Origin of the sequence: Pseudomonas sp. JL3, from assembly GCF_031570575.1 — a bacterium.
GTDB lineage: Bacteria > Pseudomonadota > Gammaproteobacteria > Pseudomonadales > Pseudomonadaceae > Aquipseudomonas > Aquipseudomonas cucumis.
This window is the reverse complement of record NZ_JAKWJK010000017.1, coordinates 57,672-115,342: the sequence shown is the minus strand read 5'-3', so window position 1 is coordinate 115,342 and position 57,671 is coordinate 57,672. Positions and strand designations below refer to the sequence as shown.

The following is a 57,671-nucleotide window of genomic DNA, read 5'->3' as shown; positions in this document are numbered from 1 at the left end:
GCCGTATGCCGACTTCAACCTGCTGAAACTCCCGGATCGCGACCGGGCCATGGAAAAAATCCGCGACCTGACCTGCCTCTCCGACATCCTGCCCACCGGTTACCACGGCGCAGTGACTGCCGGCGTTGGCCCTGGCAGCACCGTGTACGTCGCCGGTGCCGGCCCGGTTGGCCTGGCAGCTGCCGCTTCCGCTCGCCTGCTGGGCGCTGCGGTGGTGATCATTGGTGACGTCAACCCGATCCGCCTGGCCCATGCCAAGGCACAGGGTTTCGAAATCGCCGACCTGTCGACAGACACCCCGCTGCACGAACAAATCGCTGCACTGTTGGGCGAACCGGAAGTGGACTGCGCTGTCGATGCCGTAGGCTTCGAAGCTCGCGGTCACGGCCATGCCGGCGTGAAGCACGAAGCTCCGGCCACCGTACTCAACTCGCTGATGGGCGTGGTCCGCGTTGCCGGCAAAATCGGTATTCCTGGCCTGTACGTCACCGAAGATCCGGGTGCAGTGGACGCTGCCGCGAAAATGGGCAGCCTGAGCATCCGCTTCGGCCTGGGCTGGGCCAAGTCCCACAGCTTCCACACCGGTCAGACGCCAGTGATGAAGTACAACCGCCAATTGATGCAGGCGATCATGTGGGACCGCATCAAGATTGCCGACATCGTGGGTGTGGAAGTCATCAGCCTGGATGACGCGCCACGCGGTTACGGCGAGTTCGATGCGGGCGTGCCGAAGAAGTTTGTGATCGATCCGCACAAGATGTTCAGCGCGGCGTAAGGCTTGGAGCAAGACGGAAAAAAGGGCGACAGTGATGTCGCCCTTTTTTATGGCCAGTGGGAAGGCGTAGCCGGTTCGGTCATACCGTTCATCGGTTGCGTCCCAGGGAGCACGTTTCATAGAGGCCACCTGGGGAAAAATGCCCATGCAGACGAGGAACATGCTGGCGTACATCCGGTCCAATCGGCAGTTTTGCCGCTCCCGTTACCGGGCGGTTTTTCATGGCACAAGAGGATGTCTGGATGAACGTTTCACGCGGTTTTGCACTGGCATCGCTCATGGCTGTCGCTTCGTTGACGACGCTGGCCGCCAGCCCGGCCTTTGCACAGTTCAGCCTCATCGATGCGGCCAAGGCGGTTTCGGCGATGCAGGGTGAGGAGGGCAACGAGAGCGATGATGCCGATGGCGTCGTGGCGGCGGCGCCCAAGGCGGCCGGTTTGCTCAATACCTTGGGCTCGCAGCTCGACGTTACCCCGGAACAAGCCATCGGCGGTGCCGGTGCGATGCTGGGGCTGGCGAGGAATCAGCTCAGTGGCCAGGATTTCTCCGAACTGAGCAAAAACGTACCGGGCCTCGCTCAGATCGCCGGCAATAGCGCCATTGGCGGCCTGAACGGATTGGGTGGGTTGCTTGGCGCCGGTTCGGACAAGAATGCGTTGCTCGATGGCTTGCTGGGCAACGTCAAGGACACCAACGACCTGAACAATGCCTTCAGTGCCCTGGGCATGGATACCGGAATGATCGGCATGTTTGCCCCAGTGATCCTGCAATACCTCGGTCAGCAAGGCGTCGCCGGTTCGTTGCTGCAGAATCTTGGCGGAATCTGGGGCACCGGCACCGGCACCGGCACTGGCATTGGCATTGGCAGCTGAGTCAGTTTTCGGCGCGTAGTGCCTTGATGCGCCGATCCTTTTCGATCCAGAGCTGGTTGACCCAGTTCTGGACCGTTTCGCGAAACGCCGGATCGTTTTCGTAATCGCCTTGCCACAGTGCCGGATCCAGTTCGCGGGTCTGGATGTCGATGATCACCCTCGGTACGTTGCCGCTGATCAAATCCCAGAACCCTGGAATCTTCTGCTGTGGATACACCACTGTCACATCGAGAACGGCATCCAGCTGTTCGCCCATCGCCGCCAGCACAAAAGCCACGCCACCAGCCTTGGGCTTGAGCAGATGGGTGAACGGTGACTGCTGCTGGGCGCTTTTCGCCGAGGTGTACCGGGTGCCTTCCAGATAATTGACCACCGTCACCGGCTGACGCTTGTACAGCTCGCAGGCTTGTTTGGTGATCTCCAGATCCTTGCCGGCCAGCTCCGGGTTCTTTGCCAGAAACGCTTTGGTGTAGCGCTTCATGAACGGATAGTCCAGCGCCCACCAGGCAAGGCCCAGGAACGGCACCCAGATCAGTTCTTTCTTGAGGAAGAATTTGAAGAACGGCGTGCGCCGGTTAAGCGTCTGGATCAGTGCCGGAATATCGACCCAGGACTGATGGTTGCCGATCACCAGATACGACGTGTCGCGGCGCAGATCATCGCCGCCGCGGATGTCCCATTGGGTGGGAATGCACAGCTGGAAGATCAGCTTGTCGATTTCGGCCCAGGTTTCGGCAATCCACATCACCGTCCAGGAGGCGTAATCGCGAAAGCGCCCGGGCAGGAGCAGCTTCAGCAGGGCGAACACCATCAAAGGCCCGAACAGCACCAGGGTGTTGAGCAACAGCAGCAGGGTAACGAAACAGCCGGTGAGCAGGCGGCGCATAAGTAACTCTTGAAAGCGTTTGGGCGCGCCATGATAAGCAGCTTCAGGTGGCAGGCCAAATCGCCTATGACGAATGTTTCACCTTTCGACCGTTAACCTCGTTGTACCGATCATTCCCACGCTCTGCGTGGGAATGCAGCCCGGGACGCTCCGCGTCCCCAAAGCGTCACATGAGGCATTCCCACGCGGAGCATGGGAACGATCATCCACACAACGGTCTAAAATCCCGCTGCCCACTCTTCAAGGAAGCCCCTTACGTGAAATCTCTCCTTGCACTGCTTACCCTCGTGGCCCTGCCGGTCCTGGCCGCCGAGCCGACCCTGTACGGGCGTTACGAATACATCGCGCTGCCGGAAATCGGCGGCGAAGTCCTCAAGGCCAAAATGGACACCGGCGCCCTGACCGCGTCCCTGTCGGCCAAAGACATCGAAACCTTCACCCGTGACGGCGACGAGTGGGTGCGTTTCCGCCTCGCCACCAAGGGGGCGAGCAACAAGGTCTACGAGCACAAGGTCGCGCGGATCAGCAAGATCAAGACCCGCTCCGAAGAAGACGACGATGACAAGGAAGCGATCGAACCCACCAAGCGGCCAGTGGTTGAACTGGAACTGTGCCTGGGCAACGTCAAGCGCACCGTCGAGGTCAACCTCACCGATCGCAGCAGCTTCAATTACCCACTGCTGATCGGCGCCAAAGCACTGCGTGAATTCGGTGCGGCGGTGAACCCGGCACGGCGTTTTACGGCAGACAAACCCGACTGCTGATTGACGGCGAATCAGCCTTGGGGCACCGTTCGCCCACTTAACTAGCGGGCTCGGACGCCATGCCTCATATCCTGATTGTCGAAGACGAAGCGGCAATTGCCGACACCCTGATTTTCGCCTTGCAGGGCGAGGGCTTCACCACCACCTGGTTGAGCCTTGGCGCGGCGGCGCTTGAGCATCAGCGCTCCACGCCCGCCGACCTGATCATTCTCGATATCGGCTTGCCGGACATCAGCGGCTTCGAAACCTGCAAGCAATTGCGGCGTTTCAGCGAAGTGCCGGTGATTTTCCTCAGCGCCCGTGATGCAGAGATCGACCGCGTGGTGGGCCTGGAGATCGGCGCCGATGATTACGTGGTCAAACCGTTCAGCCCTCGGGAAGTGGCGGCGCGGGTCCGGGCGATTCTCAAGCGCATGGCGCCGCGTCCGGTGGCGGAGACGGCGTCAGCGCTGTTTCGCATCGATAGCGAACGGGTGCAGATCAGCTATCGCAACCAGCCCCTGAGCCTGACTCGCCATGAGTTTCGTTTGCTGCAATGCCTGCTCGAGCAACCCGAGCGAGTCTTCAGTCGCGAGCAATTGCTCGATGCGCTAGGGGTGGCCGCCGATGCCGGTTACGAGCGCAGCATCGACAGCCACATCAAGAGCGTGCGCGCCAAATTGCGTCTGGTGAAGGTCGACGCCGAGCCGATCCAGACTCATCGCGGCCTTGGCTACAGCTACAGCCCGGGGCACAGCTGATGCCACTGGGGATCCGGATTTTTCTGGTCTACGTGCTATTCATCGGCCTGACCGGCTACTTCGTGCTCAACACCGTGATGGAAGAAATCCGCCCCGGCGTGCGCCAGTCCACCGAAGAAACCCTGGTGGACACCGCCAACCTGATGGCCGAGATACTGCGCGACGACTTCAAGGCCGGCACCCTCAGCCAGAACCGCTGGCCCGAGTTGCTCAAGGCGTACGGCGAACGGCAACCGAAGGCGAATATCTGGGGCCTGCCGAAGAATCAGGTCAATCACCGCATTTACGTCACTGATGCCAAGGGCATTGTGGTGCTGGATTCCAGCGGCGTCGCGGTGGGTCAGGACTACTCGCGCTGGAACGACGTCTACCTGACCTTGCGTGGTGAATACGGCGCTCGTTCAACCCGCAGCAACCCGGATGATACGAACTCATCGGTGATGCACGTCGGGGCGCCGATTCGCGACAACTGCCAGATCATCGGCGTGGTGACGGTGGCCAAGCCTAACAGCTCGCTGCAGCCTTACGTTGATCGCACCGAACGGCGATTGCTGGTTTATGGCGCCGGGCTGATTGGCCTCGGTTTGTTGTTCGGTGCGCTGTTGTCCTGGTGGCTGAGCGCGGCGCTGCGGCGGTTGACGGCGTATGCCCAGGCAGTCAGCGAAGGTCGTCGGGTCGAGGTGCCGCATTATCGTGGCGGTGAGCTGGAGCAACTGGCCACGGCGGTGGAGCACATGCGCACCCAGCTCGAGGGCAAAGCCTACGTCGAGCGCTATGTACACACCCTCACCCATGAACTGAAAAGCCCGCTGGCGGCGATTCGTGGTGCGGCGGAGTTGCTGCAAGGCGAGATGCCGCTGGCTCAGCAGCAGCGTTTCGTCAGCAACATCGGCAGCGAAAGCGCGCGCATGCAGCAGTTGATCGAACGACTGTTGAACCTGGCGCAGGTGGAACAGCGCCAAGGGCTGGAAGAACGGGTGGCCGTGCCGTTGGCGGGTTTGGTCGATGAGCTGTTGAGCGCGCAGGCTGCGCGAATCGAAGGCAAGCAGTTGCGTGTGGAACTGCACATTGCAGCGGATCTGAACCTGCTCGGCGAGCCCTTTCTGTTGCGTCAGGCACTGGGCAATCTGCTGGAGAATGCGTTGGATTTCACCCCGGCTTGCGGTGTGCTGCGCTTGCGCGCCGAACGAGTCGGTGAGCAGATTGAGTTCAGTCTGTTCAACCAGGCCGAGGCAATTCCCGACTATGCATTGCCGCGCTTGAACGAGCGTTTCTACTCACTGCCGCGACCGGACAGTGGGCGTAAAAGTACGGGGTTGGGGCTTAACTTCGTTGAAGAGGTGGTCAAGTTGCATGGTGGTGCGATGAGTATCGGTAATGTTGACGACGGGGTTGAAGTGAGTCTGCGTTTGCCTTACGACCGTTAAAGATCCACACACTCTCCACATTTCCCCCATAAATCTCCCACACACCACCCCCAGACTTTCCCCATCCAAACAGGGAGAGTCCCATGAACCGTAGCCTGACCCTAAAACTGGGGGCGATTGCCCTTTTGATTCTGTTGCTGCTGATTCCGTTGCTGATGATCAATGGCGTGATCCAGGAGCGGCAACAACTGCGCGATGGTGTGCTCGAAGACATCGCCCGAAGTTCCAGCTATAGCCAGCAACTGAGCGGCCCGCTGATGGTGGTGCCCTATCGCAAAACGGTACGTACCTGGAAAACCAACGAAAAAACCAACCAGCGTTACCAGGACGTCGGCGAAGAGCGTGGTCGTTTGTATTTCCTGCCGGAGCGCTTCGAACTCGACGGCCAGGTCCAGACCGAACTGCGCGCCCGAGGTATCTACGAGGCGCGACTGTTCCATGCCGATAACCGCATCAGCGGGCATTTCTCGGTCCCGGCGCAACTGGGCATCAAGGAAGACTTCGCTGATTACCGCTTCGATCAGCCGTTCCTGGCTGTCGGCATCAGCGACATTCGCGGCATCGAGAATGCCCTGAAACTCGAACTCAATGGGCAGAAGCTGGACTTTGTACCGGGCAGCCAAGTGGGCTGGCTGGGCGAGGGGGTGCATGTGACGCTGCCAGCGCTGGACACCCAACAGGCCACGGAACTGGCCTTCGGTTTCGACTTGCGTTTGCAAGGCACCGGCCAGTTGCAGATTCTCCCGGTGGGCAAGACCAGCAAGGTTTCACTGGCCGCCAACTGGCCTCATCCCAGCTTCATCGGCAACTACCTGCCGGCCCAGCGGGAAATCACCGATCAGGGTTTCACCGCCAATTGGCAGACCTCGTTTTTCTCCACCAACCTGCAAGAGGCGTTGAACAGTTGCGTGTCTGGCGGCCAGTGCGAGGCGTTCAACGGTCGCAGCTTCGGCGTGAGTTTCATCGACCCGGTGGACCAGTACCTGAAAAGCGACCGGGCGATCAAATATGCGCTGCTGTTCATCGTTCTGACCTTCGCCGGTTTCTTCCTCTTCGAAGTGCTGAAAAGCCTGGCGGTACACCCGGTGCAATACGCGCTGGTCGGCGTGGCGCTGGCGTTTTTCTACCTGTTGCTGTTGTCGCTGTCCGAACATATCGGTTTTGCCCTGGCGTATCTGCTGTCGGCGAGTGGCTGTGTGTTGTTGATCGGCTTCTATGTCTGCCATGTGCTGCGCAGCGTGCATCACGGGTTGAGTTTTTCGGCGGGGTTGGCGGCGTTGTATGGCCTGCTCTATGGCTTGCTGAGCGCCGAGGATTACGCGCTGTTGATGGGCTCGCTGCTGTTGTTCGGGCTGCTGGGTGTGTTCATGGTGCTGACCCGCAAGCTGGACTGGTACGGGATCGGGCAGAAAACCGCGAAACCTTTGGCCTTTGATATTGGAGCCGTGGAATGAGCCGGTCGTTGGGCTTGCGCGAGGACCAGCGGGTGGGGGAGGTGTTGGCGACGCGGATTGCCGGGTTGTTTCCGTTGGATCCGGTGTGGTGCCATCGCGAGCAGGCTCGCTCCCACAAAAGATCTCCAGTGAACACAAAAGTTGTGCACACCAAAGATTAAATGTGGGAGCGAGCCTGCTCGCGAAGAGGCCGGTACAGCCAGCGAATATCTAAACCTTGGGCATCGTCGCAATCATCGAAGGCCGCTGACTCACTTCGAAATACCACTGCGCCAGCTTCGGATTCTCTTTGCGCCATTCCAGATCCGGATGGCGCAGATCCAGGTAACCCAAGGCACAGGCCACACTGATCGCCGCCACATCGAAATGGCTGGTCAACTCGGCAATCGCATCGGCCTCCAACAGCGCCAGGGCGCGACGAATCTTGTCGCGCTGACTGTCGAGCCAGGCGTCCCAATGTTTTTCCGGCGAGCGCAGGGCCACTTCATAGCGAATCATTACGGCGGCATCCATGATCCCGTCCGCCAGGGAAGCCAGGGTCAAGCGCCGCCAGCGCGCCGAGCCTTCACGAGGAATCAGCGGATTGCCGACGTGTTGGTGATCGAGGTAATCGAGGATCACTCGGCTGTCGTACAGCACATTGCCGTCGGCCAGGCGTAGTGCTGGAATCTTACCCAGCGGGTTGTCTTCGTTGAGGGCCGGATCCGGGCTGACTGGCGTGAGCTGGCTGGCTTGCAGCGCTACGCGGTCCGTTTGACCGGTTTCGTGCAGCAGCACCATGACTTTGCGAACGAAGGGCGACGCGGGATTGTGGAACAAGGTCATGCTGGGGGCGGACATGTCGGCATCTCGATCATGGACAGTGTCGGGAGCATAGCGCTTTAGTGTTTAAGTGTGGGAGCGAGCCGTTCAGTGACGTTGCAGCAATCCGCGCAAGGCGAGGGCGGCAGGGATGCCCAGCCCGAGCCAGCTCAATGCATCCCACACGCCATCGCCCAGCAATGCGGCAAACAGCCCGGCAGCGCTGAGCAGGGCAATGACGGTGGGCGTGGCGAAGACCTTCCAGAAATTCGACTGCCTCGGCCTCATGCTGGACTCTCCGCGTTTTCCAACACAGGTTTCGCGACCTTGCGCCGCACCACCCACAAATAAACCCCGCTGCCGAGCACAATGATGGTCAGCACATCGAGGATCGCCCAGAGAATTTTCATCGGCATGCCGCCGTAATCACCGAAGTGCAGCGGCTGCGACATGCCCATGGCGTCCATGTACCACGGCCGCTCGGCCACCGCCGTGACTTGCAGGGTGCTGGCGTCGATCAGCACCGGCGTCAGCAGGTGCGAAGTCAGGTGGGTGCTGCCTTTCATGAACACGGCGTAATGGTGTTCGCTGGAAAACCGCGTGCCGGGGAAGGCGATGAAATCGGGCTGCATACCCGGCGCGACGTCTTTGGCGATGTCGAGCAGGCGGCTCGCAGACGCCAATTGAGTCAGCGGCGGCGCATCGCGATAAGGCGCGATCATCGCGCTCAGGCTGTCGTTGCGCCACGCGGCGATCAACAAGTCGGCGCAGGCACTGATCACGCCGGTCACGCCGACCACCAGGGCCCAGGTCAGCGTTACCACGCCGATCAGGTTATGCAGGTCGAGCCAGCGCAGGCGGGTGGATTTGTCGTGGCGCACGGTGGCGAACTTCAAACGCCGCATGAACGGCAGGTACAGCACCGTTCCGGAAACAATCGCCAGCACAAACAGAATCCCCATGGACGCCAGCAGCAACTTGCCCGGCAGGCCGGCGAACATGTCCACGTGCAAGCGCAGCATGACCATCATCAGCCCGCCATTGGCCGACGGCATTTCCAGCGCTTCGCCGGTGCGAGCGTCGAGCATGAAGGTGTGAGACGAGTTCGGCTCGGTACCGGCGGTAGGCGCCATGATTGCGATCACGCCGTTGGGGTTTTCTTCGTCGTAGCCAAAATACTGCATGACCTCGCCGGGACGATGCTTTTCAGCGGCCTGCACCAACTGCTGCAAATTCAGCTGCGGGGTATCGGCCGGCATAGATTTCAACTCGGCGGTATCGCCCAGCAGATGGTCGATCTCGTGGTGGAAGATCAACGGCAGGCCGGTGAGGGCCAGCATCAGCAGGAATACCGTGCAGATCAGGCTGGTCCAGGTGTGAACGAATGACCAGCGGCGGATGGTTTTGCTTTTCATTTCATGGCCTTCAGAAAGACCAAAGCCGTCCTCGAAGGACGGCCTGGTCGTGGCGCGTGTCGGTTCAGGCGATTACCACTTGTACGTAGCACTGGCGACGACGCTGCGTTGGTCGCCGTAGTAGCAGTAGAAGCTGTCGCACGTGGAGATGTAGTCCTTGTCGAACAGGTTGGTGGCATTCAGTGCCAGCGACGCACCTTTCAGACTGTTATCCAGACGGCCCAAGTCGTAATGGACCGCCGCGTCGAACACCGTGTAGGCGTCAGCCTTGCCCAGCCAGGTGTTGCCCTGGTCGCCATAGGTATTGCCGGTGTAGCGTGCGCCGGCACCGATGCCGAAACCATCCAGCACACCGTTGTGCCAGGTGTAATCGGCCCACAGCGACGCTTGCTGGTTGGGCATCAGTTGCAGGCGATTGCCCTTGAAGTCCCCCTTTTGCACTTCGGACTTGGCCAGGGTGTAGGCGGCGATGACTTTCAGGTTGTCGGTGACGTCGGAAACGGCTTCCAGCTCCAGACCTTTGACCTTCACTTCGCCGGTCTGGCTGGTAATCGAGACGTTGTCCGAGTTGGTCGTGGTGACGGAGACGTTTTTCTGGGTCAGGTCATAGACCGCAGCCGTCAGCAGGGTGTTGCTGCCCGGCGGTTGGTACTTGATGCCCAGTTCCCACTGCTTGCCTTCAGTCGGCTTGAACGACTCGGTCGGCGATGCCGTGGCTTTGCTGGTCGGCTGGAACGACTCGGCGTAGGACAGGTAGGGCACGAAGCCCGAGTCGAACACATAGCTGATCGCTGCGTTGCCGCTGAATTTCTTGTCCCGTTCGGTGTTGGTGGCATCCCCCTTGTTGAAGAATTTGGTGCCCGTGTGGACCCAGTCCTCACGACCACCGAGGGTCAGACGCCATTGGTCGAGGGCCATTTGGTCCTGGATGTACAAGCCGGTCTGATAGGTCTTCTGGTCATAGTCATAGAACGCCGTCGAGCGTGACGGGCGAACGATTGGCTGGCCATAGATCGGGTTGTTGACGTTGGTGGTCAGACCGTCGCCGAAGATCGAGGTGTAGTTGGTATTGGTGCGCTGGTGATCGAGGCCGATCAGCAGGGTGTGACGGATGTCGCCGGTCGCGAAGTCGCCCTGGAAGTTGTTGTCCACGGCGAACTGGCTGATGTCCTCGTCGACACTGGTGCTCGAGCGGCCAACGTTGCCCTCGGCATCGACCTGGGTGAACGGATAGGCGCCGGGGGTAAGAGCCTGGAAGGACAGGTCCGATTTGGTGTACCGCAGGTTCTGCTTGAACTGCCATACATCGTTCAAGCGATGTTCAAAGGCGTAGCCCAGGGCGTAGTAGGTGCGGTCGTAGTATTCCCAGTCGGGGTCACCGAGGTTTTTGTGATGGGAGATATTGCCGAGCGGCGAATGGATCTTCGTGCCTTGCACCGGCAGGAACTGGCTGGTGATGCCTGTATCGTCGCGGGTAAATTGCGTCAGCAGCGTGAACTTGGTGTCAGGGTCGATGTTCCAGGTCAGGCTCGGTGCAATGTTGTAGCGTTTGTTGTCGATGTGATCGACCTGTGTGCCGCTGTCGCGCAATACACCGCTCAGGCCATAGAGAAACCGGCCTTCGTCATCGATCTTGCCGGTGCTGGCGAAGCTGATTTGACGATGGTTGTCGCTGCCGTATTGCAGCTGGATTTCATGGCTCGACTCGGCGCTGGGACGGCGGCTGACCATGTCCAGCAAGCCGCCTGGCGGGGTCTGGCCGTAAACTGATGAGGCCGGGCCGCGCAGCAGGGCGAGGCGTTCGAGGTTCCAGGTTTCCTGTTTCGGGTTGGCGTACACGCCTTTTGGCAGTGGCAGGCCATCGAGGAATTGCGTCGGTTCGAAACCGCGCACGAGCAACCAGTCGGCGCGGGTGTCGCTGCCGTAGCTGCTGGCGACGATGCCTGGCATGTAGCGCACGGCGTCATCGAGGTTTTGCACACCGCGATCTTCCATTTGCTGGCGAGTGGCGACGGAAATCGAACGCGGCGCTTCGACCAGCGCGGTGTCGGTCTTGGTGCCAGCGGCGGTGCGCGTGGCAACGTAACCTTCGACCGGGCTCCAGGCTGTTTCCGCATTTTGCAGGCCAATGACGGCGGTTTCCGGCAACGCCATCACGCCCTCGGGCACGGCCACCAGGCTGTAGGTGCCGGCGCTGCTCTGTTCCAGTTGCAGACCGGTGCCGCGCAAGGCTTCACGCAGAGCGCTGGTAGCGTCGAACTGACCGTTCACCGGGGCCGAGGTCTTGCCCGCCGCTAGCGATGGATTCAACGACAACGCCAGACCGGCCTGGCTGGCAATCTGGTTCAGAGTGCTGGCCAATGGCGCAGCCGGCAGGTTGTAGGCGCGAACGCTGGACGCCTGTTCGGCGGCAATCAATGGGTTGCTGGCCAAGGGGGCGCAAAGGGCAATGGCGACCGCCAGCAAACGGGGGCGAAACACGGTGTCTAGCGAACGGGACATACAGGGGCTCCTGAATGGAAATATTTCTCAATTGCCTAGGTGCCGGACGAAAATCCAAAAGTGATAGGGCAAGATGAAAATAATTTCGATTCAGTTATGGTCTGAGCCCGGATTTGGGATCTGGGGTGTTTGCCCGCGAAGGCGTCGGGTCAGCAAAAAGATCTCAGGGCTTGGCGTCAGCCTTCGCGACCCTTACCCACCATGGCGTGTGCTGTTCGATCTGCACTGGCAGGGTCGGTAAAAGTGCACTCAGCGCCTTGTCGGTATCGTTCAAGGGGAAGCTGCCGGTGATGCGCAGGTCGGCGACTTCGGGGGTGACGCCAAGATACCCGCGACGATAGCGGCCGAGCTCCTGGACCAGATCTTCCAGCCGAGCGTTGTCCACCACCAGCATGCCGCGAGTCCAGGCATCGGCGCCGAGGTTGAGGGCAATGATCGGGCCCAGGCCATTGCTGCGCATCAGCACTTGCTGGCCTTCGCGCAGGATCTGTTCCTCGGGGCTCGATTCGGGATGGGCGGCTACCGCTGACTTCAATACGCTCAGGCGCGTGCCTTCGTCTTCACGCTTGACCAGGAACCGCGTCCCCAATGCACGCATGCTGCCTTCGCGGGTTTCGACAATAAACGGCCGGGCATCGCCATGGCCGGTTTCGACGAGGATTTCCCCTTCCTGAAGGACGATCAGTCGCTGCTTCTCATCGAAACGCACATCCACCGCGCTGTGGGTGTTGAGGTTGATCAGCGTGCCGTCGGTCAGGCGTAAAGTGCGCTGCTCGCCGGTGGCGGTGCGCTGGTCGGCTAGCCAATAGTCGATGGGCAGATAACGATCACCGGCGAACAGCGCCAGGCCGATCACCGTGACGATGCTGGCCAGACCGCTGCCTAGCTTGCGCACCCGTCGGCGGATGCTTTCACGCGATTGCAGCAAGGCGGTGCGGGCCGGGCCGTTGGTGACGCTGAAACGCTGGTCGAGCATGCCCAACTGACGCCAGGCCCGAGCATGTTCTTCGTGGGCGGCGTGCCATTTGGCGAATTCTTCGCGCTCGACCGCATTGCCGGAATCCAGCGACAGTTGCCAGGCAATCGCGGCATCCAGCACCTGCGCCGACACGGGCTTGGAGTTGACCGGGCTCATACCGGCTCACCGTACAACGCGATGTAGCACTGGCGAATGCCCTGCGCCAGGTATTGGCGAACACGCGGCACTGATACACCCAGACGCTCGGCGATTTCTGCGTGGCCGAGGCCGTCGAGACGGTTATAGAGAAACGCCGCCCGGGCCTTGCTCGAGAGCTTGCCCAGCAGGTGGTCGATGGCTTTGAGGTCTTCGAGGATCAGTTGCTGTTCTTCTACCGACGGTTGTTCGCCTTCGGGAATCAGCATCAACTCGGTGAGGTAGGCCTGTTCCAGCGCGGCGCGGCGGAAGTAGTCGAACAGCAGGCCCTTGGCGATCGCCACCAGAAATGCCCGGGGTTCGCGAGGCGCCTTTAGTTCGTCACGGCCCAGCAAGCGCACGAAGGTGTCCTGACTCAGGTCTTCGGCCCTTTGCGGGCAGGCCACATTGCGCCGCAGCCAAGCCAACAGCCAACTGCGATGGTCGCGATACAACGCACCAACGAGTTCACTCTGGGGGCTTTGGACTGACGACACGCAACATCACCGAATGGGAAGTGTTAAGTAACGAGAATTGTTCGCGATTGTGGCAGAGGCGGGGGAGGTAAGCAATTGGTGCTGGTCGGGTGGTTTTGGCGGGGGAATATCCAGTCGGACCGAGTTATCGTTCATCGCGGGCAAGCCACGCTCCCACAGGTTTTGCGTCGTCTGCCGATTTCGCAAACGACGCAAAACCTGTGGGAGCGTGGCTTGCCCGCGATGGGGCCCGAACAGTCACCGAAGATCTAGAACGAAGGCGCTTGCCGCCGCCGTTTCCACTGACTCAGCCGCTGCTGCAAATTCAACGGGCTATGAATCTGCTGCTGTCGCGCCCGGCTGAATAAAATCAGCACCAGCTCCGCCGTCGCCAAGGCATCGGCACTGGCGTTATGCCGTTCGAAGACCTCCAGCTTGAACCAGTCGATCCACTCATCCAGCCCGGCCTCGCGAAAGTGTGCCTGGGGACAAAGCAGCGGGGCGATGTCTGCCACGTCCAGAAACGGATGTTGCAGCTTGTAACCCAGATGTTCTTTCAGTGCGCGCCCCAGCATGTGCTGATCGAACGGCGCATGAAACGCCAGCACCGGACTGTCGCCGACGAATTCCATGAGTTCGAGCAGGGCCTGCGCGGGGTCGCTGCCGGCAGCAATGGCGCTGGGGCCCAGACCATGAATCAACACGCTGGGGCCGAGTTTGAGTTCGCTGCATTGCAGCGTGCGTTCGAACTGCTGGCTGAAATCGATCGCCCCGTCCTCGATCACCACCGCGCCGATGGACAACAGCCGATCCTTGTTCAGGTTCAGCCCGGTGGTTTCCAGGTCGAGTACCACCCAGCGCTGCTCGCTCAGGCTGCAATCGCCCAGCTCGGCCACGGCAGGCAAGCGCTCCAGACGTTGTTGCAGTTCGCCGGGCAAGACGGGACTTACCGGGCGCAGCCATGAAAACAGGCTCATAACTGATACCGCAGGGTCAGGCTGCTTTGCAGGCGTTGGGCCTGGCGCAGGGATTCACGCAGGATGCGTCGGTCCAGATGATTGAGGCTGTCGGGATCGACACGGTTGGAGTAGGGCAAATTCTCCCGGGTTTGTAGCTGATGTTGCTGCATGCGGGTTTGCTGGATGAAGTGATACGCCTCTTCGTACGCCGCGCCGTCCAGCCGTTCGATGACCTCTTTGGCCACCAATTGACGAAAGCGCTCCAGGGTATTGTTGGTGTCGATGCCGTGGGCCAGAGCCAAAACGCGAGCGCCATCGACGAAAGGGGTCAAGCCTTGGAGTTTCAGATCGAGGGTGGCTTTCTCGCCATTCTTACGCGCCAGCACGAATTCGCGGAAACGGCCTACGGGCGGACGGTTGCGCAGGGCGTTTTCGGCCATCATCCGCTGGAACAAGCGGTTGTCGCCGACCTGATCGAGAATGCCCTGGCGCAGATGCTCGCAGCCTCGCTCGTCGCCCCAGACCACGCGCAGGTCGAAATAGATGCTCGACCCCAGCAGGTTTTCCGGTGTCGCCTCGCGGATAAACGCCGCAAAACGTCGCGCCCATTCGGCCCGGGACAAACACAGCTCGGGATTGCCGGCCATGATGTTGCCTTTGCACAGGGTGAAGCCGCACAGCGCCAGGTTCTGATTGATCTGCTGGGCAATGGGCAGCAACTTGCCGCGAATCTCGGCGGCGTGGGCCGCGTCGCGGGCTTCGAACAGAATGCCGTTGTCCTGATCGGTGTGCAGGGTCTGCTCGCGGCGGCCTTCGCTGCCGAAACACAGCCAACTGAACGGCACGCCGGGGTCGCCTTTCTCGGCGAGCACCAGTTCGATCACCCGGCACACGGTGTGGTCGTTGAGCAGGGTGATGATGTGGGTGATCTGGGTCGAGGACGCGCCGTGGGCCAGCATCCGCTCCACCAATTGGCCGATTTCGCCGCGCATCGCCACCAGGTTTTCCAGCTTGTGAGCACTGCGAATGGTCCGCGCCAGATGCACCAGATCAACCCTTTGCAGGGAAAACAGATCGCGTTCCGAGACCACGCCGCACAGGCGCTGGTCCTTGACCAGGCAGACGTGGGCGATGTGGCGCTCGGTCATGGCAATCGCGGCGTCGAAGGCGCTGTGGTCCGGCGTCAGGTAAAACGGCGCCCGGGTCATGTGCCCTTCGATGGCTTCATTGAAATCGCTGGTGCCGTTGGCCACCACATGTCGCAAGTCGCGCAGGGTGAAAATGCCCAGCGGCGCCTTTTGCTCATCCACCACCACAATGCTGCCGACTTGCTGATCGTGCATCAGCGTCACGGCTTCACGCAGAGGGGTGATAGGGCTGCAGGTCACCGGGTGACGCATGGCCAGTTCGCCCAGTCGGGTATTGAGCGAGTACTGGGTACCGAGGGTTTCCACGGCTTTTTGCTGGACTTGCTGGTTGACCTGATCCAGCAAACTGCTGACGCCGCGTAAGGAAAAGTCGCGAAATGGGCTGGAAAGTGCGAACAGCTTGATGAACGCCAGCTTATTTAGCTGTAGGCAAAAGGTATCTTCGGCCGCCAGATGTTCGGTGCGAGTCGCCCGTTCCCCCAGTAGCGCGGCGAGGGGGAAACACTCGCCGGTGGTGATTTCGAAGGTGGTTTCGGTCCCGCCCTTGGCGGTGTGCGGACGTTCGCCCACGACCCGGCCCTGTTTGACGATGTAGAAATGCTCAACCGGGCCATCGGCAGGCTTGATGATGCTCTCGCCGGGGGCATAAAAACGCAGCTGACATTGCTCGACCAGATAGGCCAAGTGGGCGTTTTCCATCTGATTGAACGGCGGGAAGCGCTGTAGGAATTGCAAAGTGCCCTGGATGTTCTGCAACACCGCGGTTTTCCCTGCCTGGGTGAAGGCGTCCGCTTTACTCATAACCATTACCGCAGTCTTTTTCTGATTGTTGTGTCGGATCGGTGTGTCAGATCGTTACAGGCATGGTCGGCCCCTGCGGGCGGGGTGCCCATTGGACGTAAGTCTAGGTAGGCAGTGCGGTGGCCGAAATATGGGAAATGTCTGACGCAACTGTGGGAAAAACCTCCTACATTGCCTATTGGAAATGTTTCCGACGAAGTGCACATTGAAGTCTGCTTAGCGATGTCTGACCACTGTGCCGGGGATCGAATCGAAAACGTTGAGAAAGCCATGTCCGACCACGATATTTTGAGTGATGCCGAGCGCGAAGCGCTCAGTGCCGTTATGTTGGAACCTGACTTGCCCCCGCAGCGGGTACTGATCGTCGATGACGATAAGGACTCCAGGGAGTTGCTGTCGGAAATTCTGGGACTGGACGGCATTCGGTGCATGACGGCGGCCAGCGGCGAAACCGCGCTCAAGATGCTGGAGGAGAAGCCATCGATCGGTCTGGTGATTACCGACCTGCGGATGGGCCACATTGACGGTCTGGATTTGATCCGTCAGGTGCGGGAGTCGGCGCGTGCGGCGTTGCCGGTCATCATCGTTTCCGGTGATGCCGATGTGAAGGATGCGATCGAAGCCATGCATTTGCACGTCGTGGACTTTCTGCTCAAACCTATCGATAGCGGTAAATTGCTTGAATTGGTCAAGCATGAGCTGGGGATTGAGCCTTTGTCGTGATCGTTCCCATGCTCCGCGTGGGAATGCCTCCATGGACGCTCTGCGTCCGTTTTGGGACGCGGAGCATCCCAGGCTGCATTCCCACGCGGAGCGTGGGAACGATCAATCCCAAAAAGCCCCGATCGTTCGATCAGGGCTTTTTCATGTCCGGCGTCAGCGTTTACTCAAAGGCCATTGGCAGCCTTGAACTCGCGACGACGACGGTGCAGAACCGGCTCGGTATAGCCGTTCGGCTGTTTGGTTCCTTCGACCACCAGTTCGACCGCCGCCTGGAAGGCGATGTTGCTGTCGAAGTTCGGTGCCAGCGGACGGTACAGCGGGTCGTTGGCGTTCTGACGGTCAACCACCGGCGCCATGCGCTTGAGGCTTTCCATCACCTGATCTTCAGTGACGATGCCGTGGCGCAACCAGTTGGCGATGTGCTGGCTGGAAATACGCAGCGTCGCACGGTCTTCCATCAGGCCGACGTCATTGATATCCGGCACTTTCGAACAACCCACGCCCTGGTCGATCCAGCGCACCACGTAGCCAAGAATGCCCTGGGCGTTGTTGTCCAGTTCGTTCTTGATCTGTTCCGCAGTCCACTGCGGGTTCACCGCCAACGGAATGGTCAGGATGTCGTCCACCGAAGCGCGAGCACGTTTGGCCAGTTCGGCCTGACGGGCGAATACATCGACCTTGTGGTAATGCAGCGCGTGCAACGCGGCGGCGGTTGGCGAGGGAACCCAGGCGGTGTTGGCGCCGGCCATTGGGTGGGCGATTTTCTGTTCGAGCATCGCGGCCATCAGGTCCGGCATGGCCCACATGCCTTTACCGATCTGGGCGCGACCTTGCAGGCCGGTGCTCAGGCCGATGTCGACGTTCCAGTTCTCGTAGGCGCTGATCCATTTCTCAGCCTTCATGTCGGCCTTGCGCACCATCGGGCCGGCTTCCATGGAGGTGTGGATTTCATCGCCCGTGCGGTCGAGGAAACCGGTGTTGATGAACACTACGCGCTCGCTGGCCGCCTTGATGCAGGCCTTGAGGTTGACCGTTGTACGGCGCTCCTCGTCCATGATCCCGACTTTGAGGGTGTTGCGCGGCAAGTCGAGGACGTCTTCGATGCGACCGAACAGCTCGTTGGTGAACGCCGCTTCTTCCGGGCCGTGCATCTTCGGCTTCACGATGTAGACCGAGCCGGTGCGGCTGTTCTTGCGCGAGTTGTTGCCGTTGAGGCTGTGGATCGCCGCGAGGCAAGTCACCAGACCATCGAGAATACCTTCCGGTACTTCGTTGCCGTCCTTATCGAGGATCGCGTCGATGGTCATCAGGTGACCGACGTTGCGCACGAACAACAGGGAACGACCGTGCAGGCTCAGTTCGCTGCCATCTGGGGCGGTATAGGTGCGATCGGCGTTCATGGTGCGGGTAAAGGTCTGACCGCCCTTGGAGACTTCTTCCGACAGATCGCCCTTCATCAAGCCGAGCCAGTTGCGGTAGATCACTACTTTGTCATCGGCATCGACCGCGGCAACCGAGTCTTCGCAGTCCATGATGGTGGTCAGCGCGGCTTCCATCAGGATGTCTTTGACACCGGCCGCGTCGGTCTGGCCGACCGGGGTGCTGGCATCGATCTGGATTTCGAAGTGCAGGCCGTTGTTTTTCAGCAGAATTGCGGTCGGTGCAGCTGCGTCGCCGTGGAAGCCGATCAGTTGGGCATCGTTGCGAAGACCGGTGTTGCTACCGCCTTTGAGAGCGACGACCAATTTGCCGTCAACGATCTTGTAACCGGTGGAGTCGACGTGGGAGCCGGCAGCCAAGGGCGCGGCTTCGTCGAGGAAGGCGCGGGCGAAGGCGATGACCTTGTCGCCGCGAACCTTGTTGTAGCCTTTGCCTTTTTCCGCGCCGTCCGCTTCGCTGATGGCGTCGGTGCCGTAGAGCGCGTCATACAGCGAACCCCAGCGGGCATTCGAGGCATTGAGCGCGAAGCGCGCGTTCATCACCGGCACCACCAATTGTGGACCGGCCATGCGGGCGATTTCGTCATCGACGTTTTGTGTCGTTGCCTGGAAATCAGCCGCTTCTGGCAGCAGATAACCGATGTCTTGCAGGAAGGCTTTATAGGCCACTGCGTCGTGTGGTTGACCGGCACGGGACTGGTGCCAGCCATCGATACGAGCCTGGAAATCATCGCGTTTGGCGAGTAGGGCTTTGTTCTTCGGCGCCAGGTCATGAATGACCTTGTCGGCACCGGCCCAGAACTTATCGGCGGTGAGGCCGGTACCGGGAATGGCTTCGTTGTTCACGAAGTCGAACAGGACTTTGGCGACCTGCAGGCCACCGACTTGAACGTGTTCAGTCATTGCTTGCCTCACTCTGCTCAGCTATTTCGCTTTTCAGCTCTTCAATTTAACAATGAAGCCTCTGGCCATTTAAACCACAAACCCTTCTACCAGTACATGCCATTGCTGGCGGCTGGGTTCGATCCGATCAACGGCCTTGCGGCCTTGCTGACTGGGCTTTCAGGGTTGCGGCGGCGCCTGCGGCAGACATCGATTCAGCGTTATGTAGTGCGCGCTGCGGCATACTACATGATGAATTGCGGTTGTGAAAATTAGACTAATTACGTCGTTCTGCGACCCCATGACGCATTGCGGTCATGCCGGGGAATGGGATGTTCTCAAAAAACTATTGGATTGTTCCAGTTAAATATAGAAACTTGTACACGATTTATGATTTGGCAGGATTATTGGTGGTGCCCGCGAAAGGGCCGGTCGATTCAACACACAATCGAATCTACTCCAGGCACCCATCAACCCCTTGCCTATACTTGTTTTTCTATAACAAAAGTCATGACCAGAGGGCTGCGCCATGGACCATCTCGTACTCACTGTAATCGCTCCAGACAAGCCCGGGCAGGTCGAGCGCATTGCTCAATGCATTGCCGAGCATGGCGGTAACTGGCTGGAGAGCCGCATGTCGCGTATGGCCGGACAGTTCGCCGGGATTCTTCGGGTGGGCGTGCCGGCTGAAGCCTACGATGAACTGGTAGACGCCCTGCAAGGACTGTCAACCCAGGGCATCCGCGTGCTGATCGCCGAAAGTGGCATCGAACAGTCCTGCACCTGGAAGCCGATTGCCATGGAACTGGTGGGCAATGATCGTCCGGGCATTGTGCGAGACATTACGCGTCTGTTGAGTGAGCAGGGGGTGAACCTGGAGCAGTTGGTGACCGAAGTTCGGCCGGCGCCCATGAGCAGCGAGCCACTGTTTCATGCCGAGGCGATTCTTGCGGTGCCACTGACCTTGTCGCTGGAGGTGCTGCAATCGCGCCTGGAAACCCTGGCGGACGATTTAATGGTCGAATTGGTGCTGCGCAGCGAACCCTGAAAAGGTTATCCAAGTTATACGTGCACCTGCCTGTGGATAACCTGTAGAGACACCTCGCCAGGCCACGTCGGCCGGTGCTCTTCAGGATCTGATCAAAAAACCAGCAGTTTCAGTGACTTGCGCACAAACGCCGGGGATCACACTGTGGATAACCTTGGGAAGGATGGATACAGGCCACGGGAGACGTGGCCTGTAGAGCTTTGTACGTTTTCTGATCAGCTACGGCGGCGCAGACTTATCCACGCGTCGACGCTGTAAACCGCCAGACCGGCCCAGATAAAGATGAACGCCACCAGCGTGCTGGACGACAAGTGCTCGCCAAACAGCAAAACGGCTTGCAACAACACCAGCGTCGGCGCCAGGTACTGGAGAAATCCGAGGGTGGTGTAGGGCAAGTGCCGGGCGGCGGCGTTGAAACACACCAGCGGCACCAGCGTCACCGGACCTGCAGCCACCAGCCACCAGGCTTCGGAGGTGGTCCAGAATTCGGCTTGCGCGCTGCTCGCCGTCGGATTGAATAGCAGCCAGGCGACGGCAATTGGTACCAGCATCCAGGTTTCCACCACCAGCCCCGGCAGCGCCTTTACCGGTGCCTGTTTGCGGATCAGTCCGTAGAAGCCGAAGGTCAATGCAAGCACCAGCGACACCCACGGCAGGCTGCCGACTTGCCACACTTGCTGCGCAACACCGACCGCCGCCAGGCCAACCGCCAGCCATTGCATGCGCCGCAGCCGTTCGCCGAGGATCAGCATCCCCAACAACACATTTACCAGCGGGTTGATGTAGTAACCGAGGCTGGCTTCGAGCATGCGTCCGTTGTTCACCGACCAGACGTAGGTCAGCCAGTTGGCGGCGATCAACGTGCCGCTCAGGGCCAGGATTGCCAGTCGCCGCGGATTTTCACGCAGCTCGCGCCACCAGCCGGGATGCTTCCAGACGAGCAGCAGCAAAGCGCCAAACAGCGCGGACCACAGCACTCGGTGGATGATGATCTCCACGGCGGGCACGCTGGCGATGGCTTTGAAGTAGAGCGGGAACAGGCCCCAAATGATGTAGGCACTCAGGCCCAGGATGTACCCGCGACGCGGGTTGGCGGCTTGCATGAGAATCCTTGCTTAGGCAGCTAACAAAGAGGGGGATTGTAAGGAGATTTGTCGGGATATGTCGCGGACCTTGTGGGGGCGGGCTTGCTTACGAAAGCGGTCATTCAGTCAACATCTCTGTTGAATGTGAAACCGTATTCGCGAGCAAGCCTGCTCCCACATTGGATTTGGTTCGTCAGAACAGCTTCAGTGGTTCTTCATTGAGTGCGGCGAGTTGTTCACGCAGCGCCAACACTTGATCGCCCCAATAGCGCTCGGTGCCGAACCACGGAAAGCTGCGCGGGAAGGCCGGGTCATCCCAGCGCCGGGCGAGCCAGGCGCTGTAGTGCATCAGGCGCAAGGCGCGTAGCGGTTCGATCAGCGCCAGTTCCCGCGGATCGAAGTCGTGGAATTCGTTGTAGCCGTCCATCAATTCCGACAACTGTCCCAGACATTCCTGACGATCACCCGCGAGCATCATCCAGATATCCTGCACCGCCGGGCCCATGCGGCAGTCGTCGAGGTCGACGATGTGGAACATATCGTCGCGGCACATCATGTTGCCGGGGTGGCAATCGCCATGCATGCGGATGTTCTGGTGCGGCGTGGCCTTGTAGACCTCTTCGACGCGCTTGAGCAGATCGCGGGCCACGGACTCGTAGGCCGGCAGCAAACTTTTGGGTACGAAATTGCCTTCGAGCAGGGTCGTCAGCGAGTCATGACCGAAGTTCTTCACTCCCAGCGCTTCACGGTGTTCGAACGGTTTGGTAGCACCGACCGCATGCAGTCGACCCAGCAACTGGCCCAGGCGATACAACTGATCGAGATTGCCCGGCTCCGGGGCACGGCCGCCACGGCGAGGGAACAGGGTGAAACGGAAACCGTTGTGTTCGTGCAGGCTGGCACCGTTGTGAATCATTGGCGCGACCACCGGTACGTCGCACTCGGCGAGTTCGAAGGTGAATTGGTGCTCTTCGAGAATCGCTTCGTTGGTCCAACGCTGCGGACGGTAGAACTTGGCGATCAGCGGCTCGGAGTCTTCGATACCGACCTGATAGACGCGGTTCTCGTAGCTATTGAGCGCCAGAATGCGTGCGTCACTGAGAAAGCCGATGCTTTCGACGGCATCGAGCACGAGATCGGGGGTGAGGGTTGCAAACGGGTGGGCCATGCTGACTCCTGCGCGCAGCAGGCTGCCGCGTCCGGCCAAACATGGTAGCGCAGACGGGCTGTCTTTAGGGGATCGTTCCCATGGGATCGTTCCCACGCTCTGCGTGGGAATGCCTCACCGGACGCTCCGCGTCCGATTTTGGGACGCAGAGCGTCCCGGGCTGCATTCCCACGCAGAGCGTGGGAATGATCATGAAGGGGGCGTTTATCAGGCGCCGACGATCCCGCCATCCTCGCGGGAAATCGCCATCACCGAAGACCGTGGCTTGCCGTTGGGCAGATGCTCGGGGAACGTCGACCCACCGTTTTCCCCCGGATGCTGAATCCCGACAAACAGGGTTTTCTGATCTGGTGAGAAGCTGATCCCCGTCACCTCGCAGCCCACCGGCCCGACCATGAAGCGGCGGATCTCACCGGTCACCGGGTCGGCACAGAGCATCTGGTTATTGCCCATGCCCGCGAAGTCACCTGCGTTGCTCGAATCGCCATCTGTGAGGATCCACAAACGCCCTGCCTCGTCGAAACCCAAGCCGTCCGGGCTGTTGAACATGTTCTGCGGAGTGATGTTCGACGAACCGCCCTTGGGCGTACCGGCGTGGACACCCGGGTTGCCGGCAACCACAAACAGGTCCCAGGCAAAACTTTTCGAGCCGTGATCGTCGCGGTCGGTGCGCCAGCGCAGGATCTGCCCGTAAACGTTCTTCTCGCGCGGGTTCGGCCCGCCCACCGGTTGGCCTTCTTCGCCGCGTTTGGCGTTGTTGGTCAGGGTGCAATAAACCTGGCCGTCCTTGGGGCTGACGACGATCCATTCCGGACGGTCCATGCGCGTGGCGTTGACGGCGCTGGCTGCGAGGCGTGCATGAATCAGCACTTCGGCCTGATCAGCAAAACCGCTGTTGGCGTCGATGCCGTTCTTGCCATGGGTCAGTTCGATCCACTGGCCCTGGCCTTTGGGGTGATCGGCATTGCCGTCGCCCGCATCGAAACGCGCCACGTACAAGGTGCCGTGATCCAGCAGGTCGCGGTTGGCCTTGGGGTTTTTGTGGTTGATCTTGTCGCGGCTGACGAATTTATAGATGAACTCGCCACGTTCGTCGTCGCCCATGTACACCACGGCGCGACCGTCATTGGTTTCGGCCAGCGCGGCGTTTTCATGTTTGAAGCGGCCCAGCGCGGTGCGTTTGACCGGCGTCGACTGCGGATCGAACGGGTCGATTTCCACCACCCAACCGTGGCGGTTGAGTTCGTTGGGGTTCTTCGCCAGATCAAAGCGCGGATCGTGTTGATGCCAGTTGATATCTTTGCTGGCCACCACCGCGCCGTAGCGTTTCTGCGCGGCATCAAACTTCTGCTCGGCATTGCTACTGCCGAAGCAGTCGGTGAAGTTCTCTTCGCAGGTCAGATAAGTGCCCCACGGCGTCTTGCCGTTGGCGCAGTTCTGGAAGGTGCCGAGGACATTCTTGCCGTGTTTGTCGGCGCTGGTTTTCATCAGCTCGTGACCCGCTGCAGGGCCGCTCAGTTTGATGGGGGCGTTACCGTGAATGCGCCGGTTGTAGCGCGAGCCCTGGACGAACTGCCACTGGCCGTTCTTGCGCTGCACTTCAATTACCGAGACGCCTTCGCAGGCGAGGGCCTTGCGCACGTCTTCGGCCGATTGCGGCATGCCGCCATGGGGGTAGAGGTAGCGGTAGTTGGTGTATTCGTTGTTGATCGCCATCAGCGCCCGGTCTTTTTCACCGGGGAATTCGAACAGGCTCATGCCGTCGTTGTTATCGCCGAACTGGACTTCCTGCGCCTCGGCGGTGCCGTTACCGCTGGGGTCGAACGCCGGGCCATTGTTTTGCAGTGGCTGGCCCCAGCTGATCAGCACCGAGGACTTGTAGCCCGGCGGCAGGGTGATGGCGTCGGTCGTGGCGGCGGCGATGCTGTCAAAACCCAACAGTTTGCTGGAGCCGGCGCTGACGCTGGCGGCCAGCACACTGCGACTCAGCAAATTGCCACCGAGAAACATCGCTGCACCGCAGAGGGCACCAGCGCTGATGAAGCCTCGACGGCTGAGGCCAACCATCTTTTCGAGGTCGGTGGGTTGGTTGTCTTCTAATAGGCTCACATCAGGCTCCCTGCGGGTTTTTGCAGTCACCTTAATGGTGGTCGATGAAGGTTTTGTTGCAGCGCTCATCAGAGCGGTGTGCCCAGCAGAATATTGGACGGTGCGAATTGCACCAGCACCGGTTTACCAACGGCAAGCTCGAGGGTTTTCAAGCGCAGGGGCTCGGCCAGGGCGCAAAGTGTCTGGCCATTGGGCAGGCCGATGCGCACTTCGCTGGGACCGTCGTCGGCGTAGAGGATTTCTTCGATCATGCCCTTCAGGCAATTGTTGCCGGGCATCGCGGCTTGATCGATGCCCAGCAGTTCCAGCCAACCGGCCTTGATCAGTGCCACCACTTCGGTGCCGGTTTGCAGTTCCAGGCGCAGAGTGCTGTCGTGAGTGATCTGCGCATCGATAAGCAAGCCTTCGGCCAGTTCAAGACGGATGCGGTCGTTGCGTCCCTGTGCATCGATCGCCACGACCTTGCCGTGCAGTTGGTTGCGCGCGCTGGTTCTGAGCATCAGGCGACCAAGCAGGTCCAGGTCACTGGCCTCTTCGGCGGCTTCCAGCACCTGAGCCTGCAAGGCTTGCAGCTTTTGATACAGGCGTAACACGCGTTCGCCTTCGCTGGACAGTTTGGCGCCGCCACCGCCCTTGCCGCCGACGCTGCGCTCCACCAGCGGTTTCTGCGCGAGGTTGTTCAGCTCGTCGATGGCATCCCACGCCGCCTTGTAACTCAGGCCCGCGCTTTTTGCGGCGCGGGTGATCGAGCCTTGTTCGGCGATGTGTTGCAACAACGCGATGCGTTGCGGACGACGGACAATGTGCTGGGACAACAATGGAGGCAAGGACATGGCGAGATGCTTTGGGCTGTGGCGATGGGGAGGACGTTGGCGGCTTGGCGCACGGGAGTCAAGTCAGGCCCCATCGCCAGGTTTTGGGGTGCGGGCCAGGCAGTAGACATCGACCCTCGCGGCACCCGCCTCCATCAACAAGCGAGCCAGGGCCTGGGCGGTGGCGCCGGTGGTCAGCACGTCGTCGACCAATGCGAAGTGACGACCCTTGATCGAGGCCGCGGGCGCCAAGGCAAAGGCGTGGCGCAGATTCTTTTTACGGGCGTCGGCATTCAGCTCTTGTTGCGCGCTGGTGTCCTGGATTCTCAGCAACAGCGTTTCATCACAAGGAATGTCGAGGCTGACGCTGAGCCAGCGGGCGAGCATCGCTGCCTGGTTGAAACCCCGCTGGCGCAGACGTTTAGAGGCTAGCGGTACCGGTATCAGTGCATCGGGCCGGTCCAGATCCTCATCGAAGCGATGTTGCAGGAACTGGGCGAGAAGTTCGGCAAGCAGACGGCCAAACGGCCACTTCGCGCGGTGCTTGAAGCGGGTGATCAAACTGTCGACGGGAAAGCTGTAAGTCCAAGGCGCTGCGACTCGCTCGAAGGCCGGCGGTTGTTTCAAGCATTGGCCGCATGTCAGGCCCGTGGCGGGTAAGGGCAGGGCGCAGGTTTGGCAGTGATCGCCCAGCCAGGGCAACTCGGTTTCGCAGGCCATGCAGATTGGCGTGGTGTCGTCCGCGGCTTCTGAACAGAGTAAACAGGTTTGTTTGTTTTTTAACCAGATGTAAACCGGCCCTTCGTATCGTGGTTGACAGCGCATCGCTCTTCCTTAAATATGCCGAACATCCGTGTCGCGTCTGTGGGTATTCCATTCCCCAGCCGCTTGCCAAGCATAAACAAGGAAACGCCCATGAGCGCCAGCACCACTGCAACCCTGCGTCATGACTGGTCTTTGGCCGAAGTCAAAGCACTCTTCGTTCAGCCATTCAACGACCTGTTGTTCCAGGCGCAGACGGTGCACCGCGCGCATTTCGACGCCAACCGCGTCCAGGTCTCGACGCTGCTGTCGATCAAAACCGGTGCTTGCCCGGAAGATTGCAAATATTGTCCGCAGTCCGGCCACTACAACACTGGCCTGGAAAAAGAAAAACTGATGGAAGTGCAGAAGGTCCTCGAAGAGGCCGCTCGCGCCAAGGCCATCGGTTCGACCCGTTTCTGCATGGGCGCGGCGTGGAAACACCCGTCGGCCAAAGACATGCCGTACGTGCTGGAGATGGTCAAAGGCGTGAAAGCCATGGGCCTGGAAACCTGCATGACCCTCGGTCGTCTCGATCAGGACCAGACCGTCGCCCTGGCCGAAGCCGGCCTGGATTACTACAACCACAACCTCGACACCTCGCCTGAGTTCTACGGCAGCATCATCACCACCCGTACGTACAGCGAGCGCCTGCAAACCCTGGCTTACGTGCGTGATTCGGGGATGAAGATTTGCTCCGGTGGCATTCTCGGCATGGGCGAGTCCCTCGACGACCGCGCCAACCTGCTGATCCAGCTGGCGAACCTGCCGGAGCATCCAGAGTCTGTGCCGATCAACATGCTGGTGAAAGTCGCCGGTACGCCACTGGAAAATGCTGACGACATCGACCCGTTCGACTTCATCCGCATGCTCGCTGTCGCTCGCATTCTGATGCCGAAATCCCACGTGCGCCTGTCCGCCGGCCGCGAAGCGATGAACGAGCAGATGCAGGCCCTCGCGTTCTTTGCCGGCGCCAACTCGATTTTCTACGGCGAAAAACTGCTGACCACCGCCAACCCGCAGGCGGACAAGGACATGCAACTGTTCTCGCGTCTGGGCATCCTGCCGGAAGCGCGCGAAGAGCACGCCGACGAAGTGCATCAGGCCGCCATCGAACAGGCACTGGTGGAGCAGAAGAGCAGCGAGCAGTTCTATAACGCTGCTGTCTAAATCTTCTACGGTTTCACCTATTGGAATGCGGTAAAAATGTGGGAGCTGGCTTGTCGGGTCGCCGCATCGCTGCGATGCGGCGACCCGACAAGCCAGCTCCCACATTAGATCGCATCCAGTCTCACGTTTTTTGATCTGCCGAGGTCTGCATGTCTTTCGATCTCAGCGCGCGCCTTGCTGCCCGTCGTGCCGAAAACCTTTACCGTCAGCGCCCGCTGCTCGAGAGCCCTCAGGGCCCGGAAGTGGTGGTCGATGGTCAGCCGTTGCTGGCGTTCTGTAACAACGATTACCTGGGCCTGGCCAATCACCCACAAGTGATCGAAGCCTGGCGCGCAGGGGCGTCGCGTTGGGGCGTGGGTGGTGGCGCTTCGCATTTGGTGATCGGCCACAGCGGCCCTCATCACGCACTGGAAGAAGCCCTCGCCGAGTTCACCGGGCGCCCGCGAGCATTGCTATTCACCACCGGTTACATGGCCAACCTCGGCGCGGTCACCGCATTGGTCGGGCAGGGCGATACGGTGCTGGAAGACCGACTCAATCATGCGTCGTTGCTGGATGCAGGGTTGTTGTCCGGAGCGCGTTTCAATCGCTATCTGCATAACGACGCGGCCAGTCTGGCCAAGCGCCTTGAGAAGGCCATCGGCAATACGCTGGTGGTCACCGATGGCGTGTTCAGCATGGACGGTGACATCGCCGACCTGCCGGCGCTGGCGCGGGAAGCCAAGGCCAAAGGTGCCTGGCTGATGGTCGATGATGCTCACGGTTTTGGTCCGCTGGGTGCCAATGGCGGCGGGATCGTCGAGCATTTCGGTCTGAGTCAGGAAGACGTGCCAGTGTTGGTCGGCACCCTCGGCAAGGCGTTCGGTACGGCCGGTGCTTTTGTGGCTGGCAGTGAAGAGCTGATCGAAAGCCTGATCCAGTTCGCTCGCCCTTACATCTACACCACCAGCCAACCGCCGGCGCTGGCCTGTGCGACGCTGAAAAGCCTTGAGCTGTTGCGTAGCGAACACTGGCGACGCGAGCATCTGAATACGCTGATTCGCCAGTTCCGCCAAGGTGCCGAACAGATTGGCCTGGAGCTGATGGACAGCTTCACGCCGATCCAGCCGATCATGATTGGCGATGCCGGGCGCGCGGTCCGGCTGTCGCAGATGCTGCGCGAACGCGGGCTGATGGTGACTGCGATTCGTCCACCGACCGTGCCCGCCGGCAGCGCCCGCTTGCGTGTGACCTTGACCGCCGCTCACAGCGAGGCGCAGGTACAGCTATTGTTAAATGGACTGGCCGATTGTTTTCAACAACTGGGACCGGAGCCAAGCCATGCGTGATCGTCTGATTCTGCTGCCGGGTTGGGGTCTCGGGATTTCGCCGCTGGAACCCTTGGCGGCGGCCTTGCAGGGTTTGGATGAGCACCTGCGCGTCGAGATCGAGCCGTTGCCGGAACTGGAGTCGAGCGACCTTGAAGAATGGCTCGATGAGTTGGACTCGACGTTGCCACAGGATGCCTGGCTCGGTGGCTGGTCATTGGGCGGCATGCTGGCGTCCGAATTGGCGGCGCGACGGGGTGACCGCTGCTGTGGCCTGGTGACGCTGGCGAGTAACCCTTCTTTTGTCGCCCATGAACAATGGTCGAGCGCGATGCCCGGCGAGACCTTCGATGCGTTTCTGGCCGGCTGCAAAGCTGACTCGCGCATGACGTTGAAACGTTTTTCGCTGCTGTGCGCGCAAGGTGCCGAAGACCCGCGCGGGATATCGCGGCTGTTGCTCGCTGGTGCACCGCATACGTCTTCACCGGTGCTGATGAGCGGCCTGGAGTTGCTCGCCCAGCTGGATACCCGGCAAGCGTTGCAAGCGTTTCGCGGCCCGCAACTGCACTTGTTCGCCGGTCTCGACGGGCTGGTCCCGGCCGAAGCGGCGGGGGACTTGCTGGCACTGCTACCAGACGTCGAAATCGGTCTGATTGAACAGGCCAGTCACGCGTTTCTTCTGGAAGACCCCCACGGTGTGGCGGGGGCGATTCAGGCCTTTTTGCATGAGTTCGGTGATGACTGATTTATCCCTTCCCAACCTGCCTGGCGGCTTGCCCGACAAACGCCAGGTGGCGGCATCCTTTTCCCGTGCGGCCGCGAGCTACGACAGCGTGGCTGAATTGCAGCGCGACGTGGGCAGCGAGTTGTTGCGTCGGTTACCGGAAGATTTTGTCCCTTCTCGTTGGCTGGATATGGGCTGCGGCACAGGGTATTTCAGCCGAGCCTTGGCGGAGAAGTTTCCTGCGAGCGCTGGCGTGGCGTTGGACATCGCAGAAGGCATGCTCAATCACGCCCGTCCCTTGGGCGGCGCGACTCATTTCATCGCGGGCGATGCGGAGCGCTTGCCGTTGCAGGACTCGACCTGCGACCTGGTCTTCTCCAGCCTGGCGGTGCAATGGTGTGCGGATTTCGCCTCGGTGCTCAATGAAGCGTATCGGGTACTGAAACCGGGCGGAATTTTCGCGTTTGCTAGTCTATGTGTAGGCACTCTGTACGAATTGCGCGATAGCTGGCGTCAGGTGGATGGCATGGTGCACGTCAACCGCTTCCGCGAGTTTGGTGTTTACCAGCAGCTTTGCGCGGGAAGTGGCTTGAAGGTCATCAGCCTTGAAACACATCCACATGTGTTGCATTACCCCGATGTCCGCAGCCTGACCCATGAGCTCAAGGCACTTGGGGCGCACAACCTGAACCCCGGTCGGCCGGGCGGTTTGACCGGCAGGGCGCGGATCCTTGGCCTGATCGAGGCTTACGAGCAGTTTCGTCAGGCACAGGGATTGCCGGCGACTTATCAAGTGGTTTACGCCGTGGTGGAGAAACCCTTATGAGCGCAGCCTATTTCATCACCGGTACTGACACCGATGTCGGCAAGACCACCGTCGCCGCAGGTTTGCTGCATGCCGCGCGATTGGCGGGCTTAAGCACGGCAGCGGGCAAACCGGTGGCCTCCGGTTGCGAGCTGACGCCCATGGGATTGCGCAACGCCGATGCGCTGGCACTGTTTGCCGAGTGTTCGATACCGTTGACCTACGATCAGGTCAATCCGGTCGCGTTCGAACCGGCAATTGCACCGCATCTGGCGGCGCGGGAGGCTGGCGTGGCGTTGACCGTGCAATCCCTGTTGACACCGATGCGGCAGATTCTCGATATGCAGGCCGATTTCACCTTGATCGAAGGCGCTGGCGGCTGGCGAGTGCCGTTGGCGGATCAGGACAATCTGTCGGACCTGGCGATGGCGCTGGGGCTGCCGGTGATCCTGGTGGTCGGTGTGCGGCTGGGTTGTATCAATCATGCACTGCTGACAGCCGAAGCGATCGCACGGGATGGTTTGCAGTTGGCAGGGTGGGTGGCCAATATCATCGATCCGAAGACCTCGCGCCTGGAAGAGAACCTTGCGACGCTGGCCGAACGGATTCCCGCTCCATGCCTGGGGCGGGTGCCGAAACTCAAGTCAGTGACAGCCGACGCGGTGGCCGCGCATCTGCAGCTGGATTTGCTGGACTGAGATTGTTGGCTTGGTTTTTACCTATGACAAGGCACTGTGCTATTAGTGTTTTTGTCGGGCCTTTTGTCGGCGTGTCTGGTTCAATGGCCGCTGTTGATCCTTTGTAGGACGAGTTCCCCCATGGAAATCTCAGGAAACACCGCTTTTTATGCCGGTCTGAGCACTATTCAGACAGGGCAGAACCGTGTCGATCAGGCTTCGGGGCAGATCGCCAACAACACCATCGTTCGTTCGGTCACCAGTCAATCCTCCGAGATTCAGGTCGATCGCTTGCGCTCGGTAGACCGCAGCCAGCAATCGGACTTGGCCAGCAATATGGTCGAGATGTCTCAAGGCAAGTTCCAGGTGGAACTGGGCGTCAAAGTCGCCAAGGCATCCGATGAAATGCTTGGGACGCTGATCGATACTTTTGCCTGATCCCTCGCTGAATCCGCTACTCCAACGCCGCGACAGTTCGCGGCGTTTTTCTGCGTAAGTCCTTCTGCCTCAACTAATCTCTCCTACATGGCGTGTTGCTCAGTCAACGGCGTTGCGCAACTGCGTGGCCGAGGTTTTCATGGTGCGATGACGAACGGCAAAAGATCGGCGCTTGACAAGAATTGGGCGTAAACGTATGTTTCAAACAACTGTTTGACCGCCACAACAAATCAACGCGGTCGTTCATTCCCGGTTACATCAGCAGAGGTTTATCGCTATGCCTGACTACAAGGCCCCCTTGCGTGATATTCGCTTCGTTCGTGACGAACTGCTCGGCTACGAAGCGCACTATCAGAGCCTTCCGGCTTGTGCAGACGCAACTCCGGACATGGTTGACGCCATTCTCGAAGAAGGCGCCAAGTTTTGTGAGCAGGTGCTGGCTCCGCTGAACCGCGTGGGTGACACCGAAGGCTGCACCTGGAGCGAGTCCGGCGTTAAAACCCCGACCGGTTTCAAGGAAGCCTACAAGCAATTCGTCGAAGGTGGCTGGCCAAGCCTGGCTCACGACGTAGAGCACGGCGGCCAAGGCCTGCCGGAGTCTCTGGGTCTGGCCGTAAGCGAAATGGTTGGCGAGGCCAACTGGTCGTGGGGCATGTACCCAGGCCTGTCCCATGGCGCGATGAACACCATCTCCGAACACGGCACGCCTGAGCAGCAAGAGGCTTACCTGACCAAACTGGTCTCCGGCGAATGGACCGGCACCATGTGCCTGACCGAACCGCACTGCGGCACCGACCTGGGCATGCTGCGCACCAAGGCCGAGCCTCAGGCCGACGGTTCCTACAAAGTGTCCGGCACCAAGATCTTCATCTCGGCCGGCGAACACGACATGGCCGACAACATCGTCCACATCGTTCTGGCGCGTCTGCCGGATGCACCGGCGGGCACCAAAGGCATTTCGCTGTTCATCGTTCCGAAATTCCTGCCAAACGCAGACGGCTCGATCGGCGCACGTAACGCTGTGACCTGCGGTTCGCTGGAACACAAGATGGGTATCCACGGCAACGCCACCTGCGTGATGAACTTCGACGCGGCCACCGGTTATCTGATCGGCCCGGCGAACAAAGGCCTGAACTGCATGTTCACCTTTATGAACACCGCACGTCTGGGTACCGCGCTGCAAGGTCTGGCTCACGCCGAAATCGGCTTCCAGGGCGGCCTGAAATACGCTCGCGATCGCCTGCAAATGCGCTCCCTGACTGGCCCGAAAGCGCCGGACAAAGCCGCTGACCCGATCATCGTTCACCCTGACGTACGTCGCATGCTGTTGACCATGAAGGCGTTCGCCGAAGGCAACCGTGCGATGGTTTACTTCACCGCCAAGCAAGTCGACATCGTCAAGTACGGCGTCGATGAAGAAGAGAAGAAGAAAGCTGACGCGCTGCTGGCGTTCATGACGCCGATCGCCAAAGCCTTCATGACTGAAGTCGGTTTCGAATCCGCTAACCATGGCGTACAAATCTACGGCGGCCACGGCTTCATCGCCGAGTGGGGCATGGAGCAGAACGTTCGCGACAGCCGCATTTCAATGCTGTACGAAGGCACCACCGGTATCCAGGCACTCGACCTGCTGGGCCGTAAAGTGCTGATGACTCAAGGCGAAGCGCTCAAAGGCTTCACCAAGATCGTCCACAAGTTCTGCCAGACCAACGAAGGCAACGACGCGGTCAAAGAGTTCGTCGAGCCATTGGCTGCGCTGAACAAAGAGTGGGGCGAGCTGACCATGAAGGTCGGTATGGCTGCCATGAAAGACCGCGAAGAAGTCGGCGCCGCGTCGGTGGACTACCTGATGTACTCCGGTTACGCCTGCCTTGCCTACTTCTGGGCTGACATGGCGCGTCTGGCTGCCGAGAAACTGGCTGCCGGCACCACCGAAGAGGCGTTCTACACCGCCAAGCTGCAGACTGCGCGCTTCTACTTCCAGCGTATCCTGCCGCGTACCCGCACTCACGTTGTAACCATGCTGTCGGGTGCCAACAACCTGATGGACATGAAAGAAGAAGACTTCGCACTGGGTTACTAAGCCCTACGCAGTCCTTCATAAAGCCGCTGCTTCCTCGGGAGCAGCGGCTTTTTCATGCCTGACGCAAACGATCACGTCGGTAAATATTCCTGACTAAAACGCTAAGAAGAACGCCATTGCTGCCGTTAAAGAGGATGGCGATGTGACACACGTCACATCGTATGTGCTGAATTGCCCCAAGTGCAGGCACAATGCCATCTTGTTTGCCGGGTCGGAGCTTTACCCTTGTTGCGTTCTTCCGCTGTACGTTTCAGTCATTTTTTGCCATCGCTGCTGTTGTTGCTCGCGGGGCTTGCGGCTGCCTACGTCAAGGATCTCAACGTCTTCTTCACTTCGCTGTTCAACGTGCTGCCCACTCTGGTGCTGTTGCTTGGCGGGGCGTATTGCGCGGTTTACCGACGTCAGCGTGAACTGTTTCTGATGGTCACGGTGTACATCGCCTACTTCCTGCTCGACACCCAGACCGACTATTACCGCGACAATGGCAAAGTTCGTGAAGACGCCGCCGTGGTTTTCCATCTGTGCTGTCTGCTGCTGCCGTTGCTGTTTGGCTTGTTTGCCGCCTGGCAAGAGCGTACTCACCTGTTCCAGGACATGGTGGCGCGCTTCGCGGTATTGCTGGCGTTCGGCAGCGTGGCGCTGGGGCTGGAGCAAAGTTACCCGCAGGCGCTGCTGATGTGGCTGTCAGAGATCCGCTGGCCAGCGTTGCATGGTGCGTGGATGAGCCTGATCCAGTTGTCCTACCCGGTATTCATCGCCTCGTTCCTGTTGTTGGCCTGGCAATACTGGCGCAACCCAAGACCCTTGCATGCTGCGCAATTGGTGGGGCTGCTGGGATTGTTCTGGATGTTGCCGAAAACCTTCATCCTGCCCTTCACCCTGAACATCATGTGCAGCCAGGTGATGTTGATGATTGCCGCCGCGGTTGCCCATGAGGCCTATCAGATGGCCTTCCGCGACGAACTCACCGGCCTGCCGGGTCGCCGCGCATTGAACGAACGCATGCAACGGTTGGGGCGCAATTACGTGCTGGCCATGAGCGACGTCGATCACTTCAAGAAATTCAACGACACCCACGGTCACGATGTCGGCGACCAAGTGTTGCGGCTGGTCGCCAGCAAACTGTCGAAAATCAGCGGGGGCGGTAGGGCATATCGCTACGGTGGTGAAGAATTTGCTTTGGTGTTCGCAGGCAAAACCCTCGAGGAGTGTATGCCGCACCTGGAAGTCATTCGCGAATCCATCGCCACCTACAACATCCAGCTGCGCAATCAGGACAACCGTCCCCAGGATGACCAGCAGGGACGCCAGCGCCGCGCCGGTTCAAGCGCCTCGAGTGTATCGGTCACCGTCAGCATCGGTGTCGCCGAGCGGTTGGAGCAGCGCACGCCGGAAGAAGTGCTCAAATCCGCTGACCAGGCGCTCTACAGCGCCAAAGGCGCGGGGCGAAACTGTGTGATGGCTTTCGGTCAGAACCGTCGTGGCGCGGTGCGCATGGACGCCGCTGCGGGTTGAGTGATGATGGCGCATTCAGCGTCTGGACTGTGATTGTGAGGCGTGGTGCGCGGCAGTAGGTTTGAGCAATCTGCTGCCGGAGAAATGACCATGCCCGAGTACAAAGCTCCCCTGCGCGATATGCGCTTTCTGATCGACCACGTCTTCGATTTTCACAGCAACTACGCCGCGCTGGGCGCCACCGATGCCAGCCCGGACATGATCAATGCGATCCTTGAAGAAGGCGCGAAATTCTGTGAGAACGTTCTCGCACCGCTGAACCGCAGCGGAGACGAAGAAGGCTGCCATTTCGACAACGGCGTGGTCACAACGCCTACAGGTTTCAAGCAGGCTTTCGCACAATACGTTGAAGGCGGCTGGCATGGTCTGGCGGCGGATCCGGCTTACGGTGGCCAAGGCTTGCCCAGTTCTTTGGGGTTGGTCATCAGCGAAATGGTCGGTTCCAGCAACACCTCCTGGGGCATGTACCCCGGCCTGACTCACGGTGCGATGTCGGCGATTCACGCCCATGGCACCGACCAACAGAAACAAACCTATTTGAGCAAGCTCACCGCTGGCCAATGGACCGGCACCATGTGCCTGACCGAAGCCCATTGCGGCACCGATCTGGGCATCATCAAGACCCGCGCCGTGCCTCAGGCCGATGGCAGTTACGCGATCTCCGGCAGCAAGATCTTTATCTCCGCCGGCGAGCACGACATGAGTGACAACATCATTCACCTGGTGCTGGCCAAACTGCCGGACGCTCCTGCCGGTACCAAGGGTATTTCGCTGTTTATCGTTCCCAAATTCCTACCCAATGCCGAGGGCGAGGCGGGTGAGCGCAATGGCGTTTCCTGCGGTTCGATCGAACACAAAATGGGCATCAAGGCCTCGGCCACCTGTGTGCTGAATTTCGACGACGCCAAGGGGTTCTTGATCGGTGAGCCGAACAAGGGCCTGAACTGCATGTTCACCATGATGAACCACGCTCGGCTCGGCACCGGCATGCAAGGTTTGTGTCTGGGTGAGGCGAGCTTTCAGGGCGCGATCAAATACGCAAACGACCGCCTGCAAATGCGCTCACTGACCGGCCCGAAAGCACCGGAGAAAGTCGCCGACCCGATCATCGTTCATCCCGATGTACGCAGGATGTTGCTCACCATGAAGGCCTTCAACGAAGGCAACCGGGCGCTGACTTATTTCACCGCGCAGTTGCTGGACGCCGCTCATCTGAGCCCGGATGAAACGGCGCGTCAGGATGCCGAAGACCTGTTGGCGTTCCTGACGCCGATCTGCAAAGCGTTCATGACCGATACTGGGCTGGAGGTGACCAACCTCGGCATGCAAGTGTTTGGCGGTCACGGTTTCATTCGTGAGTGGGGCATGGAGCAGTTGGTTCGCGACTGCCGGATCGCGCCGATCTACGAAGGCACCAACGGCATTCAGGCGCTGGACTTGCTTGGGCGCAAAGTCCTTGGCAGTCAGGAAAAACTGCTGCGCGGCTTCACCAAAATCGTCCACAAATTCTGTGCGGCAAACGCTGAGCATCCGCAACTCGGCAGCTATGTGGCGCAGCTCAATAGTCTGAATCAGCAGTGGGGCGAATTGACCACCAAGGTCGGCATGGCCGCGATGAAAAATCCTGATGAAGTCGGCGCTGCCTCGGTGGATTACCTGATGTACAGCGGTTACATCATCCTCGGCTACCTGTGGCTACGTATGGCGTTGGTGGCTCAGGCGCAGTTGGAGGCGGGCGGCGGCGATGGCGATTACTGCCAGGGCAAACTGGCGACCAGCGAGTTTTACTTCAAGCGTTTGCTGCCACGCACCGCCGCTCATCGGGCGGCCATCGAGGCGGGCAGCGATTGCCTGATGAAGCTGCCGGCGGAGTTGTTTGCGCTCTGACGGTTTGGTTTGAAAAGCTTCGCGGGCGAGAGCTATCTCAGGTGAATACTGGTGACTAAAAATAACAAAACAGTCATGAGTCGACCCTATGTGTCGTAAAAGTTGTTGAGGTACACTCGGACACAACGAAATCACTATTCTACGAACCACCTGTTTAGATCTTGCGAGGTTTGCCATGGCTGACTACAAAGCGCCCCTGCGCGATATGCGCTTCGTCCTCAATGAAGTTTTCGAGGTCGCCAAACTCTGGGCCGAACTGCCTGCGCTCGCCGAGTCCGTCGATGCTGAAACGGTCGAAGCCATTCTGGAAGAAGCCGGCAAGGTCACCAGCAAAAGCATCGCGCCCCTGAGCCGCGCAGCTGACGAAGAAGGTTGCCACTGGGCGGACGGTGCCGTCACCACCCCAGGCGGTTTCCCACAGGCTTATCAGACTTACGCCGAAGGCGGTTGGGTCGGTGTCGGTGGTGATCCGACCTACGGCGGCATGGGCATGCCCAAGGCGGTTTCGGCGCAGGTCGAAGAAATGGTCAACTCCGCGAGCCTGTCGTTCGGTCTGTACCCGATGCTGACCGCCGGTGCCTGCCTGTCGATCAACGCCCACGCCAGCGAAGAGCTGAAAGCGGCGTACCTGCCGAACATGTATGCCGGTGTCTGGGCTGGTTCCATGTGCCTGACCGAGCCGCACGCCGGTACTGACCTGGGGATTATCCGCACCAAGGCCGAGCCTCAGGCCGATGGTTCCTACAAAGTCAGCGGCACCAAAATCTTCATCACCGGCGGTGAACACGACCTGACCGAGAACATCATTCATCTGGTGTTGGCCAAACTGCCGGACGCGCCAGCGGGGCCGAAAGGCATTTCGCTGTTCCTGGTGCCCAAGTTCATGGTCAATGCCGATGGCAGCCTGGGCGCGCGCAACCCGGCGAATTGTGGTTCGATCGAACACAAAATGGGCATCCAGGCGTCCGCGACCTGCGTGATGAACTTCGACGAAGCCGTGGGTTATCTGGTCGGTGAGCCGAACAAAGGCCTGGCGGCAATGTTCACCATGATGAACTACGAGCGATTGGGCGTCGGTATTCAGGGCCTGGCCACTGGCGAGCGCTCGTACCAGAACGCTATCGAATATGCTCGCGACCGTCTGCAAAGCCGCTCGCCGACCGGCGCGCAGAACAAGGACAAGGTGGCTGACCCGATCATCGTCCACCCGGACGTGCGTCGTATGCTGCTGACCATGAAAGCCTCGAACGAAGGCGGCCGTGCCTTCTCGACTTATGTGGCGATGCAGCTGGACACCGCCAAATTCAGCGAAGACGCCGCCACCCGCAAGCGCGCAGAAGATCTGGTTGCACTGCTGACGCCGGTGGCCAAGGCCTTCCTGACCGACTTGGGTCTGGAAACCACGGTGCACGGCCAGCAGGTTTTTGGCGGTCACGGCTACATCCGTGAGTGGGGCCAGGAGCAACTGGTTCGTGATGTACGGATCACCCAGATATACGAAGGCACCAACGGTATTCAGGCGCTGGACCTTGTAGGACGCAAGATCGTTGGCAGCGGCGGGGCGTTTTACAATCTGTTCGCTGACGAGATTCGTCATTTCATCGCGACAGCCAATGCTGACCTGGCGGAGTTCACCCAGCCGCTGAATGATGCGGTGGACACCCTCGACGAACTGACCGCATGGTTGCTGGACCGGGCGAAAAACAACCCGAACGAGATCGGCGCGGCGTCGGTCGAGTATCTGCAAGCATTCGGTTACATGGCCTACGCCTACATGTGGGCACTGATGGCCAAGGCAGCCTTCGGTAAAGAAGCGCAGGAGGATTTCTACGCGAGCAAACTCGGAACGGCACGGTTCTATTTCGCACGTCTGCTGCCGCGTATTCACTCGTTGAGCGCATCGGTAAAGGCGGGTAGCGAATCGTTGTTCCTGTTGGACGCAGGACAATTCTGATCCTTTGACGTTATGTAAGCTTTCTCTTACATAACGTGCTGCTGTTTTCCCATAGGCGAAGATTGGATCCAGAGCTAATCTACTTCACATGGACGTCGCGCAGGAAGCGCAAAGCAACAACACGGACACGTAGGATTCTGCCAGGATGGCGGAGTGAAATGGATGTCAGGGAAACAGTCTGCAAAGCCCCGCTTCGGCGGGGTTTTCTTTTGCCTGGAAAAAAGTACTCAGTGCAACCCGTCCAGTGTCGCCGGGCCATTCAAGTGGTCATCCGGCCCATTCATCACTTCTTCCAGCAATGTCCGCAACAACGTCAGCGAAGCCTGTTGCCGCTGCACATCCCAACACATCTCGAATACTGGCCTTGAAGAGCCGCAATGAACCCTGAAGAACGCCGCAGGTCGATTAGCTGTATGGTTTCACAAGAGCCAACTTCAATCAGGAGCTACCCCATGGACTTTATTCGAATCATCATCGCCATTCTGTTGCCGCCACTGGGTGTGTTTCTGCAAGTCGGTTTCGCTGGGGCATTCTGGCTGAATATTCTGCTGACATTGTGCGGTTACATTCCGGGGATCGTGCATGCGGTGTATATCATCGCCAAGCGCTGATATTCGCTCCTACAGGGATAACACAATACCCGTAGGAGCGAGCTTTCCGCGAATGGCGCGACGCGGTTTCAGCCCGCGAGCGTCATCACCCTTCGATAAAACAACCACTCCTGCTCCAGCGCATGGGCCTGATTGCCGGCCTTGCGAAAGCCATGGCGTTCGTCGGCGTAGTAATGTGCTTCGACCAGAATGCCGTTGTCCTGCAACGCCTTGACCATGTCGCGGGTCTGTTGCGGCACCACCACGGCGTCCAGTTCACCCTGAAAGAAGATCACCGGAACGCTGATGTTGTTCGCGTGCAGCAATGGCGTGCGTGCGGCGTAGCGTTCGGCGTCCTGCACCGGGTCACCGATCAACCAATCCAGATAATCGCCTTCGAACTTGTGGGTGGCGCGGCCTAGCGCAACGGGATCACTGACGCCATACAGGCTGGCGCCCGCACGAAAGACCTTGTGAAAGGCCAGTGCACACAACGTGGTGTAGCCACCGGCGCTGCCTCCACGGATAAACGCTTTGTCACCGTCGATCAGCCCACGTTCGGCGAGGTAGGCGACCACCGCACAGGCATCTTCCACATCCACATCGCCCCAGCTCAAATGCAACGCTTGGCGATACGCGCGGCCATATCCGCTGCTGCCTCGGTAGTTGAGGTCGGCCACGGCGAAGCCGCGCTGCGCCCAATACTGGATTCGCGGGTCGAACATCGGGTAGCAGGCGGAAGTCGGGCCGCCGTGAATGAACACCACCAACGGTGGTTTCGTGTCACCGATCATCGCCGGGTAGAAGAAACCATGGGCCTCGGCCGAGCCGCTCGGATAGCGCAGGGTTTGCGGGCGGCTGATCTGTTCGGCGGGCAGTGGTGCAACACCGCCGGCGAGTGTCTTCACCTGCCGGTTCTGGCGGTCAATGGCAATCACCGCCGACGAACTGACCGGCGAAGCGGCGATGCAGTAGATGAACTGTTCATCCTGTGCGAGATGGCGAAAGCGGCTGTAGTCGCCAGTGAAATCATCACAGGAACCATCGCCATGACAAAGCCCCAGTCGACCAAAACCGCCTTCGGTCCAACTCGCCAGATAACTGTCTTCGCCCAACGGCAACCAGGTGCAACCACCCAGTTGCCAAGGCGCCGGTCCATGGTCGGCGGCAGCACTCGGGAGCGGACTCAGGCCGTTGCCCGACTCCACCCACGGCTGCCAGAAACCGCCGCGATCCGTCAGACAAAACAGACGGCCGCGGTCATCGAATCGGGGTTGTTGCAATGACTCCTGAGCACCGTCGCCGGCCACACATCGTGGTGGCGCAAAGGTGTGATCACTCTGGCGTTCGGCAACCATCAGGCGAGTCGCGGTCCAGGGCTGATCCGGGCGATTCCACTCGATCCAGGCCAAGCGTCGACCGTCAGGACTCACGGTCGGTGCAGCATAGAAATCAGCGCCTTCGGCCAGTAGATGACGTCGGCCATCAGCCAGATCGATAGCCACCAGGCGATGTCGATCGCGGTTCTCTTCCACGGCCAGCACTTGCCCGTTGGCGAAGTGCAGATCGCCGTAACGGCATTCATTTGAGGTCAGCACCTCAGGTGTCTCACCCGTCAGCGATTGCCGATACAGCTGCTGGTCGGCCTCATTGACGAAAACCAGCCCGTCATCGGTCAGACAAAACGCGCCGCCGCCATATTCGTACACCCGGCTGCGCACACTGAAGGTGGGCGGCGTCAGGCAACGAGCCTGGCCGTCGCGCCACTGCCAGATCCGGCAGGCGGCGTCCTCGGGGCGGTATTCGTTCCAGAACAGGCCATGCTTGCCGACCTGTAACTCGGCGAAGTCGATGCCGGCCGCGACAGCCCTGGCGGCGCTCAAAGGTTCAGCTTTTGGCGATGAGGCGTGAGTTTCGTTCATTGCGAAAGGCCAGTTGTTCAATGGTCTGGGTCGCGTGTTCGGCTTCTTCGCGGGCCTTGAGAATCACGCCGTGATGTTCCGACTTGCTGCACACCGGGTCGGCGTTGCTCGCGTCACCCGTGAGCATGAACGCCTGACAGCGGCAGCCGCCGAAGTCCTTTTCTTTCTCGTCGCAGGAGCGGCACGGCTCGGGCATCCAGTCGTAACCGCGAAAGCGGTTGAAGCCGAACGAGTCGTACCAGATGTGCTGCATGCTGTGGTCGCGCACATTGGGAAATTGCACCGGCATCTGTCGGGCACCGTGACAAGGCAAGGCAGTTCCGTCCGGCGTGACCGTCAGAAAAATACTGCCCCAGCCATTCATGCAGGCTTTCGGACGTTCTTCGTAATAGTCAGGCGTGACGAAAATCAGCTTGCACGGATGCCCTTCGGCTTCCAGTTTGGCGCGGTATTCGTTGGTGATGCGTTCGGCGCGAACCAATTGTTCTTTGGTCGGCAACAGGCCAACCCGATTGAGCTGGGCCCAGCCGTAGAACTGACACGTCGCGAGTTCGACGAAGTCCGCTTCAAGGGCGATGCACAGCTCGATGATCCGGTCGATCTTGTCGATGTTGTGCCGATGGGTGACGAAGTTCAGCACCATCGGATAGCCGTGAGCCTTCACCGCGCGGGCCATTTCGAGCTTTTGCGCGAAGGCCTTTTTTGAGCCGGCCAAGAGGTTGTTCACCTGCTCGTCGCTGGCTTGAAAACTGATCTGGATGTGGTCCAGACCGGCCTTCTTGAAGTCGCTGATTTTCTGCTCGGTGAGGCCGATGCCGGAAGTGATCAGGTTGGTGTAGAAACCCAGCTTGCGCGCTTCAAAGATCAGCTCGGCGAGGTCTTGGCGCACCAGCGGCTCACCGCCGGAAAAACCCAACTGCGCTGCGCCCATCTCCCGGGCTTCGCGGAATACCTTGATCCACTGCTCGGTGGTCAACTCTTTGCCTTGCTCGGCGAAATCCAGCGGATTGGAGCAGTACGGACATTGCAGTGGGCAGCGATAGGTCAGTTCGGCCAGCAACCACAGTGGCAGGCCGATTTCGGGCTTGGGCGGTAACTTGTCTGACACGGAATCAGGCAAGTTCGATCCAGTGCTGAGCACGGGCGACCTCCATGAACTGCTCGATGTCTTCACCGAGCTCGGGCACGTCGGGGAACTGCGCGCCCAGTTCGGCGATGATCGCCGCGACATCACGCTCGCCATCGATCAAACCACCAATCAGCGCAGCGCTGTCGTTGAGTTTGATCATGCCTTCCGGGTAGAGCAGCACATGGCCTTTTTGTGCCGGTTCGTACTGGAAACGGTAGCCGGTGCGCCATGTCGGGGTTTTGCTGCGATCGAAACTCATAAGGTGATTCCTTTATGCCAGACCCGCTGATTGGTCACGCTGTGGTACGGCGGGCGGTTCAGTTCGTAGGCCATGCTCATGGCATCGAGCATGCTCCAAAGAATGTCCAGTTTGAACTGGAGAATTTCCAGCATGCGTTCCTGGCCTTCCCGCGTAGTGTAATGCTGCAAAGTGATCGCCAGACCATGCTCCACATCCCGGCGAGCCTGGCCCAGACGCGTGCGGAAATATTCGTAACCGACCGGGTCGATCCACGGGTAATGCTGCGGCCAGCTGTCGAGGCGCGATTGGTGAATCTGTGGCGCGAACAGCTCGGTCAGCGAACTGCTGGCGGCTTCCTGCCAACGGGCCCGGCGGGCGAAGTTGACGTAGGCATCCACGGCGAAACGCACGCCAGGCAGTACCAATTCCTGAGAGCGCAACTGATCCGGGTCGAGACCGACCGCTTGGCCGAGGCGTAGCCAGGCTTCGATACCGCCCTCTTCGCCGGGGGCGCCGTCGTGGTCCAGCAGGCGCTGAATCCACTCGCGACGAATCTCGCGGTCCGGGCAATTGGCCAGGATCGCGGCGTCCTTGAGCGGGATGTTCACCTGGTAATAGAAACGATTGGCGACCCAGCCCTGGATCTGCTCGCGCGTCGCCCGGCCTTCATACATCGCCACGTGATACGGGTGATAGATATGGTAGTAGGCGCCCTTGGCGCGCAGGGCCGCTTCGAATTCGGCGGGGGACATTGCGGTGTCAGTCATTGCGGTTCTCCGGGAACAACCGGTGGATTCTTTGGTGTCGGGTCTGACGCCTTCACGGGCAAGCCTCGCTCCTGCAGAGATAGCGCTATCCCTGTAGGCGCGAGGCTTGCCCGCGAAGAGGCCATCCGCTACAACACAATACTCATGCCGTCATACGCCACTTCAACCTCGCGCCGAACCAGCTCCGCACGCTCCGGCGAATCCTCATCGAGAATCGGGTTAGTGTTGTTGATATGGATAAGCACTTTGCGCTGTTTGGGCAGCTGTTCCAGAACTTCGAGCATGCCGCCGGGGCCGTTCTGCGCCAAGTGACCCATTTCCCGGCCAGTGCGCGTGCCAACGCCACGGCGCTGCATTTCGTCGTCGTCCCACATCGTGCCATCCACCAACAGGCAATCGCTGCTGGCCATGATCTTCAGCAGCGATACGTCGACCTTGCCCAGGCCCGGTGCATAGAACAGTTTACCGCCGGTGCTCAGGTCTTCGACGATCAGGCCGATGTTGTCGCCTGGATGCGGGTCGAACCGATGCGGCGAGTACGGCGGGGCGGCACTACGCAGTGGCAGTGGGGTGAAGCGCAGGTTCGGGCAGGCCGGGACGGTGAAGCTCTGATCGAGTTCGATACGGTTCCAGTTCAGACCGCCATTCCAGTGGGTCAGCATGGTGAACAGCGGGAAACCGGTGCTCAAATCTTCGTGGACCATGTCGGTGCACCAGACCTGATGCGGACAACCTTCGCGCAGGCTGAGCAGGCCAGTGGTGTGATCGATCTGGCTGTCCATCAGGATGATTGCGCTGATGCCGGTGTCACGCAGCGCGCGACCGGGCTGCATCGGAGCGAAGTTCTGGAGTTGGGCGCGGATGTCCGGCGAAGCATTGCACAGCACCCAGTTCACACCGTCATCGGAAATCGCGATGGACGACTGGGTACGCGCCTCGGCCCGCAGGCTGCCGTCGCGAAAACCTGCGCAGTTCACGCAGTTGCAGTTCCACTGGGGGAAACCGCCGCCGGCGGCGGAACCTAGAATCTGGACAAACATGGCCGCTCCATCATTGAAAACTGAAAATAAAAACGCCCCGGCGAGCCGAGGCGTAGCACTGCATTCTCTACCAGACGGCAGAGCTTAGCGGCTTGCGAAGTACATGGTGACTTCAAAGCCGATACGCAGGTCGGTGTAAGCAGGTTTGGACCAGGACATAGAAGCGCTCCTTCAGGTGGATGGGACAGTTGAGACCTATACATATAGTCCACCTCCAGCCGGAGATGTTCAGATAGTTAGGTGGCTATGTTACTCAAAATTACAGAACGATTGGCCACGAATCTTTGAGAAAGCTAATTGCAGCGCCGGTAATGATCATTTTGCCACTTGCCAAGGCGTCCCGGAACAAGGCCCGCTGGCCAGACAGCGCCATCCGCCATCGGCCCGATTCAGTCGTTGTGCCGCCGCCAGCAAGGCTTCGCGGTCGATCATCAGAATCGCCTGAGGCAGATGTTTCAGGTAATCCGACAAGTGGCCGGCCAGTTTACCTTGCCAGAGCAGCTCGGCGGCCTGGGCGTTGGGCAGGGCGGTATTATCGAATTGATCGGCCAGCGCTTGGCGTTGAGCGATGAAGGTCGTTTCATCGATGCGGTCGATCATCCCCTCCAATTCGCTGAGGAACTGTTCGATGTGCTCCAGTAAATCCAGAGGCGCGACACTCGGCGATTGCACGCCAAAAAGCAGCCCGGTCTGACCGTTTAACTGACGTAGTCCGCTGAATACGGCGTAACCAAGTTGCAGCTCCACCCGAAGGCGCTGGTAGAACGGCGTCTGGCACACGTGTGTGAGCAAACGCCAGGCGGCTTCATCGGCGATGTCATGGGTTGCTGTCGGACAAAAAAGTAACAGCGCGTGTTCGCTGGATTCGGTGGCGACGGTACTCCAGAGACGCTGCGAGCGAATCGACGGAGGCGGCGTCAGTTGACTGTCCGCAGTGCCGGGGATACGACTCAAGGCAAACCCCATTGCTGCTTGAGTCTGGGCAGACAGGCCTGTCGCCAGGCCATCCCAGCGTGCGCTCGACCAGAGTTGCTGCAGGTCATCCGAGGCTACGGTGTGCTCGAGGCATAGATCGGGCAGTGCCTTGAGCAATTGTCGAATCGGCATCAACGCAATGGACGCCGGCTCTTCCTGTGAGAAATCGGCATCCGGGTTTGTCAGTTCTTTCAGCGCATGTTCGAGAACTGTCGGCATCGGTTCCTGCAGGCCTGTCATCTTTAGCAGCCATTCATTGCCCGAAGCGCTGAAGGAAAAGTCGACACCGGCCTGACGCGCATCTTCGCGCAGCATCCGCAGGTTGTTTTCCAGATTCGACTGAAGGCGGCTGTGAGGTGCGAACTCCAAGCGCCAGCGCAGATAAACCGCACCTTCATCGGTGTTATCCGGCAATGCCTGACTGAACTGCATCGGCGATCGTTCGCGGCGACTGCGTGAGCGATCCTGGGCAAAAGTCCGCAGGCCGCGGTGGGCGCTGGTCTGGCCGCGAATCAATCCGGCATTCGAGGCTGGAGTCTCGGCGCGCAAAAACGGGTTGGGGGTCGGCAGCTGCCACTGACCGGTGAAGTTATCCACAGCGCCAATTTGTTTGAGGATTGCCTTGAGGGCGACAACGCCCTGTTCGGACAGCCCGGCTTCAAGCTGTTCGCTGTCTCGTCGGGCCAGTTGCAAGGCGCTGCTGACTTGCTGTTGGCGTTGCAGCAGGGCTGCATACTCATCGCGCAGCTCGGCCCAATCCTGATGAGAGGCAAAAAAGCCCAGCCAATCCAAGAGCCGTTCGCGGATTATTTTGTCCGGTTGCGTGGCGCGGGCGGGCCGTGTGAATTCGATGTGCAGCAAGGCTTGGCCAGCGTAGTAATAGAGCGGCGCGGCTTTCAGGTTGTCCGCCAGCCCGGATTCTTGCAGCTGCGCCAACAGGCCCCCGGGTTTTTCGGCGTTCAGCCAGTGGCACAGGAACGCCAGCGCTTCGGGCGATGAGTCGGGCAGCACTTCGAAGGCGAACAGCAGATCCAGCCGACGCTCTCCAGCCTGTTGATAACTATTGTCTGAAGAATCCATCAACAGGGTGGGCTTTGTCTGAGGGACTTTTTCGCCGCGGGTAATAGCAACGGCAAACGCCTGCGCCATCGCCTTCAACTCATCGAGACTCTGTGGCCCGGCCAGACTCAGCGTCATCTGCCCGGTCTGGTAATACTGCTGATAGAAACCCTTCAACGCTTGCTGAAATTCGGGCTGCGGCACCGGCAGGCTGTAACGGTTTCCCGCATGAAATGCCCGCAATGGATGAGCCGCCGAGAGTCCATCAAACAGCGCGAACTGCTGTTGGGCCGTCGCATCCCGCGACCAGGCGACAAATTCGGCGTGCAGCACTTCCCGTTCCCGCCGCTGATCGTCCGGATTCATACGCGGATGAGCGAGCATGTCTGACAGACGCTCCAGTCCACCCCTAAACGCCTGAGGCGGCAGCTCGAAAAAGAAGTCCGTCGTACGTTCGCTGGTTCGCGCATTCACCTGCCCGCCATGACCTTGCACGTAGGCCATCAGCCCTTGCCCTGCGGGAAAGCGCTCTGTTCCCAGGAACAGCAAATGCTCAAGAAAGTGCGCCAGCCCCGGCCAGGCCAGTGGCACGTCGTGACTCCCGGCAGCGACCCGCAGCGCGGCGGCGCAGCGCTTCAAATCCGGAGCATGACGCAGCGTCACCCGCAGGCCGTTGGCGAGGGTTTCAGTGTGGAGGCGAGGGTGATTCAGCGCAGGCATGAGCACTTCCAGAACAGAGAAGCGCTAATGCTAGCGGATTAGGGCTTGTTCAGCTCGCCGTATAGCTCTGGGCGGCGGTCGAGGAAGTAACGATTGGCGGCGCGGGAATCGATCATCAGCTGACGATCCAGTTCACCGACAATCAGCGCTTCATCAAGTCCGGCCTGGGCGATGCGGCTGCCATCCGGCGCGGCGATGCTGCTTTGGCCGCAATACTTGATCTCTCCTTCGTGCCCGCAATAGTTGGCGTAAGCCACATAACACTGGTTTTCGAAGGCGCGTGCGCGGACGGTGACATCGGCGATGAAGTCGTAGGGAATCATGTTCGCCGTCGGTACCAGAATCAGCTCGGCGCCGGCCAATGCCAGGCGCCGGGCGTTTTCCGGGAACTCCAGGTCGTAGCAGATCAAAAAGCCAAGTTTCCAGCCGTTGAGTTCAACCAACGGAAACTCATCCGGCCCGGCGCTGAACATTGAGTGATCAAGGTCGCCGAACAAGTGAGTCTTGCGGTAGTTGCACAACCGCTCGCCATTGGCATCGATCAACTGTACGGCGTTATAGATCTGCCCGTCTTCGGTACGCTCCGGGTAGCCATACAAAATGGCGATCCCCGTCGCTTTGGCAATGCGCGCGATTTGCTGCGCCGACTCACCGTTGTGCACCTCCGCCAGTACGCTGACCGCATCGATGCCGATGTTGTAGCCGGTCAGGAACATCTCCGGCAGTATCAGCAAATCCGCGCCCTTGGCCTCTAGCGCCAGTTGATGCAGGCGTTGCAGATTGCCTGCGACATCCAGGGGCAGCGGTGGGCATTGGTAAAGGGCTACGCGCATTTCGGATTCCTCACTCGGGGAGGGCGATCGGACCGATCTCGTTGAACACATCTCCTGGACCCGGGTTTTCGGCGTGAGTTTCACCGCCGAAGTGTTTCATGATTCCCCACACAGCGTTGAGCGAGGTCTGCACTGCGCCTTCGACCCAGGCCGGCGTCCACGAAACGTCATCGCCGGCGATGAAAATCCCGCGTTGCTCGGCCGGCATGTCGTCCTGCATGAAGTGCGCGTACATGCGCTGATTGTAGCGGTAGTGGCCGGGCAGGGCGCCTTTGAAGGCTCCGAGGAAATGCGGGTCGGCTTCCCAGGACACAGTGATCGGATCGCCGATGATCCGCGCGGCGATGTCGACTTTCGGGTAGATCTTCTTCAACGCATCCAACGCCAGCTTCACCCGTTTTTCCACCGGGTGCGGAAGCATTTTCAGCGCATCGCTCATCCACGAGTACGACAGGCAAATCACCCCTGGCTTGTCGTCGCCGTTGTCGAATAGATAAGTGCCACGGGTCAGGCGATCGGTGAGGGTCATGCTCATCAGGTCGCGACCGGTTTCCGGGTCCTTGTCCTTCCAGAATGGGCGATCGACCATCACGAAAGTCTTCGACGATTGCATGTAGCGGGTGCGGTCCAGGGCCATCCACATCTTTTGCGAGAACAGGCTTTCGTCGCATTCGATCTGGGTGGTCAGCAACCAGCTCTGGCAGGTGGTCAGTACCGCCGCGTATTCGCGTGTGTCGCCGTAGTTATCGGTGACGGTAAAACGCCCGTTCGGTGCGTGGGCGATTTTTTTCACTCCGGAGCGCGGCGCGCCGCTATGCAACGAGCTGAGGCTGGTGCCTTCAGGCCAATGCACGCAACGCTCCGGCACATGGCGCCAGATGCCCAGCGGCACTTGTTCCACGCCGCCGACTACCAGATGCTGGTGATCGTCGCAGTTGGTCATCACCACGCGGAAGATTTCCAGCATCGAATTGGGGAAGTCCGAGTCCCAGCCGCCGGTGCCGAAACCGACCTGACCGAACACTTCGCGGTGATGGAACGAGAGCTTGGCGAAGGCTTCGGAGGTGGCGACGAAATCGTAGAAGGTGCGGTCGTCCCACAGCGGCACCAGGGTGTTCCACAGTTCCTTGAGGCGCGGTACGTCGCGGTCACGAATCGCTTGCTGGATATCGGAGAACTGCGAGCCGGCTTCCAGAGCATCGGCCCAGGCGTCAGCGACTTCCTGGAACAGTGCAGGAAGATCCGCCAGTTTCTGTGCGTAATGAGTTTTGCCTTCCAGATCGATTACCGTGCTACCTGATGCAGGCGTCAGCGGGTTCGGGAAGGGTTTGGTCTGGAGGCCGAGCTTGTCGACGTAATGATAAAACGCGGTCGACGACACCGGGAAACGCATACCGCCGAGTTCGGCGATGATGCCTTCCGCGCCATTGAACGCCTGGGAGCGCAGACGGCCGCCCATCTTCGAGGCTTCATAGACGACGGGTTTAAGGCCCAGCTTCATCAATTCGTAGGCGGCCACCAAGCCTGCAATGCCAGCCCCGACAATCGCCACTTCGGCGCCGTGATTGTGCGCAGGAATGCTGCCCAGCCCGGCCGGGTGTTCGATCCAGTCGTCGAAGGCGAAAGGAAAGTCCGGGCCGAAAACAGTGACCGGTTTTTTACCGTCTGCAGGATGGCGATTGTTCTTGTTCATGGCTGACCTTGCTGGCGACCTGACGCAGGGTGCGCGTCTGAGTATAGGAAAAGATGGCAGCCATTCTAGAGAGCGTAGAACACGTTAATAAGACGCAATGTGTCGTCATTTTGCTTTTCATCTAAACATTATGACGATTAAAAAAGGCATTACGACGAAACTCACCAAGGAGCGAGGCTTGCCCGCGAAGAGGCCCGACCAGGCACTCAAGACCTAATGGCGGAAACTCATACCGGCTGCCCCCGATCAATCTTGCTGCTCAGGATGATCGAAGTCGTCGTCTTCTCCACCCCATCCACACTGCCGATCTGATCCAGCAACTGATCCAGCTGCTCCGGCGAGTCGGTGCGCAGCCACGCCACGTAATCAAATTCACCACTCACCGCACACAACTGCTGCACCTGAGCCATGGCGCTCAGACGACGCAGTACTTCTTTGCCGGACCGCGGTTGCACCGTAATCCCGACATACGCCTGCAATCCGCCATCCACCACGCGCTGCCCCAGGCGAACACCATAACCGGTGATTACTTTGGCCTTTTCCAGCCGCGCCAGACGCGACGTAACGGTGGTGCGGGCGATCCCCAATTGCCGGGCGAGCATGGCCACGCTTTCACGAGCATTGATCTGCAAGGCCGCGATCAATTGGCGGTCGATTTCGTCAAGAACGGGCGGGCGGGTGTCAGGCAAGGGGGTATCTCCAGCGGCACAGAGCAATGGACAGGCATGTTACAGGCACATCCTGCGCGGTGCTCGGGTGGCGTTTGTCAAACGCCTCACGAAACCGCCGCATCTGCACGTCTGTCCCCACACCCGAGCAACCCTCACACCACGATCAGCCAGTGCCTTCACGACTCGGCAGGAGTAATGATGCGCAACGTGTCCTACATCGATAGCATGGGCACGAGCCGTTACTCTCATAGTCGAATACGCAACGGAGGACTGTGACGGGAGATGATGGGAATGATGAAGAAGATGCCTCCCGCTATACGGGATCATGCATTGCAGATTGCGAAGCACGAAATGGGGCATTACGTGGTTGCCCGAGCCTTGGGCTTTAAAACGGGTGATGTGACCCTGAAAGTGACCATGGACTTGAGGCATCAGGCCGGGGCTTCCATTCTCTTAACGCGGTCAATCTCCTCGATAGAAGAAATGAAGGAACATCTGGAAGGTCGGCTGATCGTCCTTTTTGCTGGCGCTATGAGTCAGACCTTACCTGCAAAGCATTCAGCCAGGAAACTCGTCGATAAAACGAAAGCGACAGCCATCCTGAATGGAGAGTTCGGGGCGGAACAGGATTACGCAAAAGTAAGGGAGCTACGGCATTTGCTGCGAAATATCTCCTACCCCGATACGGATCCAGCGTCGTCCGAGCGCATTACTGCCGAGCTTAAAGAGATTACTGATCGCGTGTGGTTGCGGACCCAACAAATCGTAGAGGCGTTGGCCGATACGATTACCGAGTTGGGTGCGAGTCTGATAGACGGCATGGTCATTGTGGAGCAGTGGGGGCGGCCGGCGGATACTTATGAAGTCGTGTTGACGGGGGAAATGCTCGAGCGGTTGCCGTCTGTGCAAGCCATTCCATCGTTGAGTGTTTGGGCCTGAAAAGTGCCAGGCGCGGACTTCAATTTGCCGGGCAGATATCCTGTTTTGGCATAAAGAAACGAGCAAACAATTCGGGTTGTGATTTGATGTTTAATTTTGCGTAAATATTTCGGCGGTGAACTTTTATCGTTTCTGTAGACAGGGAAAGTTTTCCTGCTATCTCTTTGTTAGAAAAGCCGCTAAGTAATAATTTGAGGACGTCCTTTTCGCGCGTTGTTATTTGTGTGCCTAGCTGGAGAATCGTTTCTGGCCATAGAGTTGGTTCAGGGAGATCTTTTTCTACCTCAATCTCAAAACTCATGCGTTGATGCATTAATGCAGTCACCCATGGTTTGATAATGTCAAGTGTTGTTATTTGCTCTTGATTGAAGCGGGCGTTGCTGCCAAAGGAAATGCACAGCGTTCTATCGGAGTCAAGTTGGACGTTGTACTGTGCTTCATCTACAGAAATATACTGTGCGAAGTATTGATGATAATACTCGGTTTCAAGGAAATGTTCCGGTGCAATATCCAGCATATGAAAAAAACCGCTCTGCGGGTTTTCTCGATTAGCTATATAAAATGGATCCAGCATATAAAGTCCCTTCACGTAGCGATGAATGAACGCATCTACTTCTTCTGTATCTGCTACTTCAGGAAGACTAACAACTTGCACTTGTTGGTTGCTAAATATTAATACGACCCAGTTATCGATTTGCACATATTCATTTAACGTACGAATAAGTGAGCTCCAGAATTCTGGACGGTTCAACTGCATGATCAACTTTCCAATCGAACGGTGCCAAGCCAGGCTATGAAGGTCGAGTGGCATTTTCTACCCCTTTAGGGTTAGGGATTCGTAGGTCGCAGGTAAGTATTCGTAGGTATTTACTATTAGTCAATGCCGGGTATATTCACGATCAGGATTCACGATGGCCATGAGGGCATGTCGTCTTGACAAGGATAGTTGTATGAGAAAGTCACCTTTGCGGACCATTTTTGCAGCCTCGCTTCTCTGTGCAGGGATCAGCACATCAGTGGGGGCTGTAGAGCCTGGTGTGTATCTGTATAACTGGTTCGGGTTTATCGCACCGGAGACCCCAAAGGAGTTTGAGCAGGAAACCGGCACCAGCATCCATATGGATGCGTTCGACAGTGCCGAAATCATGCAGAGTAAAGTGATGGCTGGGCGCACGGGGTACGACGTGGTTGTGGCTACCTCCAACGTGCTGCCAAGCCTGATCCAGGCGGGAGTACTTCAGCCGTTGGATCGTAATCAATTGAGTAATTTGTCACACATCGATCCTGATATCTTGTCCCAGGTTGCGGTCAATGACCCTGGTAATCGCTACGCTGTGCCCTATTTATGGGGCACCACCGGCATTGGCTATGACGTTGATAAAGTCAAAGCGGCATTGGGTGATAATGCTCCGGTGAATAGCTGGGATTTGATCTTCAAAGAAGAAAACATCAGCAAACTCAAGTCGTGCGGTGTGGCAATGCTCGATTCTCCAAGTGAGATCATTTCAATTGCTTTGCATTACCTTGGGCTCCCTAGCAACAGTAGGAACCCGGATGATTACCAGAAAGCTCAAGCCCTGTTGTTAAAAATCCGTCCCTACGTCCTCTATTTCGACTCATCCAGAATCGACTCTGACTTGGCTGATGGCAATATTTGTGCAGTCGTAGGGTGGGCCAATGGTGCCCTTGCTGCGCAGGCAATCAACGAGAAGGCTAATACTGGACGCAAGATTGCATACAGCCTTCCTCGCGAGGGAGCGTTGGTTTGGTCAGAAAATTTGGTTCTGTTAAAAGATGCTCCCCACCCAAGGGAAGGCATGACGTTTATTAATTATATGTTGCGACCAGAAGTTATTGCCAAGAGCTCAAATCACACGTTGTATCCTAACGCTAATAAAGATGCCACAGAGTTTGTTGAACAGAAGCTGCGCGACAATACTTGGATTTATCCAGACAAAAAGACCGTTGCTACACTTGTTCCACTTGAGTCGCTGCCATTGAAGTTGGAGCGAATCCGCACTCGGGTTTGGACCAAAGTGAAGAGTGGTACGTGATCTAGCTGGGTTGCCGTTCTCCGATACCCCCTGCGCCTAACGGTTCGGGACCCAGAAGGGCGCCTGATAGGAAGGTTCTGTATATGCGAAATTGGTGTGGTTCCTGCAATATCCCGCGTTTATTTGGAGTGCTGCTAATCACTTAGGGAGCAGGGGCAGCCCTTATCAGCCGACTTAATTAGGGGTGTCACAAAGATTCTAGGGAAGGAGAAAAATCATGTACCAAGGTGATTGCCAATGCTACTTGGAGTCGGACGAATACAAAGCCTACAAGGAGATTGAGGAGCAGATCGGCCACTGCACGCCCGAACAAGCCTGGGCCATGTATTACGTTTCGGTCGGGATGGTGCGTGAAAACATCGCCATGGCGGTGATGGAGCACATCGCCAAGGGTAACAAGGCACTGCTGGTTGAGTTTCCCGAACTTGCACCGGCTGAAAAGGGAGTTCACCAATCGAGCTAAGGCGGATCACGCAAGCCTTTCGCGACGGTGTCCATAGGACTGTATCAGCGGTGGCCACCCAGAAACACGAAAGCCGCGCAGTGCGCGGCTTTGAGTATGGTGGGCCCAGTAGGACTCGAACCTACGACCAAGGGATTATGAGTTGCTGGGCGAGCTGATATGCCTAGAGAAAGCGTTCGTAGGTGAACGTAGGTTGGCATAGCTGGAGGTCCCGTAATACGTGGTGCTAAGCGTAATTTTGAGAAGGTTGCTCAAGCTGAGTACTGTACCGTGGTTGTACTGATTTTGCGGCCTTTGAGTTTCGCAATTCGCCCCGCAGTGAAATCTTCGCCTACGATCTTCTGTAGTGCCCCCGGGCTAATCCTCTCGCAGCTCCAAACCACGTTCCATTCACAGATCGAGAAGCAAAACGCGGCTTGGCCTAAGGCGTGCGTATAGTCTGACTTTAAAGGTTGGCGATTGAGGTGACCTTTCATGTGCGCTAGATCCGTGCTGTCTAGGATCAGAATTAGGCCGCGTCCGCAGAGTTGGCGAGGCTGGTCAATGTGGCATTACACATTTCCGACTGCACCTGGCCTGCGTTACAGTCGCCACCCATCATTTAGCAGTGATTTTGGCGGCATCTAACCTAGGTTAGGAGTTACCAGTATGTTCAAAGTAACCCCCCAATCCGCCGGCAAGGTCCAACGCTAAGATCATCGATCAACGCGCTGTTGATCGACTGTTGTCCCATATGATTTTGGGTCAGAGACGGCACCGAGAAATCGTGCCAGGGCTTCAGTCCCCCTCCGTGAACCGCCGCCGCGTCAGGAAAAGCACCGCGCTCAGCGGCACGGCCAGCAGTGCTAGCAGCTCCAGGTCAAAGCCCAGCACCTGCTGCTCACCAACCTTGAAGATGCTGACCAAGCCCGTTGCCAGCAGCGCCAAACCCAGCCACTTGCGCAGCGGGTATGGTTTCAGAAACTGAACGAGGATCGCGCCCAGCACCAGAAGGACGACAGTTTGCATGATGTAGGGCATGTGCAGTTCCTCAGACCTTGATGACCAGCGTCACGACAGAGCGCTGTGGGCCAATCCCGCCATGGACCTCTCCCTCGATGCTGACCAGCACGTCACCTGCATGCAGGTTCGGCAGGGCCCCTTTGAGGTACCAGTTGACACCTGTCGTCACGACTGCACCTTAAGCCCAGCCAATGAGCGGCCCGCCCAACGCACCTACCCTCCCGGCAACGCCACCTGAGGCCGCAGCAATTCCCTTGGCGACGTTGCCGCGCATAGTGCTGATAGCATCGGCCTGCTGCCGGGTCAGGGGATTGGAAATGCAGACTGTCAGCAGGCATGGCAGGTTTCGAGCCTGCATTCGGTCGTACATATCGACGACCATGCTGTTGACTTGGTAATGGGCGCGTTTCGCTTCGCCAAAGTGCAGCTCGCGCAGGCGACCTCGGTCGCTTTCCATGAGGGTGATTTGAGACAGATTGAAGACGATCCCTTCCTCGGACCTGTACTGCGTGGTCTTCTCGAACTTCATGCGCGTATCCATTCGTGCAAAAAGACGATGATTTTCTACAAGCGGTGACTAAGATGCAAACGGTCTTTGATGTGAGGCCCCCGGGGAATTTGACGTCTGCACGGGTCTCATCGCCAGCTACCGCACCCCCGCAAGGTCAGTTTTCGGTCAGCGGCAACAGCGACGGCTCATTCGGCGTCCGAAAGTGTGCTGTGGGACCTGAAGCAAGAGAACAATAGCTTCGACCTAGATTCGGCTTACGATCAGTATGATCGTGCTCGGGAGATGTCAGCTGCGTTGGAGCTGGGCACTATGCTGGGACGGTACTCCTTCGCGGTGCCGGATGAGGTTGCACGCGGTGAGTTGCGGCTGTTGCGCAATCCAGAGGATGACCTGTAGGCCAAGGCACCTCCTTGAAGCGCCTTGGCGGCTGGCGAACGAGCATTGTACCCTTGGACCATAGGACTGTATCTGTGGTGGACCAGCCAGAAACGCGAAAGCCGCGCAATGCGCGGCTTTGGAGTTGGTGGGCCCACACGGACTTGAACCGTGGACCAAAGGATTATGAGTCCTCTGCTCTAACCAACTGAGCTATAGGCCCTCAGTAGGCCGCGGATTATAGCGATGGTTTCTCGGCTGTGCTATCCGAAAAATCCAATACGGCTGTACGAAGAAACGTCGCGGCGAATTCGTCGGGGGGAAGCGGCAGGCTGACGATGTAACCCTGGATCTGTTCACAGCCCTCCGCAGCCAGGAATTGCTGCTGTGCCTGGGTTTCGACGCCCTCGGCGATGACGGTGAACTGCATGCTGCGGCCCAGGGCGATGATCGCGCGAACAATCGCCGCGTCATGCGGGTCGTCCGGCAGGCCGCGGACGAAGGATTGGTCGATCTTGAGGATGTCCAGCGGCAGGCGTTTGAGGTAGCTCAGGGACGAATAGCCAGTGCCGAAATCGTCGATCGCCAGTTGCACGCCCAGGCGTTTGAGTTGGTGCAGCACCGCCAGCGCTTCTTCGGCTTGGCTCATGATGAAGTTTTCAGTGATTTCCAGTTGCAGGAAGCCGGGTTTGAGGTGGTTGTCCTTGAGCAGTTGTTCGATCCGGCCGAGCAGGTTCGGCTGGCGCAGTTGCGCGCCTGCGAGGTTGACTGAGAGTGGGCCCAGGCACTCATAGACCTGATTCCACTCGTACATCTGTCGGCAGGCGGTCTCAAGTACCCAATCGCCGATTTGCAGGATCATGCCGTTTTCTTCGGCCAAGGGAATGAAGTGCTCGGGAGGTACATCGCCGAAGGTGGGGTGATGCCAGCGAATCAGCGCTTCGGCGCCGACCACTCGATGATCGTCCAGACTGATTTTGGCCTGGTAGTACAAAAACAGCTCATTGCGCTCGATGGCACGCCGCAGTTCATGTTCCAGTGCCACGCGTTCGCTGGCCTGTGCAGTGAGGTCGCGGGTGTAGCTTTCAACCCGGTTACGGCCCTTGGCCTTGGAGCGATACATCGCGGCATCGGCGTTCTTGACCAGCGTGGCGACGTCGCAGCCGTCCCGGGGATACAGACTGGTGCCGATGCTGGCGCTGATGAAAAACTCGTGCTCGCCGGCCTGGAAAGGAGCGGAGAAACAATTGAGCAGCTTGGTGGCAATGTTGTCGGCATCGCTGGACTGTTGCAGGCCGGGAAGCAGGATGATGAATTCGTCGCCACCGAGCCGCGCCACGGTATCGATATCGCGCAGTTGCTCCTTGAGGCGCACGGCGATGCCTTTGAGCAACAGGTCGCCAACCGGGTGACCGAGGCTGTCGTTGATGTGTTTGAAACGGTCCAGGTCGAGGAACAGCACGGCGCCCTGGCCACCGTTTTCCTGTTGGTTGTTCAGTGCAGTCAGCAGGCGGCTTTCGAACAGTGTGCGGTTTGGCAGGCCGGTCAGCGGGTCGTGGTGCGCCTGGTAGTCGAGTTTGGCTTGCGCGTGCTTGAGGCTGGAAATGTCCGCGAACACTGCAACAAAGTGGGTGATGAATTTATCCCGGTTGCGCACTGCGCTGATGGTCAGCCAACTCGGGTAGAGCTCGCCATTCTTGCGCCGGTTGGAAATCTCGCCTTGCCAATGACCGTCGGCGGTCAACTGATGCCACATCGCCGCATAAAATGCGCTGTCGTGCAGGCCTGAGGCGAGCAGGCGAGGGGTATGGCCCAGAGCTTCGCTCTCGCTGTAGCCGGTGATTTCGGTGAACGCCCGATTGACCGCGCTGATGTGCTGTTGGGTGT

Annotated in this window: 53 protein-coding genes, 1 tRNA gene and 1 pseudogene (2 of these 55 cut by a window edge); 23 read left to right on the top strand and 32 right to left on the bottom strand. The window is 59.1% G+C overall.

Translation table 11 applies throughout. The features are described from left to right. Positions 1-775: the 3' portion of a formaldehyde dehydrogenase, glutathione-independent gene (gene fdhA / locus MMG91_RS24040; protein ID WP_305424815.1), read on the top strand. Its footprint begins 425 nt before the window's first position; the window shows 775 of its 1,200 coding nt (coding positions 426-1,200); its start codon lies beyond the left edge, outside the window; the stop codon is at positions 773-775. A 242-nt stretch (positions 776-1,017) separates the two neighbouring features. Then, complete coding sequence (locus tag MMG91_RS24035) at positions 1,018-1,647, top strand: DUF2780 domain-containing protein (protein ID WP_310660930.1); 630 nt, start codon at positions 1,018-1,020, stop codon at positions 1,645-1,647. 1 nt (position 1,648) lies between these two features. On the opposite strand, the gene MMG91_RS24030 is transcribed toward MMG91_RS24035, so the two are convergent. Further along, the gene (locus MMG91_RS24030) at positions 1,649-2,533 is read right to left on the bottom strand and encodes an acyltransferase (RefSeq protein ID WP_310660929.1); all 885 of its coding nucleotides are present in this window, start codon (positions 2,531-2,533) and stop codon (positions 1,649-1,651) included. Between the two features lie 257 nt (positions 2,534-2,790). On the opposite strand from MMG91_RS24030, the gene MMG91_RS24025 reads away from it, so the two are divergent. From MMG91_RS24025 to creD, 4 genes are all read left to right on the top strand, one after another. Further along, positions 2,791-3,297 carry an ATP-dependent zinc protease gene (locus tag MMG91_RS24025; RefSeq protein WP_310660928.1) on the top strand — a complete coding sequence of 169 codons (507 nt, stop codon included), beginning with the start codon at positions 2,791-2,793 and terminating at the stop codon, positions 3,295-3,297. A gap of 59 nt (positions 3,298-3,356) precedes the next feature. Then, the gene (gene creB, locus MMG91_RS24020; protein WP_310660927.1) at positions 3,357-4,037 is read left to right on the top strand and encodes a two-component system response regulator CreB; all 681 of its coding nucleotides are present in this window, start codon (positions 3,357-3,359) and stop codon (positions 4,035-4,037) included. After that, positions 4,037-5,464 carry a two-component system sensor histidine kinase CreC gene (gene creC / locus MMG91_RS24015; RefSeq protein ID WP_310660926.1) on the top strand — a complete coding sequence of 476 codons (1,428 nt, stop codon included), beginning with the start codon at positions 4,037-4,039 and terminating at the stop codon, positions 5,462-5,464. Before creB ends, creC begins: the two co-directional genes overlap by 1 nt. Positions 5,465-5,547: 83 nt before the next feature. Beyond that, positions 5,548-6,918: a cell envelope integrity protein CreD gene (gene creD / locus MMG91_RS24010; protein WP_310660925.1), complete on the top strand. Its 1,371-nt coding sequence runs from the start codon at positions 5,548-5,550 to the stop codon at positions 6,916-6,918. Positions 6,919-7,128: 210 nt separating this feature from the next. Here the strand turns inward: creD and MMG91_RS24005 are convergent, their stop codons facing one another. The 8 genes from MMG91_RS24005 to MMG91_RS23970 form a co-directional block, all read right to left on the bottom strand. After that, positions 7,129-7,758, bottom strand: coding sequence for a glutathione S-transferase (locus tag MMG91_RS24005; protein ID WP_305503561.1), 630 nt, complete (start codon positions 7,756-7,758; stop codon positions 7,129-7,131). A gap of 69 nt (positions 7,759-7,827) precedes the next feature. Continuing rightward, positions 7,828-8,007, bottom strand: a complete 180-nt coding sequence (locus tag MMG91_RS24000) for a hypothetical protein (protein WP_305447174.1) — start codon at positions 8,005-8,007, stop codon at positions 7,828-7,830. Beyond that, positions 8,004-9,134 (bottom strand): PepSY-associated TM helix domain-containing protein, encoded by a 1,131-nt coding sequence (locus tag MMG91_RS23995; protein ID WP_310660924.1) that lies wholly within the window; start codon positions 9,132-9,134, stop codon positions 8,004-8,006. Before MMG91_RS23995 ends, MMG91_RS24000 begins: the two co-directional genes overlap by 4 nt. Before the next feature lie 72 nt (positions 9,135-9,206). Further along, entirely contained in the window at positions 9,207-11,636 is a 2,430-nt protein-coding gene (locus tag MMG91_RS23990; protein WP_310660923.1) for a TonB-dependent siderophore receptor, read from the bottom strand. Positions 11,637-11,799: 163 nt separating this feature from the next. Continuing rightward, positions 11,800-12,771 (bottom strand): FecR family protein, encoded by a 972-nt coding sequence (locus MMG91_RS23985; protein WP_310660922.1) that lies wholly within the window; start codon positions 12,769-12,771, stop codon positions 11,800-11,802. Then, the gene (locus tag MMG91_RS23980) at positions 12,768-13,286 is read right to left on the bottom strand and encodes an RNA polymerase sigma factor (protein WP_030129959.1); all 519 of its coding nucleotides are present in this window, start codon (positions 13,284-13,286) and stop codon (positions 12,768-12,770) included. Before MMG91_RS23980 ends, MMG91_RS23985 begins: the two co-directional genes overlap by 4 nt. Before the next feature lie 248 nt (positions 13,287-13,534). Next, complete coding sequence (locus MMG91_RS23975) at positions 13,535-14,242, bottom strand: 3'-5' exonuclease (RefSeq protein ID WP_310660921.1); 708 nt, start codon at positions 14,240-14,242, stop codon at positions 13,535-13,537. Continuing rightward, positions 14,239-16,179, bottom strand: a complete 1,941-nt coding sequence (locus tag MMG91_RS23970; RefSeq protein ID WP_310660920.1) for a putative nucleotidyltransferase substrate binding domain-containing protein — start codon at positions 16,177-16,179, stop codon at positions 14,239-14,241. The genes MMG91_RS23975 and MMG91_RS23970 overlap by 4 nt, the downstream gene beginning before the upstream one ends. Positions 16,180-16,443: 264 nt before the next feature. Between MMG91_RS23970 and MMG91_RS23965 the strand changes: the two genes are divergently transcribed. Beyond that, positions 16,444-16,896, top strand: a complete 453-nt coding sequence (locus MMG91_RS23965; protein ID WP_305447168.1) for a response regulator — start codon at positions 16,444-16,446, stop codon at positions 16,894-16,896. Between the two features lie 164 nt (positions 16,897-17,060). Here MMG91_RS23965 and MMG91_RS23960 read toward each other — a convergent pair whose 3' ends face one another. Then, positions 17,061-19,238 carry a malate synthase G gene (locus tag MMG91_RS23960; RefSeq protein ID WP_310660919.1) on the bottom strand — a complete coding sequence of 726 codons (2,178 nt, stop codon included), beginning with the start codon at positions 19,236-19,238 and terminating at the stop codon, positions 17,061-17,063. On the opposite strand from MMG91_RS23960, the gene MMG91_RS23955 reads away from it, so the two are divergent. Together MMG91_RS23955 and MMG91_RS23950 are read left to right on the top strand one after the other, a co-directional pair. Beyond that, positions 19,221-19,493 (top strand): hypothetical protein, encoded by a 273-nt coding sequence (locus MMG91_RS23955; protein ID WP_305447166.1) that lies wholly within the window; start codon positions 19,221-19,223, stop codon positions 19,491-19,493. The two genes, MMG91_RS23960 and MMG91_RS23955, sit on opposite strands and share 18 nt — an antisense overlap. Before the next feature lie 253 nt (positions 19,494-19,746). Further along, positions 19,747-20,265, top strand: coding sequence for a glycine cleavage system protein R (locus tag MMG91_RS23950; RefSeq protein WP_038981174.1), 519 nt, complete (start codon positions 19,747-19,749; stop codon positions 20,263-20,265). 215 nt (positions 20,266-20,480) lie between these two features. On the opposite strand, the gene rarD is transcribed toward MMG91_RS23950, so the two are convergent. From rarD to MMG91_RS23925, 5 genes are all read right to left on the bottom strand, one after another. Next, entirely contained in the window at positions 20,481-21,368 is an 888-nt protein-coding gene (gene rarD / locus MMG91_RS23945; RefSeq protein ID WP_038981175.1) for an EamA family transporter RarD, read from the bottom strand. Positions 21,369-21,543: 175 nt separating this feature from the next. Continuing rightward, positions 21,544-22,518 (bottom strand): serine/threonine protein kinase, encoded by a 975-nt coding sequence (locus tag MMG91_RS23940; protein WP_310660918.1) that lies wholly within the window; start codon positions 22,516-22,518, stop codon positions 21,544-21,546. Between the two features lie 207 nt (positions 22,519-22,725). Further along, positions 22,726-24,627, bottom strand: coding sequence for a PhoX family phosphatase (locus MMG91_RS23935; RefSeq protein WP_310660917.1), 1,902 nt, complete (start codon positions 24,625-24,627; stop codon positions 22,726-22,728). Between the two features lie 68 nt (positions 24,628-24,695). Then, positions 24,696-25,460, bottom strand: coding sequence for a TOBE domain-containing protein (locus tag MMG91_RS23930; protein ID WP_310660916.1), 765 nt, complete (start codon positions 25,458-25,460; stop codon positions 24,696-24,698). Between the two features lie 63 nt (positions 25,461-25,523). Then, complete coding sequence (locus tag MMG91_RS23925) at positions 25,524-26,264, bottom strand: ComF family protein (protein ID WP_310660915.1); 741 nt, start codon at positions 26,262-26,264, stop codon at positions 25,524-25,526. 90 nt (positions 26,265-26,354) lie between these two features. On the opposite strand from MMG91_RS23925, the gene bioB reads away from it, so the two are divergent. The 10 genes from bioB to MMG91_RS23875 all read left to right on the top strand — a co-directional run bounded on the left by bioB (position 26,355) and on the right by MMG91_RS23875 (position 38,800). After that, complete coding sequence (gene bioB / locus MMG91_RS23920) at positions 26,355-27,410, top strand: biotin synthase BioB (RefSeq protein WP_038981183.1); 1,056 nt, start codon at positions 26,355-26,357, stop codon at positions 27,408-27,410. Positions 27,411-27,559: 149 nt separating this feature from the next. After that, on the top strand, positions 27,560-28,738 hold the full coding sequence (bioF, locus tag MMG91_RS23915; protein ID WP_310660914.1) for an 8-amino-7-oxononanoate synthase: 1,179 nt from the start codon (positions 27,560-27,562) through the stop codon (positions 28,736-28,738). Then, the gene (locus MMG91_RS23910; protein ID WP_095052643.1) at positions 28,731-29,462 is read left to right on the top strand and encodes an alpha/beta fold hydrolase; all 732 of its coding nucleotides are present in this window, start codon (positions 28,731-28,733) and stop codon (positions 29,460-29,462) included. Before bioF ends, MMG91_RS23910 begins: the two co-directional genes overlap by 8 nt. After that, complete coding sequence (gene bioC / locus MMG91_RS23905; protein ID WP_310660913.1) at positions 29,455-30,267, top strand: malonyl-ACP O-methyltransferase BioC; 813 nt, start codon at positions 29,455-29,457, stop codon at positions 30,265-30,267. Before MMG91_RS23910 ends, bioC begins: the two co-directional genes overlap by 8 nt. Continuing rightward, positions 30,264-30,944, top strand: coding sequence for a dethiobiotin synthase (gene bioD, locus MMG91_RS23900; RefSeq protein WP_305447159.1), 681 nt, complete (start codon positions 30,264-30,266; stop codon positions 30,942-30,944). Before bioC ends, bioD begins: the two co-directional genes overlap by 4 nt. Before the next feature lie 120 nt (positions 30,945-31,064). After that, on the top strand, positions 31,065-31,361 hold the full coding sequence (locus tag MMG91_RS23895) for a pyrroloquinoline quinone biosynthesis protein PqqE (protein ID WP_310660912.1): 297 nt from the start codon (positions 31,065-31,067) through the stop codon (positions 31,359-31,361). A 277-nt stretch (positions 31,362-31,638) separates the two neighbouring features. After that, the gene (locus MMG91_RS23890) at positions 31,639-33,444 is read left to right on the top strand and encodes a phenylacyl-CoA dehydrogenase (RefSeq protein ID WP_007904189.1); all 1,806 of its coding nucleotides are present in this window, start codon (positions 31,639-31,641) and stop codon (positions 33,442-33,444) included. 225 nt (positions 33,445-33,669) lie between these two features. Beyond that, complete coding sequence (locus MMG91_RS23885; protein WP_305447156.1) at positions 33,670-34,959, top strand: GGDEF domain-containing protein; 1,290 nt, start codon at positions 33,670-33,672, stop codon at positions 34,957-34,959. A gap of 90 nt (positions 34,960-35,049) precedes the next feature. Further along, positions 35,050-36,846 (top strand): acyl-CoA dehydrogenase C-terminal domain-containing protein, encoded by a 1,797-nt coding sequence (locus tag MMG91_RS23880; RefSeq protein ID WP_310660911.1) that lies wholly within the window; start codon positions 35,050-35,052, stop codon positions 36,844-36,846. Between the two features lie 175 nt (positions 36,847-37,021). Continuing rightward, positions 37,022-38,800, top strand: coding sequence for an acyl-CoA dehydrogenase C-terminal domain-containing protein (locus MMG91_RS23875; protein ID WP_310660910.1), 1,779 nt, complete (start codon positions 37,022-37,024; stop codon positions 38,798-38,800). Positions 38,801-39,027: 227 nt separating this feature from the next. On the opposite strand, the pseudogene MMG91_RS23870 reads toward MMG91_RS23875, so the two are convergent. Continuing rightward, positions 39,028-39,150 (bottom strand): annotated as a pseudogene (locus MMG91_RS23870) (LysR family transcriptional regulator); the annotation flags it as partial. Between the two features lie 102 nt (positions 39,151-39,252). Here MMG91_RS23870 and MMG91_RS23865 point away from each other — a divergent pair. Further along, complete coding sequence (locus tag MMG91_RS23865; RefSeq protein ID WP_007904205.1) at positions 39,253-39,411, top strand: YqaE/Pmp3 family membrane protein; 159 nt, start codon at positions 39,253-39,255, stop codon at positions 39,409-39,411. A 68-nt stretch (positions 39,412-39,479) separates the two neighbouring features. Here MMG91_RS23865 and MMG91_RS23860 read toward each other — a convergent pair whose 3' ends face one another. The 10 genes from MMG91_RS23860 to MMG91_RS23815 form a co-directional block, all read right to left on the bottom strand. Then, on the bottom strand, positions 39,480-41,312 hold the full coding sequence (locus MMG91_RS23860) for a S9 family peptidase (protein WP_310660909.1): 1,833 nt from the start codon (positions 41,310-41,312) through the stop codon (positions 39,480-39,482). Then, a complete protein-coding gene (gene pqqE / locus MMG91_RS23855) occupies positions 41,278-42,420 on the bottom strand; it encodes a pyrroloquinoline quinone biosynthesis protein PqqE (protein ID WP_305426932.1) in 1,143 nt (380 codons plus the stop codon). Before pqqE ends, MMG91_RS23860 begins: the two co-directional genes overlap by 35 nt. 4 nt (positions 42,421-42,424) lie before the next feature. Then, positions 42,425-42,700: a pyrroloquinoline quinone biosynthesis peptide chaperone PqqD gene (pqqD, locus tag MMG91_RS23850; protein ID WP_310660908.1), complete on the bottom strand. Its 276-nt coding sequence runs from the start codon at positions 42,698-42,700 to the stop codon at positions 42,425-42,427. Then, positions 42,697-43,449, bottom strand: a complete 753-nt coding sequence (pqqC, locus tag MMG91_RS23845; protein ID WP_310660907.1) for a pyrroloquinoline-quinone synthase PqqC — start codon at positions 43,447-43,449, stop codon at positions 42,697-42,699. The genes pqqD and pqqC overlap by 4 nt, the downstream gene beginning before the upstream one ends. Before the next feature lie 128 nt (positions 43,450-43,577). Continuing rightward, positions 43,578-44,489, bottom strand: coding sequence for a pyrroloquinoline quinone biosynthesis protein PqqB (gene pqqB, locus MMG91_RS23840; protein ID WP_305447151.1), 912 nt, complete (start codon positions 44,487-44,489; stop codon positions 43,578-43,580). Positions 44,490-44,573: 84 nt separating this feature from the next. Next, on the bottom strand, positions 44,574-44,648 hold the full coding sequence (gene pqqA / locus MMG91_RS23835) for a pyrroloquinoline quinone precursor peptide PqqA (RefSeq protein WP_009045898.1): 75 nt from the start codon (positions 44,646-44,648) through the stop codon (positions 44,574-44,576). A 156-nt stretch (positions 44,649-44,804) separates the two neighbouring features. Beyond that, complete coding sequence (gene pqqF, locus MMG91_RS23830) at positions 44,805-47,243, bottom strand: pyrroloquinoline quinone biosynthesis protein PqqF (protein ID WP_310660906.1); 2,439 nt, start codon at positions 47,241-47,243, stop codon at positions 44,805-44,807. A gap of 38 nt (positions 47,244-47,281) precedes the next feature. Then, the gene (locus MMG91_RS23825; protein ID WP_310660905.1) at positions 47,282-48,076 is read right to left on the bottom strand and encodes a carbon-nitrogen hydrolase family protein; all 795 of its coding nucleotides are present in this window, start codon (positions 48,074-48,076) and stop codon (positions 47,282-47,284) included. Between the two features lie 10 nt (positions 48,077-48,086). Next, a complete protein-coding gene (locus MMG91_RS23820) occupies positions 48,087-49,769 on the bottom strand; it encodes an NAD(P)/FAD-dependent oxidoreductase (RefSeq protein WP_008067390.1) in 1,683 nt (560 codons plus the stop codon). Between the two features lie 227 nt (positions 49,770-49,996). Beyond that, positions 49,997-50,458, bottom strand: a complete 462-nt coding sequence (locus MMG91_RS23815) for an Lrp/AsnC family transcriptional regulator (protein WP_007980298.1) — start codon at positions 50,456-50,458, stop codon at positions 49,997-49,999. A gap of 273 nt (positions 50,459-50,731) precedes the next feature. Between MMG91_RS23815 and MMG91_RS23810 the strand changes: the two genes are divergently transcribed. Next, a complete protein-coding gene (locus MMG91_RS23810; protein ID WP_310660904.1) occupies positions 50,732-51,379 on the top strand; it encodes a peptidase M41 in 648 nt (215 codons plus the stop codon). A 19-nt stretch (positions 51,380-51,398) separates the two neighbouring features. Here the strand turns inward: MMG91_RS23810 and MMG91_RS23805 are convergent, their stop codons facing one another. Next, on the bottom strand, positions 51,399-52,190 hold the full coding sequence (locus MMG91_RS23805; protein ID WP_310660903.1) for a helix-turn-helix transcriptional regulator: 792 nt from the start codon (positions 52,188-52,190) through the stop codon (positions 51,399-51,401). Between the two features lie 139 nt (positions 52,191-52,329). Between MMG91_RS23805 and MMG91_RS23800 the strand changes: the two genes are divergently transcribed. Continuing rightward, on the top strand, positions 52,330-53,433 hold the full coding sequence (locus tag MMG91_RS23800; RefSeq protein ID WP_310660902.1) for a polyamine ABC transporter substrate-binding protein: 1,104 nt from the start codon (positions 52,330-52,332) through the stop codon (positions 53,431-53,433). Between the two features lie 217 nt (positions 53,434-53,650). Continuing rightward, entirely contained in the window at positions 53,651-53,896 is a 246-nt protein-coding gene (locus MMG91_RS23795) for a hypothetical protein (RefSeq protein ID WP_310660901.1), read from the top strand. A gap of 777 nt (positions 53,897-54,673) precedes the next feature. On the opposite strand, the gene MMG91_RS23790 is transcribed toward MMG91_RS23795, so the two are convergent. The 5 genes from MMG91_RS23790 to MMG91_RS23770 all read right to left on the bottom strand — a co-directional run. After that, positions 54,674-54,916: a hypothetical protein gene (locus MMG91_RS23790; RefSeq protein ID WP_310660900.1), complete on the bottom strand. Its 243-nt coding sequence runs from the start codon at positions 54,914-54,916 to the stop codon at positions 54,674-54,676. 10 nt (positions 54,917-54,926) lie between these two features. Beyond that, the gene (locus MMG91_RS23785) at positions 54,927-55,067 is read right to left on the bottom strand and encodes a hypothetical protein (protein WP_310660899.1); all 141 of its coding nucleotides are present in this window, start codon (positions 55,065-55,067) and stop codon (positions 54,927-54,929) included. 9 nt (positions 55,068-55,076) lie between these two features. Continuing rightward, a complete protein-coding gene (locus MMG91_RS23780; protein WP_310660898.1) occupies positions 55,077-55,427 on the bottom strand; it encodes a hypothetical protein in 351 nt (116 codons plus the stop codon). Between the two features lie 503 nt (positions 55,428-55,930). Then, a tRNA-Ile gene (locus MMG91_RS23775) sits at positions 55,931-56,007 on the bottom strand. 15 nt (positions 56,008-56,022) lie between these two features. After that, positions 56,023-57,671: the final stretch of an EAL domain-containing protein gene (locus MMG91_RS23770; RefSeq protein ID WP_310660897.1), read on the bottom strand. Its footprint extends 2,098 nt past the window's final position; the window shows 1,649 of its 3,747 coding nt (coding positions 2,099-3,747); its start codon lies off the right edge, out of view — the gene reads right to left on this strand; it ends in the stop codon at positions 56,023-56,025.

Bases quoted from the DNA above. Each gene is read 5' to 3' on its own strand.
- creC (WP_310660926.1), top strand. From the start codon at position 4,037: ATGCCACTGGGGATCCGGATTTTTCTGGTCTACGTGCTATTCATCGGC.
- MMG91_RS23825 (WP_310660905.1), bottom strand. From the start codon at position 48,076: ATGCGCGTAGCCCTTTACCAATGCCCACCGCTGCCCCTGGATGTCGCA.
- MMG91_RS23995 (WP_310660924.1), bottom strand. From the start codon at position 9,134: ATGAAAAGCAAAACCATCCGCCGCTGGTCATTCGTTCACACCTGGACC.
- MMG91_RS23795 (WP_310660901.1), top strand. From the start codon at position 53,651: ATGTACCAAGGTGATTGCCAATGCTACTTGGAGTCGGACGAATACAAA.
- pqqF (WP_310660906.1), bottom strand. From the start codon at position 47,243: ATGCCTGCGCTGAATCACCCTCGCCTCCACACTGAAACCCTCGCCAAC.
- pqqC (WP_310660907.1), bottom strand. From the start codon at position 43,449: ATGACTGACACCGCAATGTCCCCCGCCGAATTCGAAGCGGCCCTGCGC.
- MMG91_RS23925 (WP_310660915.1), bottom strand. From the start codon at position 26,264: ATGCGCTGTCAACCACGATACGAAGGGCCGGTTTACATCTGGTTAAAA.
- pqqB (WP_305447151.1), bottom strand. From the start codon at position 44,489: ATGTTTGTCCAGATTCTAGGTTCCGCCGCCGGCGGCGGTTTCCCCCAG.
- MMG91_RS23960 (WP_310660919.1), bottom strand. From the start codon at position 19,238: ATGACTGAACACGTTCAAGTCGGTGGCCTGCAGGTCGCCAAAGTCCTG.
- MMG91_RS24005 (WP_305503561.1), bottom strand. From the start codon at position 7,758: ATGTCCGCCCCCAGCATGACCTTGTTCCACAATCCCGCGTCGCCCTTC.
- pqqD (WP_310660908.1), bottom strand. From the start codon at position 42,700: ATGAGTTTCGATCGCAGCAAAACCCCGACATGGCGCACCGGCTACCGT.
- MMG91_RS23820 (WP_008067390.1), bottom strand. From the start codon at position 49,769: ATGAACAAGAACAATCGCCATCCTGCAGACGGTAAAAAACCGGTCACT.
- MMG91_RS23880 (WP_310660911.1), top strand. From the start codon at position 35,050: ATGCCCGAGTACAAAGCTCCCCTGCGCGATATGCGCTTTCTGATCGAC.
- MMG91_RS23950 (WP_038981174.1), top strand. From the start codon at position 19,747: ATGGACCATCTCGTACTCACTGTAATCGCTCCAGACAAGCCCGGGCAG.
- MMG91_RS24000 (WP_305447174.1), bottom strand. From the start codon at position 8,007: ATGAGGCCGAGGCAGTCGAATTTCTGGAAGGTCTTCGCCACGCCCACC.
- MMG91_RS24035 (WP_310660930.1), top strand. From the start codon at position 1,018: ATGAACGTTTCACGCGGTTTTGCACTGGCATCGCTCATGGCTGTCGCT.
- bioF (WP_310660914.1), top strand. From the start codon at position 27,560: ATGTCTTTCGATCTCAGCGCGCGCCTTGCTGCCCGTCGTGCCGAAAAC.
- MMG91_RS24030 (WP_310660929.1), bottom strand. From the start codon at position 2,533: ATGCGCCGCCTGCTCACCGGCTGTTTCGTTACCCTGCTGCTGTTGCTC.
- MMG91_RS23790 (WP_310660900.1), bottom strand. From the start codon at position 54,916: ATGCCCTACATCATGCAAACTGTCGTCCTTCTGGTGCTGGGCGCGATC.
- MMG91_RS23985 (WP_310660922.1), bottom strand. From the start codon at position 12,771: ATGAGCCCGGTCAACTCCAAGCCCGTGTCGGCGCAGGTGCTGGATGCC.
- MMG91_RS23940 (WP_310660918.1), bottom strand. From the start codon at position 22,518: ATGGCCCACCCGTTTGCAACCCTCACCCCCGATCTCGTGCTCGATGCC.
- MMG91_RS23990 (WP_310660923.1), bottom strand. From the start codon at position 11,636: ATGTCCCGTTCGCTAGACACCGTGTTTCGCCCCCGTTTGCTGGCGGTC.
- MMG91_RS23895 (WP_310660912.1), top strand. From the start codon at position 31,065: ATGGAAATCTCAGGAAACACCGCTTTTTATGCCGGTCTGAGCACTATT.
- MMG91_RS23965 (WP_305447168.1), top strand. From the start codon at position 16,444: ATGTCCGACCACGATATTTTGAGTGATGCCGAGCGCGAAGCGCTCAGT.
- MMG91_RS23800 (WP_310660902.1), top strand. From the start codon at position 52,330: ATGAGAAAGTCACCTTTGCGGACCATTTTTGCAGCCTCGCTTCTCTGT.
- MMG91_RS23780 (WP_310660898.1), bottom strand. From the start codon at position 55,427: ATGAAGTTCGAGAAGACCACGCAGTACAGGTCCGAGGAAGGGATCGTC.
- rarD (WP_038981175.1), bottom strand. From the start codon at position 21,368: ATGCAAGCCGCCAACCCGCGTCGCGGGTACATCCTGGGCCTGAGTGCC.
- creD (WP_310660925.1), top strand. From the start codon at position 5,548: ATGAACCGTAGCCTGACCCTAAAACTGGGGGCGATTGCCCTTTTGATT.
- bioB (WP_038981183.1), top strand. From the start codon at position 26,355: ATGAGCGCCAGCACCACTGCAACCCTGCGTCATGACTGGTCTTTGGCC.
- MMG91_RS23910 (WP_095052643.1), top strand. From the start codon at position 28,731: ATGCGTGATCGTCTGATTCTGCTGCCGGGTTGGGGTCTCGGGATTTCG.
- MMG91_RS23805 (WP_310660903.1), bottom strand. From the start codon at position 52,190: ATGCCACTCGACCTTCATAGCCTGGCTTGGCACCGTTCGATTGGAAAG.
- MMG91_RS23970 (WP_310660920.1), bottom strand. From the start codon at position 16,179: ATGGTTATGAGTAAAGCGGACGCCTTCACCCAGGCAGGGAAAACCGCG.
- MMG91_RS23865 (WP_007904205.1), top strand. From the start codon at position 39,253: ATGGACTTTATTCGAATCATCATCGCCATTCTGTTGCCGCCACTGGGT.
- MMG91_RS23875 (WP_310660910.1), top strand. From the start codon at position 37,022: ATGGCTGACTACAAAGCGCCCCTGCGCGATATGCGCTTCGTCCTCAAT.
- bioC (WP_310660913.1), top strand. From the start codon at position 29,455: ATGACTGATTTATCCCTTCCCAACCTGCCTGGCGGCTTGCCCGACAAA.
- MMG91_RS23975 (WP_310660921.1), bottom strand. From the start codon at position 14,242: ATGAGCCTGTTTTCATGGCTGCGCCCGGTAAGTCCCGTCTTGCCCGGC.
- MMG91_RS23860 (WP_310660909.1), bottom strand. From the start codon at position 41,312: ATGAACGAAACTCACGCCTCATCGCCAAAAGCTGAACCTTTGAGCGCC.
- MMG91_RS23810 (WP_310660904.1), top strand. From the start codon at position 50,732: ATGATGAAGAAGATGCCTCCCGCTATACGGGATCATGCATTGCAGATT.
- MMG91_RS23930 (WP_310660916.1), bottom strand. From the start codon at position 25,460: ATGTCCTTGCCTCCATTGTTGTCCCAGCACATTGTCCGTCGTCCGCAA.
- bioD (WP_305447159.1), top strand. From the start codon at position 30,264: ATGAGCGCAGCCTATTTCATCACCGGTACTGACACCGATGTCGGCAAG.
- creB (WP_310660927.1), top strand. From the start codon at position 3,357: ATGCCTCATATCCTGATTGTCGAAGACGAAGCGGCAATTGCCGACACC.
- MMG91_RS23890 (WP_007904189.1), top strand. From the start codon at position 31,639: ATGCCTGACTACAAGGCCCCCTTGCGTGATATTCGCTTCGTTCGTGAC.